Origin of the sequence: Kitasatospora sp. MAP5-34, from assembly GCF_029894335.1 — a bacterium.
Taxonomy (GTDB): domain Bacteria; phylum Actinomycetota; class Actinomycetes; order Streptomycetales; family Streptomycetaceae; genus Kitasatospora.
The window spans coordinates 53,249-110,919 of record NZ_JARXZC010000021.1 but is presented as its reverse complement, the minus strand read 5'-3'; the positions used below and the strand labels follow the sequence as shown (position 1 = coordinate 110,919).

Sequence of the window (57,671 nt, the reverse complement as noted above, 5' to 3'; positions counted from 1 at the left end):
AAGGGCGCCAGCGCCCTGGGCGGCTGGCCGCCGCCCGGCGAGTTCGGCGGGGTCGGCTGGTTCTCCGTGCTGCTCGTCCTGGGTATCGGCGTCGCGCTGGCACTCGGCCTGCACCGGTCACCCGTCATCGTCGCGGCCGCCTGCTTCTTCAGCGCCTGGGTGATCCGCTTCTGGATCTCCTCCAACCTGGAGCGGGACCAGGCCGTCCAGCTCTACGTCCGGACCTTCCACCAGATCCTCTACTGCGGACTGGTACTGCTCGGCTGGAGCGTGGTGCTGGTCGGCCGTTGGGCGCACCGCAGGCTCCAGGCCCTGCCGGAGATCACCGGCCTGCCGACCTCCGCGGCCAGCCGGGCCAGGCTCCCCGCCATCGGTGTCCTCACGGCCGGACTGCTGTTCGGCGGCATGGCCGCGTCCGCGACCGCCGACTCCTACATGCCGGAGGACCCCCAGTACGGCTGGCAGAGCGGCCAGGCGTGGGTCGCCCAGCAGATCCGCAAGCCGGACGGCCACTGCCCCAAGTACGCCAACCACGGCCAGTGCAGCGAACCGCGCCAGTACGCCACCCACGTCCCCGCGACCTCGCCCGACAGCGGCACCCTGGGGACCTGCGAGTACCCGTGGAAGAAGAACTGACGGCACGTCCGACACGCTGGGGTCAGCGCGCTGTTCCAGTTCCAGACACTGCTGATCAGGCCGTGGAAGGTCCTCCGCCGTCCGTGGCCGTCTTTTCACCCGCCGCCGAGACCTGCGCCGCCGCCGGACGGCGGAACAGCCAAGCCAGCCGGGGTTCCACCAACGGCCGAAGCAACCGGGCTTTGCAGGGGAAGCGGCCGGACATACGCGTGGACACCTGCTCGGACGTCAGTTCGGCGGAGATAACCGCCTGCCCGAGAACTTTGTGACCATGTACGACAGGGCCAATAACGAGGTCATGAGTGATGTGGAGGACGAGATCGCCGGTATCGTGCGAGGCGGGCCAGGGCAACCTGGGCAAACGGTGGAGTACTCTGTCACGCCAAACTATGATGATGAGCTCTCGGAGATCCCGTCTTCGATATCAATTTCAGCGCGAGGCGATGGTGGGTACAGCCTCGATGCCATTATCCCCAACGTCCCATGACGGATTCACTCGAGTCACTGAGTGCCCTGCTAGCGCTATGCCCACCCTCCCCGGAGGGTCGGGCGGGTGGGCAGCTGACGCAGGTCGAGGGAGAGCTAGGCAGGCGACTCCCGGATGACTACCACAGGCTCATGGAAGCCTATGGTCCTGGATGTTTCGATGAGTTCCTGTGGCTCTACGGAAGCTTTCCCGAGAACAAGAACCTGGACGTCTGGCACCGGAGCCAGAAGGTGCGAAGGGTTTTCCTGCGGTCGGCCAGCGTCAACTTGAACCTAGCCCTTGAGGGACTGGGGGCCGGTCGGCAGGATATTATTTCTTGGGGTGGGACCGATAATGGCGACATGTGCATGTGGGTGGCGGTGGGCCCTCCGGATCAGTGGCCCATTCTTGTCGTCGACGTGCGAGAGGACGTCTATCTCAGGTTTGATGGAAGCGTCACTGAATTCCTTCTCGCTTTCTTGCGGAAGGACATGGTGAGCGATATCTTTCCCGACGACTTCCCGAGCGACGACCCGGGGTTCTCCCAGAACCCCTACCGTGGCACTTAGTGGGTGACGTGTTGAATTGCGAGAGGCCCCGCCGGAATTGTTTCCGGCGGGGCCTCTTGATCGTTTGACGTCACCAGTTGACGTCAACTGGCGTGGACCAAGATCCCACTTGCGGGCGGATCGTCGTCATCGCTGCGGTCTGCAGGCTCGCTCGCGGGGGTGTGGAGTGTGTGGCCGAGGAGGTCTATGGCGTCGCGTTGGGGGCGGAGTCGGGCGTGGGTGTAGACGCTGACGCCGATATGGGCGTGGCCGAGGAGTTCCTTGATGACGACAAGTTCGACGCTCTGCTCCAGGAGAAGCGTTGCGGTCGAGTGCCGGAGGTCGTGGAATCGGATCTGGCGGAGTCCCGCTCGGCAAATGAGCGCAACCGAAGATGCCCCAGCTGACGAGCACTGAGCTCAGCCGTGGTGGCACCGCGACAGACCTCTGGGACTTGCCGACACGACGAGGGCGAGGGAAACAGTGATGGGCACCACCTCCCGCAGCCAACGCCTCGGGTGCATTCGACGTTCCCGGACGACCCAACCTCGCCATATGCCGCCTTCTCCGGCCGAACAGTACGAGGCCTGAGGGCCGGGACTCCTGCCTACGCGCCGAAGGCGTACCCGCGCCACGGCCGCCAGACCTGGTCCGGGCCGAAGCGGGAGAGGCAGAAGCCCGGGACGGGGAAGGCGGCGTGGAAGCTGCGGGCCTGCTCGTGGGCCTGGTCGAGGGTGTCCTCGGCGAGGCCGTGGGCGACCGTCACGTGCGGGTGGTACGGGAAGGCCAGCTCGCGGGCGAGTGGGCCGGAGCGGATGGCGGCTTCCAGTGCGCGGCACTCCTGCGCGCCCTCCTCCACCCGGACGAAGACCACCGGGGAGACCGGCCGGAAGGTGCCGCTGCCCTGCAGCAGCATTCGGAAGGTCCGGTGCTCGGCTGCCACAGCCGTCAGGTGGGTCTCGATCCGGGGCAGCAGACCGGCCGCGATCTCGGTGGGCGGCAGTAGCGTCACGTGGGTGGGTATCGAGCGGGCGAGCGGGTCGCCGTGGCCGGCCCGGGCGTCCTGGATGGCCGTGCCGAACGGTTCCGGGACGGATATGGACACGCCGATGGTGACGGCCTCGGGGAGGTCGCCACCATCGGGGGACACGGTCAGCGGCATCAGCGCTTCGGCGCCAGGAAGCCGATGCGGTCGTAGACGGTCGCCAGCGTCTCGGAGGCGACCTCGCGGGCCTTCTCCGCGCCGAGGCCGAGCACCCGGTCGAGTTCCGCCGGGTCGTCCAGGTAGGACTTGGTCCGCTCCTGGAAGGGCGTGACCCACTCGGCGAAGAGCTCGGCCAGCTCGGTCTTGAGAGCGCCGTACATCTTGCCCTCGAAGTGTGCGACCAGCTGCTCGATCGACTGCCCGCTGAGCGCGGAGTGGATGCGCAGCAGGTTGGAGACGCCGGCCTTGTTCTCCTCGTCGTAGGAGACCACCGTGTCGGTGTCGGTCACGGCGCTCTTGAACTTCTTGGCGCTGACCTTGGGCTCGTCCAGCAGGCTGACCAGGCCCTTGGGCGAAGAGGCCGACTTGCTCATCTTCGACGTCGGGTCCTGGAGGTCGAAGATCTTGGCCGTCTCCTTGAGGATGTACGGCTTCGGCACGGTGAAGGTGGGGGCGTAGCGGGTGTTGAAGCGCTCGGCGAGGTCGCGGGTGAGCTCGACGTGCTGGCGCTGGTCCTCGCCGACCGGGACGGCGTCCGCCTGGTAGAGCAGGATGTCGGCGATCTGCAGGATCGGGTAGGTGAAGAGGCCGACCGAGGTGCGGTCGCTGCCCTGCTTGCTGGACTTGTCCTTGAACTGCGTCATCCGGGCGGCCTCGCCGAAGCCGGTCATGCAGTTCATCACCCAGCCGAGCTGGGCGTGCTCGGGCACGTGCGACTGGACGAAGAGCGTGCAGCGCTCCGGGTCCAGGCCGGCGCCGAGCAGCTGGGCCACCGAGATCCGGGTGTTCTCCCGCAGGGTCGCCGGATCCTGCTCCACGGTGATCGCGTGCAGGTCGACCACCATGTAGAAGGCGTCGTTCTGCTCCTGGAGGTCCACCCACTGGCGCACCGCGCCGAGGTAGTTGCCCAGATGGAACGAGCCCGAGGTGGGCTGGATACCCGAGAGCACCCGGGGACGGTCCTTTGCCGGACCAGTGACCGCTGCGTTGACCATGGGCGCCATTGTTCCAGCTTCCCCGACCGCTCAGGAAACGACTTCGCCAGGAGGATCGTCCAGTGTGACGGCACTCACCCTGATGCGTTCGATCCGGCGGCCGTCCAACAGGGCGACGGTCAGCAGCACCCCGTCCTCGGTGGCGACCTGGTCACCGGCCTCCGGCAGCCGTCCGAGCGCGCTCACCACGTACCCGGCGACGGTCTCGTACGGGCCCTCGGGCAGGGTGACGCCGGTCTCCTCGGTGAAGTCGGAGAGGTTGAGCAGCCCGTCGATCTCCATCCCGCCACCGGCCAGCCGGCGGGTGGCGGTGGTGTCCTGGGCGTCGTACTCGTCCCGGATCTCGCCGATCACCTCCTCGACCAGGTCCTCCAGCGTGACGATGCCCGCCGTGCCGCCGTACTCGTCCACGATCATCGCCAGGTGGTGGCCCTCGCGGCGCATCTCGCCCATCGCCTCCAACACCCGCTTGGTGGACGGCAGCAGCTTGACCGGCCGGGCGATGTCCCGGACCCGGACGGCCTGTTCGCCGCGTGAGCCGTACAGGTCGCGGACGTGCACGAAGCCGACCACGGCGTCGTACGAGCCCTCGACCACCGGGTAGCGGGAGTGCGGGGAGGTGCTGGTCTCCTCGCGGACGGCGGTGAGCGGCTGGTCGGCGTCCAGGAAGGTGACCTCGGTACGCGGCACCATCACCTCGCGCAGCTGGCGCTCACCGGCCGCGAAGACGTCGGCGATCAGGGCGCGTTCGTCGCTGCTCAACTCGGTGTTGGTGGCGACCAGACCGCGCAGCTCCTCCGAACTCATCGTCCCCCGGCCCGCCTTGGGGTCGCCGCCGAACAACCGGACCATCAGGTTGGTCGAGTGCCCGAGCAGCCAGATCACCGGGCGCAGCACCACCGACATCACGTCGACCACGGGCGCGGCGAGCACCGCGATGGAGTCGGCGCGCTGGAGGCCGATCCGCTTGGGCGTCAGCTCGCCGAGGACCAGCGAGACGTAGCTGATGACGAGGGTGAGCCCGACCAGCGCGACGGCGTCCGCGACACCGGAGGAGAGCCCGGCCCGGACGAAGACCGGCGAGAGTTTGCCCGCGAGGGTGTCCGCGCCGAAGGCGGCGGAGAGGAAGCCCATACAGGTGACGCCGACCTGGACGGCCGCCAGGAAGCGGTTCGGGTCGGCGGCGAGATGGGCGGCCCGCGACGCGCCCCTGGTGCCCCTGGCCTCCAGCGCGCGGATCTGTCCCTCCCGCAGCGAGATCAGCGAGATCTCGGCGATGTTGAAGAGTCCGCCCAGCAGGATGAAGACGAGGACCAGCGCGGCGTCCCGGAGGGTTTCGTTCACGGTGGGTCAGTGTACGGCGGCGGCCAGGAGCCCCTCTGCCGGTGAACCAACAGGGGCGCGGGGAACTGCGCGAAATCGGAAGGCAACAACCTGCACTCTTCCGCCTCGCCCAGTCCCCCGCGCCCCCGGGTCAGCAGGCTCAGATCAGGCCGAGCTCGGCCACCGCGTCGCGCTCCTCGACCAGCTCGGCGACCGAGGCGTCGATCCGGGCGCGGGAGAAGTCGGAGATCTCCAGGCCCTGGACGATCTCGAACTTGCCGTCCTTGGTGGTGACCGGGAAGGACGAGATGATGCCGGCCGGGACGCCGTAGGAGCCGTCGGAGACGATGCCCATGGAGGTCCAGTCACCCTCGGCGGTGCCGTTGACCCAGGTGTGGACGTGGTCGATGGCGGCGTTGGCGGCCGAGGCGGCGGAGGAGGCGCCACGGGCCTCGATGATGGCCGCGCCGCGCTTGGCGACGGTCGGGATGAAGTCCTTCTCCAGCCAGGTCTGGTCGGCGATCAGCTCGGCGGCGTTCTTGCCGGCGACCTCGGCGTGGAAGATGTCCGGGTACTGGGTGGCCGAGTGGTTGCCCCAGATCGTCAGCTTCTTGATGTCGTTGACGGTGACGCCGGTCTTCTTGGCCAGCTGCGCGATGGCGCGGTTGTGGTCCAGGCGGGTCATCGCGGTGAAGCGGTCGGCCGGGACGTCGGGGGCGTTGCGCTGGGCGATCAGGGCGTTGGTGTTCGCCGGGTTGCCGACCACCAGGACCTTGATGTCGTCGGCCGCGTTGTCGTTGATGGCCTTGCCCTGCGGGCCGAAGATGCCACCGTTGGCCTGCAGCAGGTCGCCGCGCTCCATGCCCGCGGTACGCGGACGGGCGCCGACCAGCAGCGCGACGTTGGCACCGTTGAAGGCGGCGTCGCGGTCGTCGGTGATGGTGATGTCGCGCAGCAGCGGGAAGGCGCAGTCGTCGAGCTCCATCGCGGTGCCCTCGGCGGCCTTGAGGCCCTGCGGGATCTCCAGCAGACGGAGGTTCACCGGGACGTCCGCACCGAGCAGGTGGCCCGAGGCGATGCGGAAGAGCAGCGCGTAGCCGATCTGGCCGGCCGCGCCGGTGACGGTGACGTTGACGGGGGTGCGAGTCATTTTTGTCTACTCCAGCGATCGCCAGGTGCCACGCTCCAGGCACGCTCGACGAGCCGGAGCCGAGGACGGTCTCTCGACGTCGAGAGACCCGGCTCAGGCTATCGCAAGCCGGGCGTCCGCACTGCCCCGGGACATGGCTGGTATGTCACAACGATGCCCTGTCCACAGACTGTGGACAGGGCACTCGCCGTTTGCGGGCCGGGCGGGTCGAGCTGATCGGTCGGTCCAAGTGTCGGCTCAGTGGTGCCGGCTCAGTGGTGCTGGCCGCCCACGAGCTGCCCGATGTTGTCCAGTAGCGACAGCTGGAGCCACGGATCGGGCTGCGCCACCAGCGTGAGCAGCACGATGGAGCCGCCCAGGACGGCCAGCACGCTGACGTCCGTGAAGCGGCTGCGCACCGCGAGCAGGCCGACCTCCGGCAGGACCAGCCGCAGGACGGCGCCGAGCAGCGGCGCGGCGCCGACGGTCAGCAGGCCGGTCTTGAAGTCGCCGAACCAGGTGATGGCGAGTCCGATCCCCGCCACCGCCAGGACCAGCGTTATCGGCCACTGCCGGACCGGCAGGGCGTGGCTCCGGCCCAACGCCGCCGCCGAACCCTCCGGCGGCAGCGTGCCCGTGGTGCTGACCGGCCGGCGGCGCGACCGGGTCATGCGTACTGCTGCCATCGGGGCTACTGGGCGGCGCGGCGCTCGGCCGCCTCGACGATGTTGTTGAGCAGCATCGCGCGGGTCATCGGGCCGACCCCGCCGGGGTTCGGCGAGATCCACGCGGCGACCTCGGCGACGCCTGGGTCGACGTCCCCGACGATCTTGCCCTCGCCGTCCCGGCTGACGCCGACGTCCAGCACGGCCGCGCCGGGCTTGACGTCCTCCGGCTTGACCAGGTGGCCGACGCCTGCGGCGGCCACGATGATGTCGGCCCGCCGCAGGTGCGCGGAGAGGTCACGGGTGCCGGTGTGGCAGAGCGTGACGGTGGCGTTCTCGGACCGGCGGGTGAGCAGCAGGCCGATCGAGCGGCCGACGGTGACGCCACGGCCGACCACGACCACGTCGGCGCCGTCGATCTTGACGTCGTGCCGGCGGAGCAGCTCGATGATGCCGTACGGGGTGCAGGGCAGCGGGCCCTGGATGCCGAGCGCCAGGCGGCCGAGCGAGGTGGGGTGCAGGCCGTCGGCGTCCTTGTCCGGGTCCATCAGCTCCAGGACGGGGTTGGCGTCCAGGCCCTTGGGCAGCGGCAGCTGGACGATGTAGCCGGTGCAGGTCGGGTCGGCGTTGAGCTCGCGGACGACGTCCTCCACCTCCTGCTGGGTCGCGGTGGCGGGCAGCTCGCGCTGGATGGAGGCGATGCCGACCTCGGCGCAGTCCTTGTGCTTGCCGTTGACGTACCAACGGCTGCCCGGGTCGTCGCCGACCAGAACGGTGCCGAGACCGGGGACGATGCCCCGCTCCTTGAGGGCCGCCACGCGGACGGCGAGTTCGGATTTGATCGCGGCCGCAGTGGCCTTGCCATCGAGAATCTGGGCAGTCATGGGCCCATTCTCCTGGATCGGGCGTCGTGCCCGTGTCAGAGGCGGCCCCGGGTTGCGGTTGCGCCACAGTTGCGGCTGCCGCTGCGCCGCAACTGGACACGGCCGGGCGGTCCGGATGACGATATGCCGAGCGTAATCGCCGCCGCTCGGCCCCCGATGACAGGCTGTCGGGCCCGGCGCGGGGGTAAACACGGGGGAAGACAGTGAGCAATCCGTACCAGACACAGCCGCCTGATCCGTACGGCGGCGGCATGGCTGTACCGCACCAGCAGGCCCCGCAGCAGCCGTACCCTCCGCAGCCCGGCCAGGGTTACGGCTACGGCCACCCACAGCAACCGCATCCCGCGCCGCCGAACTCGTACGCGACCGCCTCGGTGGTGCTCGGCTTCCTCGCCGTCCTGTTCTCCTGCGTCTACGGCGGCTTCCTCGGCCTGATCGGCCTGGGCGTCGGCATCGCCGGACTGAACCGCTCGGCGGCCACCGGCGTCGGCCGGAACGCGTCGATCGGCGGGGTCGCGCTCAACACCCTGGCCCTGCTGATCACGATCGCCATGGTCGTCCTCCTCGCCACGGTGTCGAAGTAGCCATGGGTACCGACACGATGAACGTTCTGACGTCCCGTTGGCGCCGCTCGGCGGACACCACCCAGGGCGCGGTCCTGCGGGTGTTCGCGCGGGTGGGCGCGAGCGTGCTGGCCGCCGTCGCGGTGGCCCGGCTGCACGACGCGCACGACCCAGGGGCGCTCTGCATGCTGCGGCGGTTCACCGGCATCCCGTGCCCGGCCTGCGGCTGCACCACGATCTTCATCGAGGCGGGCCACGGGCACTTCGGGGCCGCCCTGGCGGCGAACCCGGTGGCGGTGGTGGCCGGCCTCGGTCTGCTGCTCGCCCCGCTCGGGCCCGGGCGGTGGTGGTGGGAGCTGCCGACCGTCCGCCGGAACACCGTACTCGGGGTCGTGTTAACGCTCTCGTGGGCCTGGCAGTTGCACCGATACGGCTTCCTGCCCTTCTGAGCAGCGCACCCCACCGTTCGAGAACCGGCGCCCCACCGTCGGTCCGGTCCGCTAGTCTCCCACCCGGTCGGCACGCTCAACTGCCCGTCCGCCCCAGGATTTTCCTGTATCCGTCCCGTACTGTCCCATCCTGCCCGGAGGCACCGATGAGCTACCCGCCCGACCCGAACAACCCCTACGGCCAGCAGCCGCCCCAGCAGCCGCAGCAGCCCGGCTACGGCTACCCGCAGCAGACCCCGCCGCCCGCCCCGGGCTACGGCTACCCGCAGCAGCCCCCGGTCGGCTACGGCGCCCCGCAGGGCGGCGGCTACGGCGCCCCGCCGCAGCCCGGCCCGTACGGCAACGCCGCGCAGGTCCAGCAGTTCTACGCCGGCTGGGGTTCGCGCGTCGCCGCCTTCCTCATCGACGGTCTGATCGTCGGTGTGCCGGTCAGCATCCTGTACGGCATCGCTCTCGGCATCGGTGGCAGCACGCCCACCTGTGTGACCGACCCGAACACCTTCCAGAGCACCTGCACCGGCGGTGGCATATCCGGCGCCGGCCTGGCCGTCATGGGCGTCGCCTGGCTGCTCGGCCTCATCGGCGGCCTCTTCCTGCTCTACCAGGAGGGCACCACCGGGCAGACCCCCGGCAAGAAGCTGGTCAACATCCGCGTGCTGCGGGAGTCCGACGGCCAGCCGCTCGGCTTCGGCATGGCGTTCGTGCGCCGGCTCTGCCACATCCTGGACGAGTTCGTCTGCTGCCTCGGCTTCCTGTGGCCGCTCTGGGACGCCAAGAAGCAGACCTTCGCGGACAAGATCGTCAGCTCCGTGGTCGTCAAGTCCCAGTGATCTGACCGGCCGTGACGCCGAGGGCCCGCACGCCGTCCTTCCGGACGGGGTGCGGGCCCTCGGTGCTACCAGGCCCGCTACCGGATCAGTGGAAGAAGTGCCGCGTCCCGGTGAAGTACATCGTCACCCCGGCCTTGGCAGCAGCCGCGATCACCTCTTCGTCGCGGATCGAACCGCCGGGCTGGACCACGGCCTTGACGCCGCCGTCGAGCAGGATCTGCAGACCGTCCGCGAACGGGAAGAACGCGTCGGACGCCGCGTACGAGCCCTGGGCCCGCTCGCCGGCCCGCTCGACCGCGAGCTTCGCCGAGTCGACCCGGTTCACCTGGCCCATGCCGACGCCGACCGAGGCACCGCCCTTGGCCAGCAGGATCGCGTTCGACTTGACGGCCCGGCAGGCCCGCCAGGCGAAGGCCAGCTCGGCCAGCTCGGCGTCCGACAGGACGTCACCGGTGGCCAGCGTCCAGGTCCCCGGGTCGTCGCCCTCGGCGTGGATCCGGTCCGTCTCCTGCAGCAGCACACCGCCGGAGACCGGGCGGGCCTCCCGGCGGTTGCACGGGGCGTCGGGGGCGCGCAGCACCCGGAGGTTCTTCTTCCGGGCCAGCACCTCGACGGCGCCGTCCTCGTACGCCGGGGCGACGACGACCTCGGTGAAGATCGGGGCGATCTGCTCGGCCAGCGCGACGGTGACCGGGCGGTTGACCGCGATCACGCCGCCGTAGGCGGAGAGCGGGTCGCAGGCGTGCGCCTTGGCGTGCGCCTCCACGACGTCCGCGCCGGTGGCGATGCCGCACGGGTTGGCGTGCTTGATGATCGCGACGGCCGGCTCGGCGTGGTCGTAGGCGGCGCGGCGGGCGGCGTCGGTGTCGACGTAGTTGTTGTACGACATCTCCTTGCCGTGCAGCTGCTCGGCGCCCGCGAGGCCGCCGCTGCCGTCGGAGTAGAGTGCCGCGCTCTGGTGCGGGTTCTCGCCGTAGCGGAGCACGTTCTGCCGCTCGTACGTGGCGCCGATGAAGGCCGGGAAGGCCTCCTCGGTCTCGGTGTAGCCCGAGGCCTCGAACCAGGACGCCACGGCGACGTCGTACGCGGCGGTGTGCGCGAAGGCGGCACCGGCCAGGCGCTTACGGGTCAGCAGGTCGAAGCCGCCCTCCTTGACCGCGTCCAGCACGTCCGCGTAGCGGGCCGGGTCGACCACGACGGCGACCGAGGGGTGGTTCTTGGCGGCGGCGCGGACCATCGACGGGCCGCCGATGTCGATCTGCTCGACGCACTCGTCCGGCGTGGCGCCGGAGGCGACGGTGGCCTTGAACGGGTAGAGGTTCACCACGACCAGGTCGAAGGGCTCGATGCCCAGCTCGGCCAGCTGCGCGCGGTGCGACTCGAGGCGCAGGTCGGCGAGGACACCGGCGTGCACGCGGGGGTGCAGCGTCTTCACGCGCCCGTCCAGGCACTCCGGGAAGCCGGTGAGCTCGGAGACCTCGGTCACCGGGACGCCGGCGGCGGCGATCCGGCCGGCCGTGGAGCCGGTCGAGACCAGCTCGACCCCGGCGGCGTGCAGGCCCTGGGCCAGCTCCTCCAGGCCGGTCTTGTCGTACACGCTGACCAGCGCGCGGCGGATCGGGCGGATGTCCTCGGAGACGGGGGGCGTGGTGCTGGCGGCGGCGCTCATGCCGGGATCCGTACCTTTCGGTCTTCAATTCGGTGGCCTTCGCGGGCCAGCCGGCCCACGACGTCGACGAGCAACTGGCGCTCGACTGTCTTGATGCGCTCGTGCAGCGCGTCGCCGCCATCGGCGTGGTCGGCGTCGGTGACCTCGACGACGCCCTGCGCGATGATCGGCCCGGTGTCCACTCCGGCGTCGACCAGGTGGACGGTGCAGCCGGTGACCTTCACCCCGTACGCGAGCGCGTCGGTGACACCGTGCGCGCCGGGGAAGGCGGGCAGCAGGGCGGGGTGGGTGTTGACGATCCGGCCGGCGAAGGCGGCGATGAACTCGGGGCCGAGGATCTTCATGAAACCGGCGGTGACCACCAGGTCGGGTTCGTACCCCTGGACCGCCCCGGTGAGCGCGCGGTCCCAGTCGGCGCGGTCGGGGAAGTCCTTCACCCGGTGGACGAAGCTCGGCAGGCCCGCCCGCTCGGCCCGCTCCAGACCGGCGATACCGTCCCGGTCGGCGCCGACGGCGACGATCACGGCACCGTAGGCGGGGTCGGCGGTGGCGTCGATCAGGGCCTGCAGGTTGGTGCCGGAGCCGGAGACCAGGACCATGAGTCTGGCCGGGCCTGGCGTACGGGGCGGAAAGGCTTGGGCGGGGGCGGCTGCCACTGCTCGGATTCTCCGTATGTTGTTTGCGCGCCCGCTGGTACGTCCACCGTCGGTGGGGCCACTACGGGGCGGCGGCAGGTCTGGCGGGTGGGACACGCAGGGGCTTGCGCTGCGCTGCGGGCCCCTGGAACCGTGATGAGCTGCTGACCATGACCACGATAACGGCTGGTCGGAGACGTCCCGTACCCGTCTTGGGGCGCTACGCGCGTAGTTGAGATACGGATCTCCCCGGCCCCCGAAAGCAGGGGCCCGCCCCCGGACGGGCAGGGCGGCGCGGAGCCCGGACGGACCTGCGGGATCATTGACCCGCGGGACGCCGGAGGGCGGGCCCCGGCGAGGCGGCGCGAGCCGTACCGATCCGCGACCGACCCGCGTCGACAGAGCGACAGAGAAGGAACGGCAGACCGATGAGCAGCGGCGACAACACCGGTGAGCGCAACCCCTTCGCGCCGCCGCCTGCGGATGCCCCCGACCAGCCCTGGCAGCCGCGCCTCCCGCAGCAACCCCCGGCCGACGGCCCCGCCGACGACGAGCGCCCCCAGGTGCCGCCGCCCTGGAGCCCCGGCCACCAGGGCGGCGGCTGGTCCGGCCCGCAACAGCCCGCCCCGCAGCCCAAGTTCGACCCGAACGACCCCGTCCAGCGCCGCGCCCGGTATGCCCTGAGCGCGGGCATGGCCGGCCTGTTCTGCGTGGTCACCGGCATCCCGTACGTCGCGCTGCTGCTCGGCGCGCTCGCCCTGTACTGGGGCGTCAGTGCCCTGCGGGCACCCCGTACGACGGAGGACGGCGCCACGCCCGCGCCGAACGTCCGCCCGCAGACCCCGGCCGCCATCGGCGGGCTGGTCACCGGCGCCGTGGCGGTCTTCTTCGTACTGGGCTTCCTCGGGATGAACGCCTACTACGGCGACTACGTGAGCTGCGTGAACGACGCCCCCACGGCGGAGGCCCAGCAGGGCTGCAGCCACCTCGGCCCGAAGTTCCTGGTCGACCTGTACAGCAGCGCGGGGCAGTAGCCGATCGGGCTAGGTCCGGCCACGCCACCACGCGAGTGGCGACGGCAGGTCGGCGGCCCAGGTCAGCAGGCGGTGGAGTGCCACCCGGGCACCGGCCGTGCGGCGGACGGCCCGGGTGGTGAGCCGGCTCCACCAGGACGGGGCGCCGGCCCGGGCGAGCCACCACCGGACCAGGGTCGCTCCCGGTACGGTCACCGCAGCCAGCCAGGCGGCCACGGCGAGTCCCGCCTGCCAGGGCACCGGCCCGAGTCCGGACATCCGGCCGGCGGCCAGCGCGCCGCCGGCCAGCCAGGCGCAGAGCGCGGCTCCCGCGCCCGCCAGCAGCGCGGCCCCGAGCGCGGCGAACACGGTGGCCGCCGGGTGCCAGGGCGGGCCGCTCCGCTCGCCACGCCCGCCCGCCGCCCGGCCGAGCAGGACGGCGGGCACCAGGCCCGCCAGCAGCGGCAGCCCGCAGGCCGCCAGCTGCCAGCCGGGCCCGCCGGGCCCGGGCAGCAGCGCGAACAGCGGGAAGTCCGGCAGCGCGCCGAGCCGCACCCCGCCCGGTGCCACCACCGTGCCCGTGCCCACCTCGAAGCCCGTACCGAGCGCGTACGCCGCCGCCCAGAGCACCGCGTTGGGCAGCAGCAGCGAGCAGGCGAGCAGCAGCCCGGCGAAGCCCGCCACCCCGCCGCCCAAGCCCTGGACGGACCGCCCGGCCGCCCCCGCGCCCACCAGCACGGCGACCGTCAGCAGCAGCCCACCCGCCGCCACCAGGCCCGCCGCGCCCGCACCGGCGGCCCGCCGGACCACCCGGCCGCCGTCCACCGGCCGGGCCCACCCCGGCACCCGCCCGACCCACCCCGGCAGCGGCGGGCTCCACGCTCCGGCCACCGACCGGAAGCCCGCGCCGAGCGCAGCCGCCACCAGCCCGGCCACCGCCAGCAGGTCGAGCACCGGCCGGGCCCGCAGCACTCCGTCGGCGCCGCAGTCGGCGACGGCCAGCGCCACGACGGCCAGATAGCCGGCGCCCACGCTCAGCGCGGCGCGCCAGGTGGTGCGGTCACGCTGTCCGAGGCGGGCGCCGGTACGGAACAGCAGGGCTGCGGTGAACGCCATCGGCAGCAGCGGGGTCACCGTCACCGGGGCGGCCGACTCCCCCCGGACGAGCGGCCCGCCGTGCCCGAGCAGCCAGAGCGCGCAGGCGAGGCGTCCGGCCCCGGCGGCCGTGTCGTCGGCGTACGGGGTGAGCACCCAGAGCCCGAGCACCGGCACGGCGATCAGCGCGAGGGTGAGCAGCGCCGCCCGGACACCGGTCAGCACATCGGCGAGAACCGAACGAGCACCCAGCTCGCCCGGCAGGCCCAGAGTCGGACGGCCCATCAGCTGCGTCATGGGCCTCATGCTCCCAAGATCACCCGTTGTGCCCCGTGAAGAGGCGAATTTCCGCCGTGTCCCGGATTATTCGTTTATGTGCCTACTGCTGTCCCACTACAGCGAACGGGTGACCTGGTGACCACACCCACAACGGCGCCCACCCATCCACAGTCCGCCTGTTCGCAACCGTCGGACGCGCGCCTCGCCGACCGTCGACTGCGCGGGCTTCTCCGGCTGCTGACACCCCGTGAGGCCCAGCTGCTGACCCGCCTCGCGGCGGGCGAGTCCATCGACACGACCGCCCGGGCCCTCGGCCTCACCCCCGGGACGGCCCGCGCCCAGCTGCACCGGGCGATGCGGAAACTCGGCGTACGGACCCGCGCGGACGCCGTCGCGGTCTCGGGCCTGCTCAGCCCGGCTCCCCCGGCTCCGCCTGCGCTGGTACGCGCAGACGTGTTCGGCGAGCTGTGCTCCACCGCGTACACCCGTCTCGTGCAGCAGACCTTCCTGCTCACCGCCCGCCGCCGGCGGGCCGTGCACTGCGTGCGCCGTGCGCTCGCCGCCGCCTCGCGACGCCGGCGCGAGGTGTCCGCGCTGGCCGACCCGGAGGCGTGGGTCCGGGCGTACGCCTTCGAGGCGGCCCTGTCGCCGTGGCGCCGGGGCGGCCCCCGGCGGGCCCACCTGCTGCGGCTGCCGCGCCGTCGGATCAGGGTCCGTCCGGTGACGGAGCCCGACCACGGCGGGCTGACCCGCCGCGACCGGGCGCTGCTCAGGGCGCTCCGGCGGCTGCCCCGACCGCAGCGGCGGGCGCTGGTGCTGCACGACGCGCTCGGCCTGCCGGCCGCCGAGGTGGCGGTGGAGGTGGAGTCGGGTACGGCGGCGGCCGAGGGCCGGGTACGGGCGGCCCGGGCGGCACTGGCCCGTTCGGTACCGGACCTGGTGGGCCCCGACCCGCAGGCGCCCGGCTTCGGCGCCCGGCTCAGCGAGCTGCTGCACCGGGCGGCGGTACGCGGCTGCCCGGCGCCCCGGCGGCCCGTACCGGTCCTGCTCCGGGTCACCGGACGGCTGCGCGCCGGGCTGGTCACCGGCGCGGCCGGGCTGCTGACGTTGGCGACGGGCGCGGCCATCGTCGGCACGCTGGCGGGCAACGGCCCGGCGGACTACTTCCACCCCGCACCCGCCCTGCCACCGCTCTGCTCCACGGCCACCACCGGCAGCGCGGGCCCGGCTGCGCCGGGGGGCTTGCCGGGGGTGCGGAGCGCCTGGTGCCACCCGTAAGCCTGGACGGGGGCGCGGGGAGCTGAGCAGAGTCGGAAGAGTGCAGACCGTCGCCTTCCGGTTTCGCGCACGCAGTTGATCAAGCGAGGGCCCGCGCCCCTGTTGTGGCTGAGCGAGTACCTGCGGGAACGCGGCAGCGCCACCTCCCCGGAGGGAAGTGGCGCTGCTGACCGGCTGAGGAGCTACAAGGCTTAGAGGGCCTCGAAGAGCACGCGGGCCAGGCGGGCGGTCTCGGACGGCGTCTTGCCGACCTTGACACCGGCGGCCTCGAGGGCCTCCTTCTTCGCCTGCGCGGTGCCCGAGGAGCCGGAGACGATGGCGCCGGCGTGGCCCATGGTCTTGCCCTCGGGGGCGGTGAAGCCCGCGACGTAGCCGACGACCGGCTTGGTGACGTGCTCGGCGATGTAGGCCGCCGCACGCTCCTCGGCGTCGCCGCCGATCTCGCCGATCATGACGATGATCTTGGTCTCCGGGTCCGCCTCGAACGCCGCGAGGGCGTCGATGTGCGTGGTGCCGATGACCGGGTCGCCGCCGATGCCCACGGCCGAGGAGAAGCCGAGGTCACGCAGCTCGTACATGAGCTGGTAGGTCAGGGTGCCGGACTTGGACACCAGACCGATCGGGCCCGTGGTGGTGATGTCCGCCGGGATGATGCCCGCGTTGGACTGTCCGGGGGAGATCAGGCCGGGGCAGTTCGGGCCGATGATCCGGGTCTTGCTGCCCTTGGAACCGGCGTACGCCCAGAAGGCGGCCGAGTCGTGGACCGGGACACCCTCGGTGATGACGACCGCGAGGCCGATCTCCGCGTCGATCGCCTCGACGACGGCGTCCTTGGTGAACTTCGGCGGCACGAAGATGACGGTGACATCGGCACCGGTCTCCTTCATGGCCTCGGCGACGGAGCCGAAGACGGCGACGTCGGTGCCGTCGACGTCAACCGTGGTGCCGGCCTTGCGCGGGTTCACGCCGCCGACGATCTGGGTGCCCGAGGCGAGCATCCGGCGGGTGTGCTTCATACCCTCGGAGCCGGTCATGCCCTGGACGATGACCTTGCTGTCCTTGGTAAGGAAGATAGCCATGGTTTAGTCCCTTCCTTACTTGGCGTTGGCCAGCTCGGCGGCGCGCTCAGCGGCGCCGTCCATGGTGTCCACCTGCTCGACGAGCGGGTGGTTGGCGTCGGTCAGGATCTTGCGACCCAGCTCGGCGTTGTTGCCGTCGAGGCGGACGACGAGGGGCTTGGTGACGGCCTCGCCCTTCTCCTCGAGCAGCGCGAGCGCCTGCACGATGCCGTTGGCGACCGCGTCACAAGCGGTGATGCCACCGAAGACGTTGACGAAGACCGACTTGACGTCGGGGTCGCCCAGAATGATCTCCAGGCCGTTCGCCATCACCTCGGCGGACGCGCCGCCGCCGATGTCGAGGAAGTTGGCGGGCTTCACGTTGCCGTGCGCCTCACCGGCGTACGCGACCACGTCGAGGGTGCTCATGACGAGACCCGCGCCGTTGCCGATGATGCCGACCTCACCGTCGAGCTTGACGTAGTTCAGGCCCTTGGCCTTCGCCGCCGCCTCGAGGGGGTTGGCCGCGGCCTTGTCCTCGAGCTCCTCGTGGTGGGGCTGACGGAACTCGGCGTTCTCGTCCAGCGAGACCTTGCCGTCGAGCGCGATGATCTTGCCGTCGCCGGACTTGATCAGCGGGTTGACCTCGACGAGGAGCGCGTCCTCGGCGATGAAGACCTTCCACAGCTTCTGCAGAACGTCGGCCACCTGGTCGGCGATCTCGGCCGGGAACTTCGCGGCCGCGACGATCTCGGCGGCCTTCTCCGGGGTGCAGCCCTCGTTGGCGTCGACCGGGATCTTGGCGAGCGCGTCGGGGTTCTCCTCGGCGACGACCTCGATCTCCACGCCGCCCTCGACGCTGGCCATCGCCAGGAAGGTGCGGTTGGTGCGGTCCAGCAGGAACGAGACGTAGTACTCGTCCTTGATGTCCGCGGTCTGGGCCAGCATCACCTTGTGAACGGTGTGGCCCTTGATGTCCATACCGAGGATCGCCTCGGCCTTGGCGACAGCGTCGGCCGGGTCGGCGGCGAGCTTGACGCCACCGGCCTTGCCTCGGCCACCGACCTTCACCTGAGCCTTGACGACGGCGCGTCCGCCGAAGCGCTCGGCGATGGCGCGAGCGGCTTCAGGGGTTTCGATGACATCGCCGTCAAGCACGGGCACGCCGTGCTTGGCGAAGAGGTCCCTCGCCTGGTACTCGAACAGGTCCACGTGTGTTCGTCCTTGTTCGTGGTCGCGGATTGTGTCTCTACGAGCGTGCCACGGCAGGATCTTCGCTGCGGGTCGTCGAGGCGGTGCAGGTACGCAGAGTTTGTAGCCTTGCGGCCCACACAGCCACGGGCGCACACGTCAATCAACACGCGCGTCACGTCCGTCTGGCAGGTTATCCCCGCCCGGCGGGACTGTTTCGCCCGGAGCCCGGTCCGCTTTGGTGAGAACCGTCACAACGGGCGCGGCCGAGCGTGTCGCACGCCCTGTGCATTCGCACGGACGGGTGAAGCACTCAGGCACCCGATCAGCCAGAGACAGGGGCGCGGGGCACTGCGCGAGGCGGTAGGTGCAGCGCCGTCACTTCCGATTTCGCGCAGTTCCTCGCGCCCCTGTCTCTGGCTAGCCGATTGCGTCAGGTACCGGGAGAGGACGCTTCTCGATCGCGGCGGCCATGATGTCCGGGAAGGCGTCCGGGGTACAGGCGAAGGCGGGCGCGCCGAGCGCGGCCAGCGCCGCCGCGTGGGCGTGGTCGTAGGCCGGGGCGCCCTCGTCGGAGAGCGCGAGCAGGGCGATGAACTGCACACCCGCCGCCTTCATCGCCGCCACCCGTTTGAGCATCTCGTCGCGGATGCCGCCCTCGTAGAGGTCGCTGATCAGCACCACGACGGTCTCGGCCGGCCGGGTGATCTTCGACTGGCAGTAGGCGAGCGCCCGGTTGATGTCCGTACCGCCGCCGAGCTGGGTGGCGAACAGGACGTCAACCGGGTCGGTCAGCTGCTCGGTGAGGTCGACCACGGAGGTGTCGAAGACCACCAGCCGGGTGTCCAGCGCCTTCATCGAGGCGAGTACCGCGCCGAACACCGCCGAATGGACGACGGAGGGCGCCATCGAGCCGGACTGGTCGATGCAGAGGATGACGTCCTTCTTCACCGCGTTCTGGGCCCGGGCGTAGCCGATCAGGCGTTCGGGGACGACCGTACCCTGCCCGTCCGGCCCGGCCTCGGGCAGGTAGTTCTTCAGGTTGGCCCGGATGGTGCGGTCCCAGTCGATGTCGCGGTGGCGCGGCCGGTCGACCCTGGCGCTGCGGTCGAGCGCGCCGCCAATGGTGGCCCGGGTGCGGTCGGCGAGGCGGCGCTCCAGCTCGGCGACCACCTTGCCGACCACCGCGCGGGCCGTCTCGCGGGTGGTCTCGGGCAGCGCGTGCTTGAGCGAGAGCAGCGTGCCGACCAGGTGCACGTCCGCCTCGACGGCCTCCAGCATCTCGGGTTCGAGCAGCAGCCGGTCCAGCCCGAGGCGGGAGATGGCGTCCTGCTGCATCAGCCGGACCACGGAGGTCGGGAAGTACTCCCGGATGTCGCCGAGCCAGCGGGCCACCTGCGGCGCCGAGCCGCCCAGACCGGCGCTGCGCGGGCCTCCGGCCCGGCCCGTCTCGCCAGCGCCCCGGTAGAGGGCGGCGAGGGCGCCGTCCATCGCGGCGTCGCGGCCGGTGAGCCCGCACCCGGTGCCGTCCACCTCGCCGCCGAGCACGAGCCGCCAGCGGCGCAGCCGGTCGGTCTCCAACTGAGGGGTGGTCACGAGGCGCTCCTTCGGTCGGGCTGACGGTGGATTCGGGCGGACCCGGCTGCCGGGAGGCCGAGCAGCAGCGTGAGGGTCGGCAGGACGGCGTCTGCCCGTACCTGGTCGAGCGCGGTGGCCGGCGCCGTGGGTACGGCGGCCGCCCCGAGCGGACCGGCGGCGACGCGCTCGCCGACCGTGCGCCGGACGCCCGCCTCCAGGCCGGAGAACGTCCGCCGCAGCAGCGGCAGTACGTCGGTGAACACCTCCCCCGGCACGCCGGTGAGCCACTCGTCCAGCAGGCCGAGCAGGCGGGGGTCGTGCAGCAGCAGGGCGCCGCCACCGGCCAGGAAGCCCTCCACCCAGCCCGCCGCGTCCGCCGGGGCGCTGGCCATCGAGAGGACCAGGCCCAGCCGGCGGCCCGCCTCCTCGGAGTCGAGGCGCCCGTCGTCCAGCAGCAGGCGGACGGCCCGGCCGCGCAGCAGGCCGGGGACACCGGTGGCCGGACCGGCCGAGGGCTCGCGCCGGGCGAGCGACTGCAGCGTCGCCGCCCAGCGGTCGGCCAGCGGGTCCGCGGCCTCCGTGCCCTGCTCCGACGGCGTGCCCTGTTCCAACAGGGTGATCGCAGCGTGCACGCCGTCCACGTGCGCCCGCATCGCGGTGGCACCGTCGGCGTCCAGCCCGGTGCAGGCGGGTGGCAGCCCGACGCAGATCCGCTCGGCCAGCCCGCGCGCCACGCCGTCCAGCGCGGAGCCGTCGGTGCCGCGTACGTCGCCGTAGCGCAGTGCCCGGACCAGGGCCGGGAGCGCGCGGGCCAGCTGGGCGACGTCGGTGTCCAGGGCCGCGCGGTCGGCCAGCACCCGCATCACGGGCGGCAGGGCGGCGGGCAGCCCGGCGAGCAGGCAGCGCTCGGCGAGGCCGGTGAGTTCGGACAGCTCGCGGGTGGCGAGGGCCGTCTCGACGGCCTTGCCGGTGGCCGCGTCCTCGACCGTGCTGCCCCACTGGGCGGCCTCGACGATCCGGACGGCGAACTCCGGGTCCCAGCGCAGGCGCCAGCTCTCCCGGAACGTACCGGTGGAGTTGACGGCGGACCGGCTCGGCGTGCCCCACGCGATGCCGAGCAGCCGGAGGCGGTGCAGCAGGAGGGAGCGGGAGGTGTCCAGCTCCTTGCGGAGGTCGAGAGCGAGCTCGCGCTCGGCTGCCTCCGGCTTGAGGCGCAGGCTGCGCTGGAGCCGGACGATATCGCGTTGCAACGGCACGGCCGGGGCCGACTCGGGGACCTCGCCGAGGGCGTCGCCGACCACCAGCCGGTCGTGCACGAGGGCGAGTGCGACGTCGGAGCCGTCGCACATCACGGACCGGACGGCGTCCAGCGTCTCCGTCAGCCCGGCGAGCGGGCGCCCGCGCATGACGCCGAGCGTGCGGGCCAGCCGGACGGCCTCGATGACGTGCGCGGACGAGACCGGGTGGTCCTCGGCACGGAGCAGCGCGGCGGCCTTCGTCAGCCAGCGGGCCAGCGGCTCGTCGTCGGTGCTGGTGAACAGGTGGTGGTACCAGCCGGGCGAGTCGATGCCGGCGCCGTAGCCGGTGTGCTGGGAGAGCCTGCGGTGCGTCCACGGCACCCAGGTGATCTCCGTCCGCACCTTCTTGGGCAGCTCCGCCAGCAGCGCCCGGTCGTGCGCGACCGTCGGCATGCTCGCCAACGCCGGGACGTGCCAGGCGCCGCAGACCACGGCGATCCGCGCGTGCCCGGCCCGGCGGGCGGCCCGGACCTGCTGGCGCATGTACGCCTCGCGCAGTTCGTCCCGGCGGTTGTTGCCGTCCAGTTCGCGCAGTGCCGTCATCGCCTCGGCGACGGCCGCGAACGGCGCGAGGGCGTCGGCGCCGGCTTCGGTGTCAGGGGTGCGGTGCTCGACCACGTCCTCCCACCAGCGTTCGGCGTCGTCGTGCCCGGCCGCCTCGGCGAGCGCGCCGATCGGGTCCTTCGGAGCCCCGCTGTCAGGCTCCTGGACGGCCACCAGGGACTGGGACGCGGGCAGGTCGATGAAGCGGACGGGGAGTTCGCGCTCGACCGCGTACCGGATCGCCACCCACTCCGGCGAGAAGGCGGCGAACGGCCAGAACGCGGCCTTCGCCGGGTCGTCCACGACGTGGGCGAGCAGGGCGACGGGCGGCGCCATGTCCTTCTCCCCGGCCAGTGCGACGATCCCGTCGGCCTCCGGCGGGCCCTCGATCAGCACCACGTCCGGCTGGAGCTGCGCCAGCGCGGCGCCCACCGCACGGGCCGAACCGGGCCCGTGGTGCCGGACGCCCAGCAGGGTCACCTCTGCGCCCATGGCAACTCTCCCTTCTCAACTATGCCTGTCTCAGCGGGAGTTCTCGCGGGCGGCGCGGTAGAAGTCCTTCCAACCGTCCCGCTCGCGGAGCACCCCCTCGACGTACTCGCGCCAGACCAGCTGGTCGGCGACCGGGTCACGGAGGACGGCCCCGGCGATGCCGGTGGTGACGTCCCCCGCGCGCAGCACGCCGTCGCCGAAGTGGGTGGCCAGCGCGAGGCCGTTGGTGACCACGGAGATGGCCTCGGCGGTCGACAGCGTCCCGCTGGGGGTCTTGACCTTCGTCCGGCCGTCCGTGGTGATGCCGTCGCGCAGCTCACGGAAGACCGTGACGACGCGGCGGATCTCCTCGGCGCCGCCCGGGAGTTCGGGCAGGTCGAGGGAGCGGCCGAGTTGGTTGACCCGGCGGGTGACGATGTCGACCTCGTCGTCCAGCGAGCCCGGCAGCGGCAGCACGACAGTGTTGAAGCGTCGGCGCAGCGCACTGGAGAGCTCGTTGACGCCCCGGTCGCGGTCGTTGGCGGTGGCTATCAGGTTGAAGCCGCGCACGGCCTGGGTCTCGTCGCCGAGTTCGGGGATCGGCAGGGTCTTCTCGGAGAGGATGGTGATCAGGCCGTCCTGGACGTCGGCCGGGATGCGGGTCAGCTCCTCGACCCGGGCGATCTTGCCGTCGGCCATCGCCCGCATCACCGGCGAGGGCACCAGCGCGTCCCGGCTCGGGCCGTGGGCGAGCAGCTGGGCGTAGTTCCACCCGTACCGGACGGCCTCCTCCGGCGTGCCGGCGGTGCCCTGGACGAGCAGCGTGGAGTCGCCGCTGATCGCGGCCGCGAGGTGCTCGGACACCCAGGTCTTCGCGGTGCCGGGCACGCCGAGCAGCAGCAGCGCGCGGTCGGTGGCCAGCGTGGTGACGGCGACCTCGACGATCCGGCGCGGGCCGATGTACTTGGGCGTGATCACCGTCCCGTCGGGCAGCTCGCCGCCCAGCAGGTACGTCGCCACGGCCCACGGCGAGAGCAGCCAGCGCTCGGGGCGCGGCCGGTCGTCCTGAGCCGCGAGGGCGGCCAGCTCGGCGGCGAAGGCGTCCTCGGCGTGCTCGCGGAGAACCTCACGCGGAGCTTCGCTCGCAAGTTCACTCGTAAGGGTGGTCATCGGGGGCTCCTTCGGGTCGGCCACCGGGCACAGCTGTCGCAGGGCCACAGGCGGTTGAGGGGGCGTGGGAGCGTCGGCGCAGACGTCGTACCAGCGGAAACAGGCCCGTTCCCGGCCTGCTCGAACAACCATGCCGCACCCCACTGACAATCCGGTCGCCCTGGATGACCACTCGTCAGCAACCACAACAGGGGCACGGGGAACTGCGCGAAATCGGTAGGCAACGACCTGCGCCCTACCGCCTTCGTACAGTGCCTCGCGCCCCTGTCGTACAACTGGCTCACCTGTCAGTGCCCGCGCCTAGCGTCGTCGGCATGGAGGAACGCTGGAGCACCGAACACGTCCTGTCCCTCGCGCCCGACCAGGCGTCGGCCAAGGCGGCGGGCAAGCTGTCCGCGCCCGCACCCTGGTCCGGTACGGGCTGCGGGCAGGGCGCGCTGTGGGGGCTGTGCAAGGGCAGCGGGAGCACCCCGTACCGGACGGTCGTCGAGCTGGCGACACCTGCGTACAAGTGCAGCTGCCCCAGCCGGAAGTTCCCGTGCAAGCACGCGCTGGGCCTGCTCCTGCTGTGGAGCGGCGGCCCGGAGGCGGTGGCCGACGGCGCCGAGCCGCCCGGGTGGGCCGCCGACTGGCTGAAGGGCCGCCGGCAGAGCGAGGGGCGCCGGACGGCGAAGGCCGAGGGGGTCACCGCCGACCCGGCCGCAGCGAAGCGCCGGGCGGAGCGACGGTCCGCCAGGGTCGCGGCGGGAGCGCTGGAGCTGCGGCTCCGGCTCGCCGACCGGGTACGGCACGGCCTGGCCGACCAGGCGTCCGTGGCCGGCGGCTGGGACGAGGTCGCGGCCCGGATGGTCGACGCCCAGGCACCCGGGCTCGCCGCACGCGTAAGGGAGTTGGACACCATGCCGCAGGACGATCAGCTCACCGAGTACGCCCTGCTGCACCTGCTGGCCGGCGCGTACGGCCGGATCGGCGAGCTGCCCGAGCCGCTCGCGGCGACGGTCCGGGCCAGGGTCGGCTTCACCACCGAGACCGCCGAGCTGCTGGCCGGTCCGACGGTACGGGACCGCTGGCTGGTGCTGGGCAGCCGTACCGTCGCGCCCGATGGCGCCGACGGCGGGCTGACGACCCGTCGAATCTGGCTGCGCGGCGCCAAGACCGGCCGCCCGGCGCTGCTGCTCGCCTTCGGCCGTCCCGGGCAGGCGCCGGACCTGGCGCTGCCCACCGGCCGCCTGCTGGAGGCCGAGCTGGCCTTCCATCCGGGCGCCCGCCCGCTCCGCGCCGTCCTCGGCACCCGGTACGGCGCGCCGGAGCCGGGCGCCGGGGAGGCTCCCGCCGGGCTCACCCCCGAGGAGGCGGTCGCCGGGTACGGCGCGGCGCTCGCGGACGACCCCTGGCTGGAGTCCTGGCCGACGGTGCTGACCGGGGTGGTACCCGTCCTCGGGCCGGACGGCTGGCGGCTGACGGACGGCCGGCACAGTCTCCCCGTCCGGCGCGGCAGCGTCCCCGAGGCCGCCCTGTGGCGGCTCGCCGCCGTCTCGGCGGGCCACCCGGTGACGCTCTTCGGCGAGTACGGGCACGCGGGCTTCGCCCCTGTCACCGCCTGGAGCCCGGACGGCCGCCCGACGGGGGTGGCGCAGTGAACCGCACCGCGGTGACCCCCACCACTGACGAAGGAGCCGAGCAGTGAGCACACCGTCCGCGCCGACCACCGACACCTGGGAGGAGCTGCGGACCACCGCCCTGCTCGGCACCGACCGGCGGCCGCTGCCGCCCCCCGGCGGCACACCGGCGCTGGTCGCCAGCGCCGGGGCTGTCGACCGCACCGACCCGGCGACCGCCCTGCTGGAGCTGGCCGCGCTGGAGACCGTCCGGCGCCGGGCCGGGGCGCCGGCCGCCGAGGCGGTCGAGATCCCCGCGCCCGCCGGGCCTGACGACCGGCCCGAGCTGCCGGAGGCAGCCGCCCGGCGGCTCACCGCCCTGGTCGGCGGGCGCGGCGGCGCCGGGGCGGCGGCTAACCTCGGCGAGTTGCTCCCGCAGTGGCTCGCCACCGCCCGGCTGCGCGGCTACCGGCTGCCCGCCGACCTCGTCCCGCCGCTGCTGGACGCCGCCCGCGCCCGCAGCGAGCTGCGCGGCGACGTGGTGTCGCTGGCCGGCCCGCTGGGTCACTGGCTGGCGGCGCGGAACCCGGACTGGCGCTTCGTCAGCCGTACGGTGGCACAGACGGCCACCCCTGAACCGACCGACCGGCTCTGGCACGAGGGCCTGTTCGCCGAGCGGGTCACCCATCTCACCCGGCTCCGCCGAGCCGACCCGGCCGCCGCGCTCGAGCTGCTGCGCTCCACCTGGGCGGCGGAGCGCGCCGAGGACAGGCTGCTCTTCCTGGACAGCCTGCAGGACGGCCTCTCCCCCGTCGACGAACCGTTCCTGGAGGCGGCGCTCACCGACCGCAGCAAGAACGTCCGGGCCACGGCCGCCGAGCTGCTCTCCACCCTCCCGGAGTCGGCCCTCGCCACCCGGATGGCGGAGCGCGCCCGCGCCGCCGTACGCCTCGACAGCGGCCGGCTGATCGTCAGCCCGCCCACCGGGTGCGACACGGCGATGCAGCGCGACGGCATACCCCCCAAGTCGCCGACCGGCCGGGGCGAACGGGCCTGGTGGTTCGGCGAGATCATCGCCGCCGCACCCCTGGGCCTCTGGACGGCCGACACCGGGCTCACGCCGGAACAGCTGCTGCTGCTCCCGGTCCGCGACGACGAGCCCGCCGGTTCGAACGAGGAGGCGAACGGCGGGGCGGGCTGGGGCGACGACCTGCGCGAGGGCTGGGCCCGGGCCGCCGTCCGGCAGAACGACGTCGGCTGGGCCCGCGCACTGCTCGGCCCGGCCCCCCGCCCCGGCCGACCGGACCGCACGGCGGGCGCACCCGCCAAGCTGCTCTCCGTCCTGCCCCCGGCCGAGCGGGCGGCCTGGACGGCGTCCTACATCGAGGTGCACGGGCTCGGCGAGGCCTTCCAGTCACTCGGCGCCTGCGCCACCCCGTGGACCCCGCCACTGAGTACGGCGGTGGTGGCCGCACTGGACCGGGCCGCCCGGTCCGGCGCGTACCCGTGGAGCCACAGCGGCGTGCTCGGCATGACAGAACGAGCCCTGGCCCCCGACACAGCCCCGGCCGTGGAGGCACTGGCGGCCGGGTCCACGCCGGACAGCGCCTGGGCGGAGACCTTCACCCGGCTCGCGGGGACGCTCCGCTTCCGGGCGGCGATGCTCACTGAGCTCAGCTGAGCAGTCTCCAGGCACGCGGGGACTGAGCGAAGCGGGAAGTGCGGCGCCGTCGCTTCCGGTTTCGCGCAGTTCCCCGCGCCCCTGTCTGTGGCTGAGCCGCTGCCTAGCTTGCGGGCCGCAGGTTGGCCTCGACCCAGGCGATCACGTCGCGGGTCGGCGTGCCCGGGGTGAAGATGTCCGCGACGCCGAGCCGCTTCAGCTCGACGATGTCCTCGTCCGGGATGATGCCGCCGCAGAAGACCTTGATGTCCGCCGCGTCGCGCTCCTTGAGCAGCTCGATCACTCGGGCGCAGAGGGTCATGTGGGCGCCGGAGAGGACGGAGAGGCCGATGCCGTCCGCGTCCTCCTGGATGGCGGTGTCGACGATCTGCTCCGGCGTCTGGTGCAGGCCGGTGTAGATGACCTCCATACCGGCATCGCGCAGCGCTCGCGCGATCACCTTGGCGCCACGGTCATGACCGTCCAGCCCCGGCTTGGCGACCACCACACGGATCGGGCCTGACACACCCATCACTGCCTCCTGGACCACGTTGTCCACCACACCGGCCGACCTGGTCGACCCACGCGTAGTTAACCACCGATAACCAACCTGAGGGGAGGTTAGCGCCACCACGGCCGGTTGGCCGTTCCACCGGTGAAGAGGAGGGGAAAATCACAGCGCCACGCCGGCCCGCGGTTCGAGGCCAGCGTCCGGGCGGTCCAGCAGGGGCGGCTGCCGCACCGCCCGTGTGACTTTCGGGTGAGATGCCTGCTTTGTCCGTGGTGAGGCGGAAGCACTACAGTCTCGGCTGGTTTCTCCCTTCCGAGAAGGCGGCCGTCTTGACGACCAAGCCCACGCCCGCACCCACCCCCAGGTCCCGGCGTCGTGACCAGAACCGGGTGGCTCTCCGTTCGGCCGTGCTGACGGTCGCGCTACCCTCGGTGGCCACTCTCGGCGTGTTCGCGGCCGCGGCCATGGCGGGCACCCACCCGGCGGCTCCGACGGGCGCCACGTCCCCGGCGTCCCCCGCCGAATCACCGGGCCCCGACGAAGTCGCCGACCGTGCGGCCCGTGACCAGCTCCGACCCGACCTGGTACCGAGCCCGCAGAGCGAGACGCCGACCGACCCCCAGACCGCCCCGAAACCACCGGAACCCGTACGCCCCGCGCTCGTACTCCCCGTCGACCTGCACGGCCTGAGCGCCACCTACGGCGAGGTCGGCAACCGCTGGCGGGCCCGGCACACCGGCATCGACTTCCCCGTCCCCATGGGCACACCGGTGCACGCCGTCACCGACGGCACCGTCAGCGTGCGGTGGAACTCCGCGTACGGCTGGATGGCCGCCGTCACCTCGGCCGCCGTCACCTCGGCCGACGGCACCAAGACCTGGTACTGCCACCTGGGTTCGTACCGCGTGCGCAAAGGGCAGGTGCACGCCGGGGACGTCATCGCGTACTCCGGGAGCAGCGGCAACAGCACCGGCCCACACCTGCACTTCGAGGTCCACCCCGGCGGAGCGGGCCCGGTCGACCCGCTCCCCTGGCTCATCGCGCGCGGGTTGGACCCGCGCTGACGACAAGTCAGCCATCCGTCAGAGCTTCTCCACCGGCGCGTACCTGAGCAGCAGCTGCTTGGCGCCCGTCGCCCCGAAGTCGACCTTGGCCTGCGCCTTGTCGCCGACGCCCGAGACCGCCACCACCGTGCCGAGCCCGAAGCTGTCGTGGTTCACCCGGTCGCCGACCGCCAGCGAGACCACCTCGCGCTCGGTGACCTTCCGCGCCGACTTGCCCCAGCCGGACTTCGGCGAGGCGGACATCCGGGAGGAGCCGTACGAGTCCGACGAACCGCCGGACAGCGGGCTGCGCGAGGGCGGCGCCACAGCCGCGCCCGTCCGCTTCCAGTTGACCAGCGTCTCCGGGATCTCCTCCAGGAACCGCGAGGCCGGGTTGTACGAGGGCTGGCCCCAGGCACTGCGCAGCACCGAACGCGTCAGGTAGAGCCGCTGGCGGGCGCGGGTGAGGCCGACGTACGCGAGGCGGCGCTCCTCCTCCAACTCCTTGACCTGGTTGAGCGCGCGCATGTGCGGGAAGATCCCGTCCTCCATGCCGGTCAGGAAGACCACCGGGAACTCGAGGCCCTTGGCGGTGTGCAGGGTCATCATCGTGATGACGCCCGAGCCGTCCTCGTCATCAGGGATCTGATCGGAGTCGGCGACCAGCGCGACCCGCTCCAGGAAGTCCGCCAGCGAGCCGATCGGCGGGGTGCCCTCGCCGTCGCCGTCCGGACGCTCGCCCGGGTCCTTCTCGTACTCGAGGGCGACGGCCGCGAGTTCCTGGAGGTTCTCCACCCGGGTCTCGTCCTGCGGGTCGGTGGAGGCCTGGAGTTCGGCCAAGTAGCCCGTCTCCTCCAGTACGGCCTCCAGCACGGCGGCCGGGCCCGCGCCGGACTCGACGATCTGCCGCAGTCCGGCCATCATCTCGTTGAACTTGCGCACCGCGTTGGCCGAGCGCGCGGCCATCCCGTACGCCTCGTCCACCCGCCGGAGCGCCTGCGCGAAGCTGATCCGCTCGCGCGCGGAGAGCGCGTCGATCATCGCCTCCGCGCGGTCGCCGATGCCGCGCTTGGGCACGTTGAGGATCCGGCGCAGCGGCACGGTGTCCTCGGGGTTGGAGAGCACCCGCAGGTACGCGAGCACGTCGCGGACCTCCTTGCGCTCGTAGAAGCGCACCCCGCCGACCACCTTGTAGGGCAGGCCGACGCGGATGAACACCTCCTCGAAGACGCGGGACTGCGCGTTGGTCCGGTAGAAGATCGCCACGTCGCCCGGGCGGGCGTGGCCCGCGTCCGTCAGGCGGTCGATCTCGTCGGCGATGAACTGGGCCTCGCCGTGCTCGTCGTCCGCGACGTAGCCGACGACCTTCTCGCCGTCCTCGCCGGCCGTCCAGAGCTTCTTCTCCCGGCGGCCGGCGTTCCGCTCGATGACCGCGTTGGCGGCGCTCAGGATGGTCTGGGTGGAGCGGTAGTTCTGCTCCAGCAGGATGGTGGTCGCGTTCGGGTAGTCCTCCTCGAACTGGAGGATGTTGCGGATCGTCGCGCCCCGGAAGGCGTAGATCGACTGGTCCGCGTCACCGACCACGCACAGCTCGGCGGGCGGCACCTCGGCCAGCTGCGCGGCCGCGAGGTTGACGAAGTCGCCGTCCACGGTGCGCTTCAGCGAGGTCGACGTGCCTCCGCTGAGCTCGCGGACCAGCATGTACTGCGCGTGGTTGGTGTCCTGGTACTCGTCCACCAGGATGTGCCGGAAGCGGCGGCGGTAGTACTCCGCGACGGCCGGGAAGGCCTGCAGCAGGTTGACCGTCGTCATGATGATGTCGTCGAAGTCCAGCGCGTTGGCCTCGCGCAGGCGGCGCTGGTAGAGGAAGTACGCCTCGGCGAGCTTCTTCTCCATCGGGTTGGCCGCCTGGTCGGCGTACGTCTCCTCGTCGATCAGCTCGTTCTTCAGGTTGCTGATCTTCGCGGTGAAGGACTTCGGCGGGAACTGCTTCGGGTCCAGGTCGAGATCCCGGCAGACCAGGGCCATCAGCCGCTGCGAATCCGCCGAGTCGTAGATCGAGAAGCTGGACGTGAAGCCGAGGACCTTGCTCTCCCGGCGCAGGATCCGCACGCAGGCACTGTGGAAGGTGGACACCCACATCGCCCGGGCGCGCGGCCCGACCAGGCTCTCGACGCGCTCGCGCATCTCGCCGGCGGCCTTGTTGGTGAAGGTGATCGCCAGGATCTCGCCCGGCTGCACGTGCCGCGCGCCCAGCAGGTAGGCGATCCGGTGCGTCAGCACCCGGGTCTTGCCCGAACCCGCGCCGGCCACGATCAGCAGCGGCGAACCGGCGTGCACGACTGCCTCGCGCTGCGGGTCGTTCATCCCCTCCAGCAGCTGCACCGGGTCGATCACCGTACGGGCGGCGCCGTTGCGGTGCCAGGCGTCCCGCTCGGTGGCGGCGGCGTAGTCGGTCTGGAACAGATCCTCCGGCACCGCCTCCTCGTAGTGGGCCTCCTCGTACGGGGGCTCCTCGTACAGCGGGGGCTCGTCGTCTGCGGGCGGCTGCTGCTTCGACCCGGCCGAGGGGAGCTCGAAGCCGGGGAGCGGAAGGTCGTCAAAGAGGCTAGTCATGGCCCTTCGAGTCTATGGCCCGCCGCTGACAACCCGGCCTGCCCGCCCATTCGGTCACAGCTGCCCCATCAGGGCCCCGAAACGTTCGCCGACTGCCACCGGAACGGACACTTCCAGCTCTCACGGCGCGTCCGGGTAGACGAACGCGACGTACCCCCCGTACATCGCCGAGCACAGCACGGCCGTGGCCAGGATCAGCACCAGCGAGGCCCGGCTGCGCACTCGGGAGAGCCCGGTCGCGACCGGGAGCAGCAGGCCGAAGGCCGGGATCAGGAAGCGGGCCCGGGAGTCGAAGTAGGCGGCGTCGCCGAGGGCCAGGGTGAGCGTCGCCGCGCTGTGCAGCAGCAGTACCGGCGGCTGGCGTTGGATCAGTGAGATGGCGAGCAGCAGCACTCCCGCCACCAGGACCACCGCGACGGCGACGTCGGCGAGGTAGACGGTGTCGGGGCGGGCCACCAGGTCCCGGAGCGAGTAGAAGGTCTTCCGGCCGAAGTCGAACTCGGACTGCCAGGCCGCCTGGACCCGGAAGTAGCCGTCCAGGCGGCCCTTCTGGAGGCCCACCCACCCCACGAAGCCGACGAACCCGAGCGGCGCCAGCAGCATCCCGGCGACCGCCCGCCGGCCGCCCCGGTGGCACAGCAACTCCCAGAGCGCGGCGCCCGAGACCGCCACCGCGACCGCGAGGCCGGTCGGCCGGCTCAGCCCGGCCAGCAGGGCGAGCAGCCCGGCCAGGACCCAGCTCCGCCGGATCGCCGCGTAGACCGCCCAGGCCGTGAAGGCGGTGAACAGCAGCTCGGAGTAGGCCGCGCTCTCCACCACCGCGTAGGGCGTGACGCCCCACAGAATCGCCGTGACCACTCCCACCCGGCGCCCGTACAGCCGGTCCGCGACGGCGAAGACGCCCCAGGCCGCCGCCAGCGACGCCGCCCAGGCGACGGTCAGCGCCGCGTAGTTCACGCCCAGCGGGAGCAGCCAGTGCACCGACCGGATCAGCATGGGGTAGGCCGGGAAGAACGCGTACACCTCGTAAGGCCCGTGCGGTCCGGGCACCGGCGGCGAGCCGGCGTACCCGTGCACGGCGATCTCCTGGTACCAGTACGCGTCCCACATGCTGCTCAGCCGGTACAGCGCCGAGACGCCCCGGTGCGCCCCCCAGGCGACCAGCACCAGCACCCCGACCGCGCGGGCCGCGACGTACCCGAGGAGGGCGGGTGCGGCGGCGCGCAGCGGGGAGAGCAACGGGGAGCGCCACGGGCGGGGTGCCGCCCGGTACTCCGGTTCCAGGACGGTCAGGGCTCTGGGCACGGGAACATCACACCCCGTCGGCGGCCCGAGGGCAAACAGGTGTCAACCGGAGCTGACGACCGCCCACGTCAGTGGCGCCGTTCCAGCAACGAGACGGTGAGCCCGCGTACGTGCTTGACCTCGGTCGGCGTGTAGGCCGCCTGGAGGGCGGCGACCTGGGCCTTCGGCAGGTTCGCGTACGGGTCGTCGGACTGCCCCATGGTGACCACCCAGATCCGGGAGGTGTCGCCGAGGCAGGTGGCCGGGTCCGGGCACGGCGCGGTGTAGAGGTCGTTCCGCTGCAGCGCGGTCCGGGCGGTGAACACGTCCTTGAGCTGGTCGCCGCGCGGCAGGTAGTACTCGGTCTCGTAGTCGAGCATCATCCAGGCCCAGTCGCCACGGGCCGGGACGAAGCCGTCGCCGGGGCGGTACTCCTTGGCGATGATCCGGGCGGCGGCATGGCCGTCGGTCACCTCGTGCGAGGTGACGATCCGCAGCTTCTGCTGGTCGGGGATGCCGAGCAGGGCCACCACCACCAGCCCGGCCGCCGTCAGCGCGCGGGGCCGCAGCGAGCTCAGGCCGGCGCCCGCCAGGATGGCCCAGGCCGGCACGGTGTAGAGCTGGTACCGCTCGAAGAAGTACGCCGTCTGCCCCTGGGACACCAACCAGGTGACCAGGATAGGCAGCGCCGCGAGCACACCGACCTCGAAGGCCGGCCGCCGACCGCGCGTCCACCCGGCGGGGATCGCGGCCAATGCCAGGAAGCAGCCGCTGACCAGCGCGGAGCCGAACAGCCCGTGCCAGTAGTCGACGAACGTGGCCAGGGTCGGCGTGTGCAGCCAGGAGATCTGGCGGCCGACCTGCTTCTGTCCCAGCAGCACCAGCGGCAGCACCGGCAGCATGGCCACCAGCACCGCCGCCGGGAAGCCCAGCAGCAGCCACCGGTCGCGGCCGCGCCACCAGCGCATCAGCACGATCACGGCGTGGCCGCAGAGGAAGACCAGCGAGACCATGTGGAACAGCCCGGCCAGCGCCACGCACGCCGCGTACGGCAGCCAGCGGAGCACGCTCGGCCGCTCCAGCGCGCGCAGCAGCAGCCAGGTCGCCGCCGCCACCGTGAGCAGCACGAAGGCGTAGGAGCGGGCCTCCTGCGCGTACCGCGAGATGGACGGGACGACGGCGAACAGCAGCCCGGAGACCACTGCGGTACGGACCCCGAAGAGCTTCCGGGCGGCCAGCGCGACGAACACCGCCGCGCCGGCCATGGCCAGCGCGGAGGGCAGCCGCAGCACGGTCGGGGTGTCCCCGAAGGCGCTGATCCAGAAGTGCATCAGCAGGTAGTACGCGCCGGAGACCGCGTCGACGTTCTTCAGCATGTCGAGCAGCTGCCCGGTGCTCCGGGTGGCCGCGCTCCACGTCGCCAGCTCGTCCCGCCACAGCTCCGGTTGCCAGCTGACGTGCACACCGAGGTACAGGGTCAGCAGGGCGGGCCAGAGCCAGAACGTACGTTCGAACAGAGCCTTGGCCCTGTCGCCCGGCCGGTTGTCAGTCCCCGGCCCGGCGGTCGCCGGGCCGGGCTGCTGTATCTCGGCGGTGGAGGTCGCGGTCATGAAAGGTCTCTCTGATCGCCGTCGCGGAGGGTTCACATGGTCAGGGCTGTGCTGCGCCCTCGGCTCAGCGGTTGCGGCCCGGCCCGGCCTTGCCGTCCGGACGGAGACCGTCCAGGCGGACCTGGGCGAACGCGGCGTCCATCTTCCGCTTCATCAGCGGGGCGAGCGGGCGCTCCACCAGGCGGTGCACCAGCCAGGCGGCGAACAGCATGACCACGGTGACCACGGCCAGCGTCGGGTACGGCGCGAGGTGGTGAGCGCGGAGCCGGGTGATCAGCTGCCAGCCGATCTCCTGGTGCAGGAGGTAGAGCGGGTAGGTCAGCGCGCCGGCCACCGTCAGCCACTTCCAGCGCATCCAGTTGAACGCGCCGAGCGCGGCGGCCGTGACCACCACGAAGGCACCGGTGGTGAAGCCCTCGGTGATCCACCACGAAAGGTGGTGGTGGGTGCCGTACTCGTAGCCGCCGATGACGCCGCGGATCTGGTCCTGCGCGATCAGCCAGCAGAAGCCCAGCATGCCCCAGAGCATCAGGTTCTGGCCGAAGCGGTACATCAGGTAGATCGTGATGCCGCCGATGAAGTACCAGGCGTACGTGGGCTGGACGATCGCGGTGAGCAGCGGCATGTTGGCCTGCATCGCGAGCAGCGACACGAAGGCCCAGATGCCGCAGAAGGCCAGCACCCGGCGGTAGGTCAGACCGATCGCGACCATGAAGCCGAACAGCACGTAGAAGCGGAGCTCGGACCAGAGAGTCCAGTACACCGGGTCGAGGTTGTCCACGCCGAGCGGCGCGTTCGCCATGCTCAGGTTGGAGAGGATCCGCGACGGGTCGGGCCGGTGGGTGTTGTCGCCCCAGATGGTCGGGACGATCAGCAGGGTGACGGCGGTGATCAGCACGCAGACCCAGTACGCCGGGAAGAGCCGCACCACGCGGGAGGTGACGAAATCACCGAGCGAGCGGCCCCAGCAGGACATGCAGATGACGAAACCGCTGATGAGGAAGAACAGCTCGACGCCGGTCCAGCTGTAGGCGCCGATCAGGTGCCCGAGCGGCATCAACTTGCTGGGCAGGCCGTGCCAGACGGCCGGGAAGCGCTCGACGCCCAGCCAGTGCCAGGCGACGACCCCCATCGCGGCTATCAGGCGCAGACCGTCGAGCACATAGAGGCGCGGGCGCTTCACGGCGACGGGCTTGGCGGATTCGTCTCCGCTCGCGCGCACCGGCTCGCGGCCGGTGGCCTCGAGCGCTTCCGACGCGGTCGTTATGGATGACATCGCTGACTCTCAGATCCGGGAGCGGAGGCCGCCCCCCGCGCGGAACAACCGCGAGCGACGCCCCGGTGGGACTGGGCAACCCTACCGAGCATTAGAGAGGATTATGAATCCGGTGGCCAAGTCGTTAGCCACCGCCCCCTCCGGCCCGCCTCCGTCGCAGCTCAGCGCGGTGGGGTGACTCCCACCACAGCGGGAGCCGCCCCCTCGCAGCAGGCGCCGACCGGCCGCGGCTACCGCGTCCGGTCGGCGCCTCAGGTACTACGAAACCGCTCAGACCAGGCGGCGGGCCGTGGCCCAGCGGGTCAGTTCGTGACGGTTGCTCAGCTGGAGCTTGCGCAGCACGGCCGAGACGTGGCTCTCCACCGTCTTGACCGAGATGAAGAGCTGCTTGGCGATCTCCTTGTACGCGTACCCGCGCGCGATCAGCCGCAGCACCTCGCGCTCGCGCTGGGTGAGGCGGTCGAGGTCCTCGTCCACCGGCGGGGTGTCGGTCGCGGCGAAGGCGTCCAGCACGAAGCCGGCCAGGCGCGGCGAGAAGACCGCGTCGCCGTCGGAGATCCGGAAGATCGCGTTGACCAGGTCGGCGCCGGTGATGGTCTTGGTGACGTAGCCGCGCGCGCCGCCCCGGATCACGCCGATGACGTCCTCGGCGGCGTCCGAGACCGAGAGCGCGAGGAACCGCACCCCGGCCGGGTCGGACATCAGCGGGGCGGAGCGCCGCAGCACCTCGACCCCGCCGCCGCCCGGCAGATGGACGTCGAGCAGCACCACGTCGGGCCGGGTCGCGGCGACCACCTGGACGGCCGACTCGACGTCGTCCGCCTCGCCCACCACGTCGATGCCGGTGACCTCGGTCCGCCCGATCTCGGCCCGGACGCCGGTGCGGAACATCCGGTGGTCGTCGACCAGCACCACCCGCGCCACCCGTTCGGGTCCCGCCGTCGGCTCAGTGGGTTCAGTCATCTGCTCTCTCCATCTCCAGCTCGACCTCGGTCCCGCCGTCCGGCGCGGGCCGCACCCGTGCGGTGCCGCCGTTGCGCTTCATCCGGCCGATGATCGACTCCCGTACGCCCATCCGGTCCTCGGGCACCGTGTCGGGGTCGAAACCGGGGCCGTGGTCGCGGACGAACACGGACACCGTCCGCCCCTCGACCTCTGCGTACACCTGGACCGGTCCCCCGCCACCGTACTTGGCCGCGTTGACCATCGCCTCCCTCGCGGCCTGCATCTGCGCCGAAATCCGGTCGTCCATCGGGCAGTCGCCGACGCAGACCAGCTCGACCGGCACCCCGTGCAGGTCCTCCACCTCGGCGACGACGGACCGGATCCGTTCGGCCAGGGTGTCCGGCGCCGCCTCGGCGGCCGCCTCCGGGCGGTACAGCCAGAGCCGCAACTCCCGCTCCTGGGCCCGCGCGAGGCGCAGCACCTCCTTGGAGTCGTCGGCGTTGCGCTGGATCAGCGTCAGGGTGTGCAGCACCGAGTCGTGCACGTGCGCGGCGATCTCGGCGCGCTCCTGGGCCCGGATCCGGGCCGTCCGCTCGGCGCCGAGGTCCTGCCACATCCGCAGCGCGTACGGGCCGACCAGCACGAGCACCCCGGCGAGCACCGCGAACGCCGCCTCCACCACGGACGCCCAGGTCGAGTTCGTGCCCTGCAGAGCCAGGAAGCCGACGATGCCGGCCACCACCAGCAGGACGCCCGCGCCGACCCTGGTGTACGCGCTGCGCCGCTTGGCCGCCTCCTCCAGGCCGAACCAGCGCTGCCAGCGCGAGTCGTCGGCCTGCCGCCAGACCAGCGCCACCCCGACGCCGACGGTCAGCAACGGCCAGACGTACGGCTTGGCGGTCTGGATGTGCAGCACGTTGAGCAGCGCCATGATGCCGACCACCAGCGCCAGCAGCGCCGCGAGTTGGCCGAGCCCACCGCGCACCGACCCCGGCGGCGCGGCGGCTGCGCCCTCCGCCACCGGCTCCGGCTCACCGGTCGGCTCGCCGTGGAAGGCCCTCTGGAGCAGCTCGCGCAGGCGGCCGAACCCGCGACGCTCCCCCTTGCGCAGTTCCCCGAAACCGGCGCTTCCGGCGGCGCTCGCCGGCACGAACGCGCCGTTGACGTACGCCCACTGTGCCCCGCCACCGGCGGCGGGCTCGCCGATGCCGATCGGCACCACGAACCAGAACGCCGCGTACAGCAGCCCGCCTATCCCCTGCGCGAAGAACAGCAGGACGAACGCCGCCCGGACCCAGGTGACGGGCAGCCCGAGGTGGACCGCGAGCCCGTGCGCGACGCCGCCCAACATCCGTCCGTGCGGGCTCCGGTAGAGCCTGCGGTAGGGCGGACGACCCGCGCCGGGCGCGGACACGTCGGCGCCCGGCGCGGGTTGGGCGTCAGGGGCGAGGGGCTTGGGTTCGGTACCGGGTGCTGCCACGCCACCGATGGTCACACGTACGCGGGCCCGGGCGCATCAGGGTCGGCCCCCCAACTGCCTCTCAGGGACAGATCAGGGTCCGTCCCGGGCTCCGGACGGTTGGGTGGAGCCCTGCCGACCAGCAGGATAGGAGTCATGACGGACGACCACGGCCCAGCGGCCCACCAGACGGGCTCACCGACCGACGCCCCGACCGACGCCGCCGCCGACGCCACTGCCGGCACCACGGCCGACGCTCCCGAGGCTGCGGATGCCCCCGAGGCCCAGCAGCGACCACCGCTCACCCGCAGTGAACAGCACCGCGTGGTGGCCGGCGTGTGCGGCGGGCTGGGACGGCACCTGGACATCGACCCGGTGGTCTTCCGCGTGGTCACGGTCGTGCTCTGCCTCTCCGGCGGGCTCGGCCTCTTCCTCTACGGGCTCGGCTGGCTGATCGTCCCGAAGGAGCCGGTCGACGGGCGCCCCGGGCGGACCGAGCTGCAGCGGGTGCTGACCGGCCGGGTGGACGGGCAGTCGATCGGCGCGGTGCTGATGACGGTGATCGGCACGGCGGTGTTCTTCTCCTCGATGGACGACGGTGGACAGATCTTCCCGCTGCTGCTGCTCGGCGGCCTGGTCTTCCTCGCCGTCCGGTACGACCCCGAGCGCCGTGGCCGGGCGGGCGGCTTCGGCCGCCGGCCGAACCCCGGCGGGCCGTACGACCGGCTCGGCACCGGGAGCCCGGCCGGGCACACCGACCGACCGGCCTGGCAGGAGCAGCTCAGCCAGGACTTCCGGACGGAGTGGCAGGGGCGCAAGACCGACCTGCAGGAACACCTGCAGGTCCGCTTCGGCAAGCCGTCCGACCGGCCCGCCGACACCCCGCCCCCCGGGCCGTCCGGCTACCTCTGGGACCCACGGCACCCGGAGCGCAACCCGTACGGCGGCGGTCAGACCCCCTGGTGGCAGCGGACCGACCTCCCCGAGGGCGACCCGCTGCGCAAGCCCGGCCCGGCGACCCGCGGCACCGCGCCACCGGCACAGCCGCCGCAGCCGCCCCGGCGGCACCGCTCGTACCTCGGTCTGCTCGGTCTGCTGCTCTCGATCGGCACCGGGGCCCTGGTCTGGTGGGTGAGCCGGTCGCACGGCCACGATGCCCGGGTCTCCACGGTGCTGGCGGCCTCGCTGCTGGCGCTGGCCGTGCCGCTGCTGGTGGGTGCGAAGTTCGGGCGGGCACGCAAGCTGGCCGTACCGGCCCTGCTGCTGACCATCGCGTTGGCCGGGTCGGCCGATACGAACACCACCGTGCGGTCCGTCTCCGGCGACCGGTCCTGGGCGCCGGCCACGGCGGGCGAGCTGCGGCCCGACTACCAGCTCGGGGCGGGCGACATCCGGCTCGACCTGAGCCGGCTCGACCCGGCGGGGGCCACCCTCACGTCGGTCGTGAGGCTGGGCTTCGGCGATGTGAAGCTGACCGTCCCGGCGAACGTGGACGTACACCTGAGGGCGCACAACGGGATCGGCGACATCCAGCTGCCGGACGGGGAGTCCGTGTCCGGGGTGAACCACCACCCGGTCTACGAGCTGCACCCGTCCAACGGTCGAGCCGCCCACGGCACCCTCGACCTGACCGTGAACATCGGCATCGGCGACATCCAGGTGGTACAGGCCTCATGAGGAAACACCCGCTCGACCTCTTCTCACTGATCGCGGGCGGACTCTTCGCCACGATCGCGGTCCTCTACCTGGTCGCCGCGCTGAACGACCAGTCGGTGAACGGACGGATCGTCATCCCCGTGACGCTCATCGTGCTCGGCACCGCCGGGCTGGCCGGAGCGGTGGCGGCGATGTCCCGGCGGGGGCGCGGCGGGCCGCCGCACTCGCCGTCCGACTAGGTGCAGGGGCTTACTCGATGCGGAGGGCTGCGGGTCGTTGCCTTCCGAGTTAGCGCACGCGTTTCAGCAAGCAGAGCCCCGCGCCCCTGGGGTGACCACTCCTGGTCAGGTCTGGACGGGCCCGAGGTCCAGGCGGTCGCCGTTCTTGGTGACGGTGTACTTGGGCAGCGGCTTGGTGGCCGGGCCGTTGACCACCGCGCCGGTCGCCGCGTCGAAGCGGGAGCCGTGGCAGGGGCAGACCAGTTGGCCGTTTCTGGGCGCGTCGACGGCGCAGCCGGAGTGGGTGCAGACCGAGGAGAGGCCGCAGTACTGGCCCGCCTTGGGCTGCACGATGTAGACGGTGTCCCCGGTGGCCGGGTCCTTGACCTGCGCCGATCCGCCGACGGCGACGGCCGAGGCCGTGACCGAGGCCGAGGCGGTGACCGAGGCGGTGGCACCGGCTGAAGGGGCCGGCGGGCCGGCTGCGGCAGTGGCCTTCCCAGGCCGCCCGAAGGTCGCCGTCAGCGACCCGGCCAGCAGCCCGCCCCCGCCGAGCGCGACGGCCGCGATGCCGCCGTCCAGGACGGACCGCCGCCGGACGCCCTCCTCCGGCAGCCCGCGCTCACGGTCCCGCCCGGCCCGGCGGGCCAGGTAGCCGTCGACGGAGAGGTAGGGCGTCCCGGCCAGCACCAGCGGGGTCCAGGCCAGCAGGAAAGCGAGGTCGTTGCCGAGGTAGTACGGCGATACGTTCCAGCTGACGGTCAGCCAGAGGCTGAGGCTGATCAGCGCGCCACCGGTCGCGGCGAGCCGTCCCCAGAGCCCGAACAGCGTGCCGAGCCCGACCGCCAGCTCGCCGAAGGCGATCAGCAGGGCGAAGAAGGTGGGCGAGTGCAGAGCCGGGCCGAGTGCCCAGCCGACCGGGCTGTGCGGCCTGACCACCTGGGTCTGCGCGAGGAAGGAGGCCCGGTCCCCGGCGTCGGCCAGGTAGTGCGAGTCGGCGAGTTTGTCGAAGGCCGCGTAGGCGAAGGTCACCCCGAGGAAGAGCCGCAGCGGCAGGAGGGCGAACCGTGCGGCCGTCTCCCGCCACTTGGCCGCCAAACCCGCCACGCCCGCCTGCTCCTGCCCGTCCTGCCCCGCCGCCATGCCGTTCCCTTCGCTCACGGCCCGTCAGCCCCTGACAGGTCCGGTCCGATTCTGCCCGTTCCGCGCCGATTTCGGCGGTACGGGCACCCGGCAGACAGCCGCGCCGCCGCTCCCTTCAGTACGGGAGCGGCGGCGCGGCTGTTCAACGCTTCGGGGGGCCAACCTCCGGAGAGGTTAGACCGACCGGTCTTATTCCCACTCGATGGTGCCCGGCGGCTTGCTGGTGCAGTCGAGCACCACGCGGTTCACGTCGGGGACCTCGTTGGTGATACGGGTCGAGATCTTCGCCAGCACCTCGTACGGCAGGCGCGACCAGTCGGCCGTCATGGCGTCCTCGGAGGAGACCGGACGGAGCACGATCGGGTGGCCGTAGGTGCGGCCGTCGCCCTGGACGCCGACGCTGCGGACGTCCGCGAGCAGCACGACCGGGCACTGCCAGATCTCCCGGTCGAGACCGGCGAGGGTCAGCTCCTCGCGGGCGATGGCATCGGCGTCGCGGAGCAGGTCGAGCCGCTCCTTGGTGACCTCGCCGACGATCCGGATACCGAGGCCCGGGCCGGGGAACGGCTGGCGCTGGACGATCTCCTCCGGCAGGCCGAGCTCCTGGCCGACCATCCGGACCTCGTCCTTGAAGAGCTTGCGCAGCGGCTCGATGAGCTTGAACTGCAGGTCCTCGGGGAGGCCGCCCACGTTGTGGTGGGACTTGATGTTCGCGGTGCCGGTGCCGCCACCGGACTCCACCACGTCCGGGTACAGGGTGCCCTGGACCAGGAACTCGACGGACTCGCCGTGCTCGCCGGCCTCGGCCACGATCTCGGCCTGGGCCTGCTCGAAGACCCGGATGAACTCGCGCCCGATGATCTTGCGCTTCTCCTCGGGGTCGGAGACCCCGGCCAGCGCGGTCAGGAAGCGCTCCTGGGCGTCGACGACCTTCAGCTGGATGCCGGTGGCCGCGACGAAGTCCTTCTCGACCTGCTCGGTCTCGCCCTTGCGCATCAGACCGTGGTCGACGTACACGCAGGTCAGCTGCGAGCCGATGGCCTTCTGCACCAGCGCGGCCGCGACGGCCGAGTCCACGCCTCCGGAGAGGCCGCAGATGGCGCGCTTGTCGCCGACCTGCTCCTTGATCAGCGCGACCTGCTCGTCGACCACGTTGACGGTCGTCCAGGTCGGGGCGAGCCCGGCACCCCGGTAGAGGAAGTGCTCCAGGATCTGCTGGCCGTGCGTGGAGTGCAGGACCTCGGGGTGGTACTGGACGCCGTACAGCTTGGCCGCGTCGTTCTCGAACGCGGCGACCGGCACGACGTCGGTGGAGCCGGTGACGGTGAAGCCCTCGGGCGCGGCCGAGCAGGCGTCGCCGTGCGACATCCACACCGACTGCTCGGCCGGCGTGCCCTCGAACAGGGTCGAGCCGGTCTTGCTGACGTGCAGCGCGGTGCGGCCGTACTCACGGGCGCCGTCGTTGTCGACGGTCCCGCCGAGGGTGATCGCCATCAGCTGGAAGCCGTAGCACATGCCGAAGACGGGGACACCGGCCTCGAAGATCGCGCGGTCGAGGCGCGGCGCACCCTCCTCGTAGACCGAGGACGGGCCACCGGAGAGGATGATCGCCTTCGGGTTCTTGGCGAGCATTTCGGCAACCGGCATGGAGCTCGGCACGATCTCGCTGTAGACCCGCGCCTCACGCACCCGACGGGCGATGAGCTGGGCGTACTGGGCACCGAAGTCGACCACCAGGACGGTGTCGAGCTCGGGTGCGGACTGGTCGGGGGTAGCAGAGGACACGGACGGCCTTCCGGCAGCGGTGTGGGGGTGTCATCACCGATTCTACCGGGCCGCTTGACGGGTCCCGGTTCACCCACTCATTCCGGGGCCGCCACCCCGTGACCGGAGCGGGTGGCGGATCGTTGTTCCCGGCGGCCGTACGACCGCGTCGCACCCCCCAGGTGCGGGGCCCCGTCGGACGGGCAACGAACCACGCGTGGATCTCCCCAGTCCACTCGCGCGCGTGGCGCTGCCGCCGCCGGCTCCGGCCGGTTGCGGCCCGCCGTGGGACCGTGCGCGGGTGCTGTGGCCGGTTAGCAGGGGACAGCGACCCCGGCCGCGACCGAACTGGACGGGAGGTGCGGCGGTCGGCTCCGGGGACGCCCGGTGCGGCCCGCCGCACCGACCGCCGCCGTCGGCCGGGCTACTACGGAGCGTAGTGGTCGGCGGCTGTTGCGGCGGGCAGGATACGGCACCGTGCCCGGGCGGAAATTGGACTGTGCCGAACTGCGTCGAATCGGTTGCACAGCAAGGGTTCCGTCCCCCACGATGCTGACTGTGGGGGTTGTTGGAACCCCCGCCGAGGCGCCCGATCGAGCCGACGGTGACAACGGTTATCACCTCACGCTGCGTGAAGGTCGGCCCGCACCGCGCGCCACCCACCGGCCCACCCCCTGCCGGACGTGAGGCACGACCCCGAAGCCATCCGACAAGACGGCGCTCATCCCCCGGCGCCGTCGCCACCAGCACCGGCGCAGCCCTGACGCCGAGTGCTGAGCGACAAAGGGCCCCGTTCCCCCGCGGGGCCCTTTGCCCTGTCCGGGGCCCGGTCGGTCTGGGTGACTACCGCTTCGGCACGGTCGGGACCGGGAGCAGCAGCAGTTCGCCGAAGGCCCCGGCCGGGACGGCGGGCCTGGTCGGGGCGACGGCCGGCACCGGCCGGTACGGCGCGTCCTGGGCGGGCCGGGGGTCGGTCTCGCCGTTGTTCGGCCACATCGACATGGCGCGTTCGGCCTGCGCGGTGATGGTGAGGGAGGGGTTGACCCCGAGGTTGGCGGAGATGGTGGAGCCGTCCACCACGCTGATCCCCGGGTAGCCGTACAGCCGCTGGTACGGGTCGACGACGCCGGTCTCGGGGCTGTCGGCGATCGGGCAGCCGCCGATGAAGTGGGCGGTCATCGGGATGTCGAAGATCTCGCCGACCGTGCTGCCCGCGAAGCCGTTGATCTCCGCCGCGAGGGCGTTGGCGCCGTGCTCGGCGGCCGGGATCCAGGTCGGGTTCGGCGCGCCGTGGCCCTGACGGGAGGTCAGCTTGCCCTTCCCCGGGCCGGACTTCTTCAGCGAGACGGTGATCGAGTTGTCCAGGGACTGCATCACCAGGCCGATGATGGTCTTCTCCGACCAGCGGTGCCGGTTCATCGACTGCGCGAAGACCACCGGATGCCGGGCGGCCGTCACGGCGTACCGCAGCCAGCGCGGGCCGCTGCCCGCGCCGGGAACCTGCTGGACGCTCAGGAAGCCCATCGCGTTGGAGCCCTTGCCGTAACGGACGGGCTCGATGTGGGTGTTGCCGTCCGGGTGGATCGAGGACGTGATCGCGACGCCCTTGGTGAAGTCGACCTTCTCGCCGTACCGCCGGTCCGTGGTCGAAGCACCCACCAGCGCCTCGGAGTTGGTCCGGGTCAGCTCGCCGAGCCTGGGCGAGATCGCGGGCAGGTGGCCGCCGTCGCGCATCTTGTGCAGCAGGGTCTGGGTCCCGTACGTCCCGGCCGCGACCACCACCCGGGCGGCGGTGATCGTCCGGGCGCCGGCCTTCGCCGGGTCGTTGGAACGGGAGTTGGTGTGCCGCACGTCCACCGCGAAGCCTTCGGTGAGCGGCCGGATCCGGGCCACCGTGGTCAACGGGTGGATCTCGGCGCCGTTCCGCTCGGCCAGGTAGAGGTAGTTCTCGGTCAGGGTGTTCTTCGCGCCGTGCCGGCAGCCCGTCATGCACTCGCCGCACTCGATGCAGGCCCGGCGGCGCGGCCCGGCCCCGCCGAAGTACGGGTCGTCCACCTCCTCGCCCGGCGCGGCCTTCGCCGCGCCGTCCGAGTCCTTGCCGTCACCGAAGAAGACGCCGACCGGCGCGAGGTGGAAGGTGTCCTCCACGCCCATCCGCTTGGCGGCCGCCTTGAGGTGGACGTCCGACGGGGTCATGGTCGGGTTGGTCCGCACGCCGAGCATCCGCTGCGCCTGGTCGTAGAACGGGCCGAGCTCCTGCTCCCAGTCGGTGATGTGCTGCCACTGGCGGTCCTCGAAGAACGCCTTCGGCGGTACGTACAGGGTGTTGGCGTAGTTGAGCGAGCCGCCGCCGACCCCCGCGCCGCCGAGCACCAGGACGTTGGCCAGCAGGTGGATCCGCTGGATGCCGTACAGGCCGAGCGCGGGGGCCCAGACGTAGTTCCTGGTGTCCCAGGAGGTCTTCGGCAGCTCGTCGGGCGTGAACCGGCGCCCGGCCTCCAGGACGGCGACCCGGTACCCCTTCTCGGTCAGCCGCAGCGCGGAGACCGAACCGCCGAAACCCGACCCGACCACGACCACGTCGTAGTCGAATCCACCCTTGCTCGCCATACGACTGCTCCTTCAGGTCGGGTTCCGCCGGGGCCGAGCGGCTGCCTACTCGAACCGCGGTGCTGCTTGAACCGCAGCGCTACTTGAACCGCAGCGCCTTCAGAGCCTTCAGTCCGGTGGTGAAGAGCGCCGCGAACTTCTCGTCGTCCAGGCCCATCGAGGGGCCTATCGGCAGCAGCCGCTGGGTGGAGACGGTCTGCCCCTCGGTGAAGCGCAGGATGCCCTCGGAGCCGTGCCGACGGCCCAGGCCGGAGTCGCCCATGCCGCCCATCGGCGCCGCGATCGAGCCGTACGCCGCCCCGTACGCCTCGTTCACGTTGACCGTGCCGGTGCGCAGCCGGGCCGCGATGGCGCGGCCACGGCGGTGGTCCGTCGTCCAGACGCTGGAGTTCAGGCCGTACGAGGTGGAGTTGGCGGCGGCGACGGCCTCGTCCTCGGTGTCGAAGCGGTACACCGAGACGACCGGTCCGAAGGTCTCCTGCCCGCAGATCTCCATCTCGGGGGTGACGCCGTCCAGGATGGTGGGCTCGAAGAACAGCGGCCCGAGCTCCGGGCGGGCCTGGCCGCCCGCGAGCACCTTGGCGCCCGCCTTGACGGCCTCCTCGACGTGCCGGGTGACGGTCTCCAGCTGCTGGGCGGAGACCAGCGAGCCCATGTCGCCCCCGTACGCCAGGCCGCCGCCGAGCCGCAGGGCACTGGTCCGCGCGGTGAACCGGGCGAGGAACTCGTCGGCGACCGAGCGGTGCACGTAGAGCCGCTCGATCGAGATGCAGAGCTGCCCGGCGGAGGAGAAGCAGGCGCGGACAGCGCCCTCGGCGGCCTTGTCGAGGTCGGCGTCGGCGAGTACCAGCATGGGGTTCTTGCCGCCGAGCTCCAGCGAGGCGCCGACCAGCCGGCCGGCCGCCTGCTGGGCGACCTGGCGGCCGGTGCGGGTGGAGCCGGTGAACGAGACGTAGTCGGCGTGTTCGACCACGGCCGGGCCGATCACCGGGCCGTCGCCGATCACGATCTGCCAGAGGTCGGCGGGCAGCCCGGCCTCGATCAGCAGCTCACGGGCCCAGAGGGCGGTCAGCGCGGTCTGGGTGTCGGGCTTGTTGACGACGGCGTTGCCGGCGGCGAAGGCGGGCAGCGCGTCGCTGATGGAGAGTTCCAGCGGGTAGTTCCACGGCGAGATCAGCCCGACCACGCCCTTGGGACGCCGGGACTCGACCGTATGGGTGAGCACCGGCAGCGCGCCGCCCCGACGGCGGTCGCGCAGGTACGAGGGCGCCCTGCGCCCGTAGTGCCGGGCGCCCAGCGTGGCCGCCATGATCTCTTCGAAGGCGTGCAGGCGGGTCTTGCCGGTCTCGGCCTGGATCAGGTCGAGCACCTCGTCCTGCCGCTTGAGCAGCAGGTCGTGGAAGCGCAGCAGGACGGCCGCGCGGCGGCCGACGGGCAGTGCCGCCCAACTCCGCTGCGCCCGGCGGGCCAGCTCGTACGCCTTCTCGACGTCGGCCGGGGTGGAGCGCGGCAGACTCGCGAGCCGGTCGCCGGTGAGCGGCGCGGTGGTGTGCACCCAGTCGGGCTCGCCGGTCGCGGTGACGCCCTTGGCGAGCCGGGCGACCAGCGCCGCCGGGACAGCCGAGGCGACCGTGCGCGCGCCGCCCGGGGCGGCCGGGTTGCGTCGGGACGTCTGTCGATCTGCCGTGATGTCCGTCATGAGGCGCAGCCTAGGCGCTTCGGGGCGACTTTGGTACCCGCCGGTAACAGGAAACTATCTGTGGCAGACGTTTATTGATCACTCTTGGCAGAAGCGCCCATAGGGTCGGTCGGCGGGTCGGCAGGCGGGCCAGCCGGCAGGGTCGGTCAGCGGGTCGGAGCGAAGCCGTTCAGCACCGAGGTGAACAGCCGCGCCCCGTTGATCGAGTCCGTCTCCGGACCGGACTCGTAGAGGTTGTAGGAGGTGCCGCTGTCGTCCCGGAACTCCGCCTCCCGGATGTGCCGGTGCAATCCGTCGGCCACCACCGTGTAGGTGAACTCCCAGATCGCGCCCTCGTAGCCCCTGATCTTGACGTCGGTCAGGGCGACCCGGCGGAAGTCCTTGGTGTTCAAGGCATGGCTGACGGTCTGCTCCAGGCCGAGCAGATGATCGTGCGGGGACTGCGACGCGCCGACCTGCATGGAGAACTGCAGGAAGTGCAGCTTCTTGTCCGGGCTGTAGTAGATCTGGTTCTTCTCATCGGTCGTCCGGACCCAGGGCGCGCCGGTGCTCGGTATCGGGAACCGGAACCCGGCCGGGTCGTCGACCCACTGGTAGCCGTCGGGCGCCGGGCCGGACGCGGGGAGGTCAGGGCGCGCCGTACCGGTCGCCGAGCTCGGCGGAGGCGAGGTCGGGGTCCGGCCGTCGGACTTCTCCTTGAGCAGGTACGCCGCACCGCCGGCCACGATCATGGCCGCCAGCCCGGCCGCCAGCGCGATCCGCCAGATCCGCCGGCCCTTCCGCCTCCCCGCCGCCATCGCGGCCGGAGCGGGGGTGGCGGCGGCTGAACCCGGAGCGGCCACGCCCCCCACCGTGGTCGCCTCCGCCGCCGGGGGCGCCAACGGCTCCGCCCGGTCCACCACCGGGACGGCCTGGGTGGGGACCTTCTGCAGCAGCTTCGGCAGTGGCTTGATGTCGAGCGTGTGACCCGCCGTCACCTCGGACAGCATCTGCAACGCCTCGTCCGCCGTCGGCCGGTCGGCCGGGTCCTTGGCCATCAGCGCCGCCAGCACCGGACCGAGCGCTCCGGCCCGGCGCGGCTCGGGCAGCGGGTCACCGACCACTGCGGCCAGCGTGGTGAGCGGCGTGGTGCGACGGAAGGGGGACTCCCCTTCGACGGCCGCGTACAGGGTCGCGCCGAGACCCCAGAGGTCCGAGGCCGGACCGGGCCGCTGGCCCTGGGCCCGCTCGGGCGCCAGGTAGTCGGGCGAGCCCACCAGGTCGCCGGGGCGGGTCAGTTCGACGGAACCCTCGAGGGCCGCGATGCCGAAGTCCAGCAGCACCACCCTGCCGGTACCGCGCTCCAGCAGGACGTTGGCGGGCTTGACGTCCCGGTGCAGCACCCCGAGCTGGTGCCCCCGGTGCAGGGCGGCGAGCACCTGCATTCCGACCTCGGCGGCCTCACGGGGTGCCAGGGTGCCGTCCTGGCTGATCACATCGGCCAGCGAGCGGCCGTCGATCAGCTCCATCACGATCCACGGCCGGCCGTCCTGCTCCAGCACGTCGTGGATGGTGATCACGCCGGGGTGCTTGATCCGCGCGGCGGCGCGCGCCTCGCGCACCATCCGGGACTGGAGTATCTGCTGGTCCTCGTCGTCGAGGTGCCCGACCGTCAGCTCCTTGACCGCGACCTCGCGGTCGAGCATCTCGTCCTGCGCCCGCCAGACCGTGCCCATCCCGCCACGGCCGAGCCGCTCCCCCAGGGCGTACCGCCCGGCCAGCGTCCGCTGTGCACCTCTCGGCTGCGCCGACTGATCCTGTACGCCCATGGCGACCGTTCCCCCTCATCAGCCCACCGTCACCCTGACGGGGGGTTTCCGGTGCACCGCTGACTCACCGATAGGACAACTTCAATGCACAGATTAGGCGCCCCGACGCGGCGTCGGAATCGCGACCCGTCCAGGTAACCGCCCTGTGACCTTGGACCACACACTCCAGGGCCCACTACGCCGGAGCCCGGGCCCCGACCGCTCAGCCCGCGAGGGCCACCACGGCGGCCAGTGCCGCCAGCATCGCCAGCAGCACCCCGCCCACCAGCAGCGGGCCGAGCAGCGCCGGCGACACCCGCGGACGCGTTCCGGCGTGCCGCCCGTGCGCCACCTCCCGGCCCGCCCGCCGCCGGAGCACCAGCCGGCCGCGCGGGCGGACGACGGGCAGCACCTCGGGCTCGCGCGGTGCCGCCCCGGACAGTTCCGGCCCGTACGGCTCCGGGGAGGAGGCGAGCAGTTCCGTCAGCCAGCGCCGGACCGCTGCCGCCGTCGGGCGGGCGGCCGGATCGGGCCGGAGCAGCCGCTCGACCAGCGGCCGCAGCGGGCCACACCCGTCGGCCGGTTCGGCGGCGCCGTCCCGGACGGCCGAGAGCAGCGTCGGGAGGTCGTCCTCCGGGTAGGGGGCGCGACCGGTGAGCAGCCGGTGCAGCAGTACGCCGAGCGCCCAGCAGTCCGCCTGCGGGCCCGGGTCGGGCGCCCAGCGCTCGGCCCGGGCGCCCAGCAGTACGGCGCGCGCCTCGTACACCCGGCGCGGGACCGGGCCGCCGAGCTCCGCACAGAGCGTCTCCTCCGCCGCGCCGAGGAGCAGGCCGCCGAGCATGGTCGCACCGTCCTCGCAGACCAGGACGGTGTCCAACGAGATGTTCCCGTGCGCCAGGCCCAGCGCGTGCAGGGCCCGCAGCGCGCCCGCGAGGTCCGCCGCGATCTCCGCCGCCCGGTACGGCGGGACGGGCCCCGCCCCGGCCAGCTCCGCCAGCGGCACGCCCACCGGGTACTCCTCCGCGACCCAGAGCAGCTCCTCGTCGGCGAAGACCTCGATCCCCTGCAACAGCCTCGGGTGCGACGGCGTCTCCCGCGTCCGGGCCGCCACCCGGGCCGCCACCCGACCGCCGTACTCGGGGTCGGGGCCCTCGAGCGGCTGATCCGCCAGAAGCTGACCGGCCAGTAGCTGACCTGCCGACAGCTGATCAGCCAGCAACAGCTCCGGCAGCTCCAGCGCGTGCAGCAGCACGGACTCACCGGAGCGGAGGTCCTGCGCGGGTACGGCGCTCCCCACCGGCTCGCCCGTCACCCGGTACCGTCCGGCCACCACCTGCCCCAGGCCCGCTGCTCGCATGAGCCATCCTTACGAAAATATGTTGGGCCTTCCGTCCGGCCAGCGTACGTCGCTCACTGCGAAACCCGGCCGCTCACGGCTGGTGCTCAGGGCGCGGGTTGGAACGAGTCGAACGCGACCTTCCGGGCGTCGACGCTCGCCGGGGCGTTCCACTGGGAGTCCGGGGTGGTCCAGTAGATCGCGTAGCCGTACTTGCCGGTGACGAAACCACGGTTGAGCGAGTGCAGGGTGGTGCTGCTGCCGAAGGTCCACTCCCAGTCGGCGGCGTTGGTCCACGTCCGGTAGGTGATGGCGGCGAGGTTGATCTGGTGGTAGTTGCTGAAGTTGTTGCCGCTCGCCTCGTCCTGCCAGTCCTTGAGCGCGCTCGGGTCCGGGTGGCCGGTCCACTCGACGACCAGCTTGCTGCCGTTGCCGCTGAAGGTCCGCCGGTTGTCGCCGACCTCGGGCGCGCCGAGCCAGTCGGGCAGGTTGATCGAGAAGCCGCTGTCGTCGCGGTACGCGTGGTAGCCGGCCGGTACGGCGGCGGAGCCGGCGCCGGGGCTGCCGCTCGGGCTCGGGCTGGTGTCGGCACTCGGGCTGCTGCTCGGACTACTGCTCGGACTGGTCGTGGGGCTCTCCGACGGCTTCGCCGACGGCGAGGGCGACGAGGACGCAGCGGCCGAACCGGCGGCGGGCGTCCCGTGGGCCGCCGGTGCGATCACCGCCGGGGTCTTCGCGGCGGCCGATCCACCGGTCCCGTCCCGCAGCAGGACCACCGCCAGCGCTATCAGCAGCAGGGCGACTATCAGCGCGACCCCGGCGATCACCTTCGGGCGCCGGTTCGGCGCGCCGGGCGCGGCGGTCGGAGCCGGAGCCGAGACCGGCGCGGGCACGGGCACGGGCACGGGCGCCGGTACCGCCACCGGGACGGCGGCGGGCTCGGCCGACCGGCTCCCCACCCGTACCGTCCCCAGCAGCCCGCCGACCCCGCGCCTGGCCTTGTCGCCGGCCTTGTCCTTCGGCTTGTCGCCGACCTTGCTGTCCTTGCTGTCCTTGCTGTCCTTCTCGGTCTTGCCGAGCGACGGCGCAGCGGCCGTCGCAGCCGCCTTGCGCTCCCGTGCGGCGGGCGGCGCCGGCACCTTCAGCTGGGTGGTGGCCTCGGCCTTGGCGATCTCGTCCGCGACGATCCGCTTGAGCATCGACCGCGTGGTGGAGGCGTCCAGCCGATGTGCCGGGTCCTTCTCCAGCAGCCCTTCGATGACCGGCCGCAGCGGACCGGCGTTCATGGGCGTGGCGAGGTCCTCGGTCATCACGGCCGTGAGCGTGGCGAGCGCCGAGCCCCGGTCGTACGGGGGCTTGCCCTCGACCATCGCGTACAGCGTCCCGCCGAGCGACCACATGTCGGCGGGCGGCCCCGGCTTCTGACCGCGCGCCCGCTCCGGCGAGATGTAGGACGGCGCGCCGACCAGCATGCCGGTGGAGGTGACGGAGGTGTCCCCCTCGACGCTGGCGATGCCGAAGTCGGTGAGCACCACCCGGCCGTCCTCGCCGATCAGTACGTTCGACGGCTTGACGTCACGGTGCAGGATGCCGTGGCTGTGGGCCGCGCCGAGCACGCCGAGCAGTTCGAGCGCGATCTCGGCGGCCCGGGACGGCGTGACCGGCCCGTCCTCCTTGATGACCTCCGCCAGCGAGCGGGACTCGACCAGCTCCATCACGATCCACGGCCGGTCGTCCTCCTCGACCACGTCGAAGACGGTGACGGCGGCGGTGTGCCGGATCCGGGCGGTCGCCTTGGCCTCGCGCAGCGTCCGGACGATCAGACGGTGCTTCTCGTCCTCGTCCACGCCGCCGTGCATCCGGAGTTCCTTGACCGCGACGATCCGGCCGAGCATCTCGTCCTCGGCCCGCCACACCGTGCCCATTCCGCCCTGGCCCAGCACTCCGACCAACCGGTAGCGACCGGCCAGGAGGCGGCCGGTGGAACCTTGCGCCTGGGTCATTGGTGCATTCCCCCATGTGCTGGCGATCTGTGCTGCTGGCGATCGAGGTGACGGCGCGTCGGCGGAGACCCGCAGCTGCAGAGGCCCGCGAACAGACCGTGGGGCTGCGCCGGGCGGCGGGCTCCGTACGCCAAGCCTCCATCATCCCCTGTCCGGCGGGTCCCCGACCACCCACCCCGGGGTTCACGGCCCGGTTCCGGCCGGTCGCACGGCACTCCGTACCCGATCGGTGGCCGGAAAACGCCCCTGACGCACCGAAACCCCCGCCGATCGGCGGGGGTTTCGGTGCGTCAGACTGCCGGATCGTCAGCCGTGCCGGAGGCCCGGGTTGACGGTCACCTCGACACGCTGGAACTCCTTGAGCTCCGAGTAGCCGGTGGTCGCCATCGCCCGGCGCAGCGCGCCGAACAGGTTCATCGTGCCGTCGGGGGTGTGCGACGGACCGGTGAGGATCTCCTGGGTGGTGCCGACGGTGCCGAGGTCGACGCGCTTTCCGCGCGGCAGCTCCTCGTGCACGGCCTCCATGCCCCAGTGGAAGCCCTTGCCCGGGGCATCGGTGGCCCGGGCAAGCGCGGCACCGATCATCACGGCGTCCGCACCGCAGGCCACGGCCTTGGCGAGGTCGCCGCTGTAGCCGACACCGCCGTCCGCGATCACGTGCACGTACCGGCCGCCGGACTCGTCCATGTAGTCACGGCGGGCGGCCGCCACGTCGGCGACGGCGGTGGCCATCGGGACCTGGATGCCCAGCACGTTACGGGTGGTGTGCGCGGCACCGCCGCCGAAGCCGACCAGCACACCGGCCGCGCCGGTCCGCATCAGGTGCAGCGCGGCGGTGTAGGTGGCGCAGCCGCCGACGATCACCGGGACGTCGAGCTCGTAGATGAACTGCTTGAGGTTGAGCGGCTCGAACGCGCCCGACACGTGCTCGGCGGAGACCGTGGTGCCACGGATCACGAAGACGTCGACGCCCGCGTCCACGACCGCCTTGGAGAACTCGGCGGTGCGCTGCGGCGAGAGCGCGGCGGCGGTGACGACGCCCGACTCCCGGACCTCCTTGATCCGCTTGCCGATCAGGTCGGCCTGGATCGGGGCGGCGTAGATCTCCTGGAGGCGGCGGGTCGCGGAGGCCGCGTCCTTGATCGTGGCGATCTCGTCGAGCAGCGGCTGCGGGTCCTCGTACCGGGTCCAGAGACCTTCGAGGTTCAGCACCCCGAGGCCGCCGAGCTGACCGATGGCGATGGCCTGCGCGGGCGAGACCACGCTGTCCATCGGAGCTGCCAGGAACGGCAGCTCGAAGCGGTAGGCGTCGATCTGCCAGGCGATCGAGACCTCCTTCGGGTCCCGCGTACGACGGCTGGGGACGACGGCGATGTCGTCGAATGCGTACGCCCGTCGGCCGCGCTTGCCTCGCCCGATCTCGATCTCAGTCACTTCGAGCCCTTCTGCTGCCTCAATGCCTGTGCCGACCGGGTCACCCCGGCCGCCCCCAGTATCCCGCACGGGAACACCGCAATGCGGCAGGCGTCCACCCGACAGCATCGGGCCGGCAAAAACAGGGGCGTGGGGAACTGCGCGAGACGGAAGGCCACAACCCGCAGCCTCCGACTCCGCTCAGTTCCCCACGCCCCGCGAGGGATGCCTCAGCGACTGGTGTAGTTCGGCGCCTCGACGGTCATCTGGATGTCGTGCGGGTGGCTCTCCTTGAGGCCCGCCGAGGTGATCCGGACGAACCGGCCCTTGCTCTCCATCTCGGCGACGGTCGCCGCGCCCACGTAGCCCATGGTCTGCCGCAGCCCGCCGACCAGCTGGTGCAGCACGGCCGACAGCGGACCCCGGTACGGGACCTGGCCCTCGATGCCCTCGGGCACGAGCTTGTCGTCCGAGGAGACCTCGGCCTGGAAGTAACGGTCCTTCGAGTAGGACCGGCCCTGGCCGCGCGACTGCATCGCGCCCAGCGAGCCCATGCCCCGGTACGACTTGAACTGCTTGCCGTTGATGAACATCAGCTCACCCGGCGACTCCTCGCAGCCGGCCAGCAGGCTGCCCAGCATCACGGTGTCGGCACCGGCGGCGAGCGCCTTGCCGATGTCGCCGGAGTACTGCAGGCCACCGTCGCCGATCACCGGCACGCCGGCGGCCTGGCAGGCCACGGCCGCCTCGTAGATCGCGGTGACCTGCGGGACGCCGATGCCGGCGACCACGCGGGTGGTGCAGATGGAGCCGGGGCCGACGCCGACCTTGACACCGTCCACGCCCGAGTCGATCAGCGCCTGCGCGCCGTCACGGGTGGCGACGTTGCCGCCGATGACGTCAACGTCCACGGCCGCCTTGATCTTGGCGATCCAGGCCAGCGCATTGCTGCTGTGGCCGTGCGAGGTGTCCACGACCAGGAAGTCCACGCCCGCGCCGACCAGGGCCTGGGCCCGGTCGAACGCCTCGGCGCTGGCGCCCACGGCCGCGCCGACCAGCAGCCGGCCCTCGGCGTCCTTGGCGGCCAGCGGGTACTTCTCGGCCTTGACGAAGTCCTTGACGGTGATCAGGCCCTTGAGGCGGCCCTCGTCGTCGACCAGCGGCAGCTTCTCGATCTTGTGGCGGCGGAGCAGCCCGATCGCGTCCTCGCCGGAGATGCCGACCTTGCCGGTGATCAGCGGCATCGGCGTCATGATCTCGCGGACCTTGCGGTTGCGGTCCGACTCGAAGGCCATGTCGCGGTTGGTGACGATACCGAGCAGCTTGCCGTTCTCGTCCGCGATCGGCACGCCACTGATCCGGAACTTGGCACAGAGCGCGTCCGCGTCGCCGAGCGTGGTCTCCGGGCCGACCGTGATCGGGTCGGTGACCATGCCGGACTCGGAGCGCTTCACCAGGTCGACCTGGTTGACCTGGTCCTCGATGGAGAGGTTGCGGTGCAGCACGCCGACGCCGCCCTGACGGGCCATCGCGATCGCCATCCGCGACTCGGTGACCTTGTCCATCGCCGCCGACAGCAGTGGGATGTTCACCCGAACGTTGCGGGAGACCCGCGAAGAGGTGTCGACCTGGTTCGGCAGCACCTCGGAGGCCCCGGGCAGCAGCAGGACGTCGTCGTACGTGAGTCCGAGCATCGCGAACTTCTCGGGTACGCCTGCGGCGTTGTAAGACATTAGGGGGACCTTCCGTGGCGTGGCCGAATCGATTGATCGCGCCCTGCTGAGGGTGGGGACGCGTTTGGTCGCTCAGTTGGGGCGGACGGTCGGCCGCGGTACAGCCTCCGTCGCACCCGCGCGCACCGGCAAACAGGCTCAGGCCGCCAAGACACCCGGGGGCATTTGGAGGAACCTCCAGGGGAATCCCTCGCGCGCCCGCGAAACTTTGGCGACCTGACCAGGCGCCGATACCCCATCGTACTGGCACCGGGAATGTAAGCCCGCGCTCCCTTGACAACAGTGTGACGAGCGAGACTCTTCCGCAGCCGTCAGGAAGATTCCCCGGCCAGCGCCCGCAGCCGGCTCAGCGCCCGGTGCTGGGCGACCCGGACGGCGCCGGGGGACATCCCGAGCACCTCGCCGGTCTCCTCGGCGGAGAGCCCGGCGGCCACCCGGAGCAGCACCAGCTCACGCTGACGGGCGGGCAGGTTGGAGAGCAGCTCCTTCGCCCAGGCCGTCTCGCTGCTGAGCAGCGCACGCTCCTCCGGGCCGAGCGCCTCGTCCGGCAGCTCGGGCATGTCGTCGGACGGGACCACCGAGGAGCCCGGTCCGCGCATCGCGGCCCGTTGCAGGTCGGCGATCTTGTGCGCGGCGATGCCGTAGACGAACGCCTCGAACGGACGCCCCTCGTCCTTGTAGCGCGGCAGCGCGCAGAGCACCGCCACGCAGACCTCCTGCGCGACGTCGTCCACATGGTGCCGCGCGTTACCGGGCAGCCGGACGAGCCGGCCCCGGCAGTACCGCAGGGCGAGCGGATGGACGTACGCGAGCAGCGCGTCGATGGCGGGGTTCTCACCGCGTACGGCCGCCGCGACCAACTCGCCCATCAGGGGCGACCCGCCGGTGCCGAGCACCGGGCGGCGGGACGTACCGGCCGGATCGGCGCTCTCCGGGTACGACGAGTCAGCGGCCTGACCCTTCGGAACGACCTCGTCGCTCTCTACCTCGTCGTCGCGCATCGGTCCATGGTGCCTGGTCGGCCCGGAAAACGCGGCACCGCGTCCGGAGTTGTGCACAGGAACGTTATGAGTGGCCCCGGTCTGCACCGCGCCACCCCCTGCCCCGTCACTCTTCGAGCCAACTGCGGTCACGCTCGTCACGCTCGTCTCCGCAGTGCCTGTCCGCTGGTCCCCGAGGTGCTCCACAACTCCATGGTGCAGCCTCGGGACCGTAACGTCATACGTCTGAGCGAGTGGAACAGCCGGACGGCTGCCCGTCAGCGGACCAGACCCCAGCGGAAGCCGAGGGCCACCGCGTGTGCGCGGTCCGACGCGCCGAGCTTCTTGAACAACCGCCGGGCGTGCGTCTTGACGGTGTCCTCGGAGAGGAACAGCTCGCGGCCGATCTCCGCGTTGCTCCGCCCGTGGCTCATGCCCTCGAGCACCTGGATCTCACGGGCCGTCAGGGTCGGCGCCGCGCCCATGTCGGGGCTGCGGAGCCGGCGCGGCGCGAGCCGCCACGTCGGATCGGCGAGCGCCTGGGTGACGGTGGCCCGCAGTTCGGCGCGCGAGGCGTCCTTGTGCAGGTAGCCCCGGGCGCCGGCGGCGACCGCGAGCGCGACACCGTCGAGGTCCTCGGCGACGGTGAGCATGATGATGCGCGCGCCCGGGTCGGCCGAGAGCAGCCGCCGCACGGTCTCCACCCCGCCGAGGCCGGGCATCCGGACATCCATCAGAACGAGATCGGAGCGGTCGGCCACCCAGCGGCGGAGGACCTCCTCACCGTTCGTCGCTGTGGTCACCCGGTCGACACCGGGCACCGTCGCCACCGCGCGGCGAAGCGCCTCCCGGGCGAGTGGGGAATCGTCGCAGACGAGTACGGATGTCATGACCGTCCTCCGCAGCTGATCCGCGTCACGTTGAGCCTCCTGGCTGGTACGAATCTCTCCGACACGGCCGATTGACGACGGACTTCGGACGGATCGCCGGTCTCCCCGCGATCGTTCCGACGCCCAGCGCCCGCAAACCGCCTCCGCACATCCAACGACCGTCACTCGAATGAGTTACGGCTTTCAGAGCCATCTCCACCACTGTACGTGGCCGACCCGTTACCGATCAGCCGCATCGCGGTGCATATGCCGCACTTTTGTGCCAGTCGCGCGCGGCCCGCGCACCCCGAGCGCATCTTCGGGGGCGTCCGCGCCCCCGGAGCCACCCGATTGCCACGTCGGCACCTGCCAAACGTCATGCCCTCTTTGTCCGGTTTTATAGCTTCTGGACGGTCATTGACTGTTGTGTAACTCTGTGGGTGACTTGTCCCAGTAGTTGCCGTAAGTCATATTTCCAGGTGTTCATACCGACCCGTCCCGGCCTCACCGAACCCGAGTCCGCGCCCGGTCCCTGAAGGGAATGAGCCATGGCAGATTTCTCCCGCCTCCCCGGCCCCAACGCAGACCTCTGGGACTGGCAGCTCTCCGCCGCCTGCCGCGGCGTCGACAGTTCGCTCTTCTTCCACCCGGAGGGCGAACGCGGAGCGGCGCGCAGCTCGCGCGAGGCAAGTGCCAAGGAGGTCTGCATGCGGTGCCCGGTGCGCACCGAGTGCGCGGCCCACGCGCTGGCGGTCCGCGAGCCGTACGGCGTCTGGGGCGGCCTGACCGAGGACGAGCGCGAAGAGCTGATGGGCCGGTCGCGCAACCGGTTGGTCGAGGTGCCCATCGCCCTGCCGACGACCATCCGACGCTGACGGTCCGACCCGCCTCCGGCGTCTCGTGGGGAAACGTTTCTCCATGAGAGGCGCAGATGGGCAAGAGGCGCAGCTGGGCAGCGGCGGTAACCCCGCGCCCCTGCTGTGGTGGCCCGGTGCGACAGCTACCTCGCGGCGGCCACGCCCGACAGCTGGTCCAGCATCAGGGCGACGGCCGGCACCTCGGCCAGGTCGGGCAGCGTGAGCGCGACGACCTGCCGGACGGCCGGGCCGCCCGAGGCGGCGCGTACCGGCACGGCGGCCACACCCGACCGGCGTACGGCGGCCAGGGCCAGCCCCGGCAGCACCGCCACCCCGAGCCCGGCCGCGACCAGGCCCACCACGGCGGGGTAGTCGTCGGTGGCGAAGTCGATCCGGGGTGCGAAGCCAGCCGCCCCGCAGAGTTCCACCAGATGGCCCCGGCACTGCGGGCAGCCGGCGATCCACTGCTCGTCCGAGAGTTCGGCGAGATCGACCGGGCTGCTGTCGTCCCGCCCGGCCAGCGGGTGCCCGGCCGGGAGCAGGCCCACCAGCGGATCGTCCAGCAGCGGCCGGACCACCAGGTCGGACCAGTCGTTGGCGGCCAGCGACGCGGCCGCCTCCAGGGTCGCCT

General features: G+C 72.1%; 46 protein-coding genes and 1 pseudogene (2 of these 47 running past the window's edge). 13 read left to right on the top strand and 34 right to left on the bottom strand.

The window, feature by feature from the left end; all coding sequences use genetic code 11:
• Both P3T29_RS18875 and P3T29_RS18870 read left to right on the top strand, forming a co-directional pair.
• A protein-coding gene (locus P3T29_RS18875; RefSeq protein WP_280717670.1) for a hypothetical protein crosses the window boundary here: on the top strand, positions 1-636 show its final stretch. It extends 1,044 nt beyond the left edge of the window; 636 of the gene's 1,680 nt are visible here — the last part of the coding sequence; its start codon lies off the left edge, out of view; the stop codon is at positions 634-636.
• A gap of 618 nt (positions 637-1,254) precedes the next feature.
• Positions 1,255-1,671 carry a hypothetical protein gene (locus P3T29_RS18870; protein WP_280717669.1) on the top strand — a complete coding sequence of 139 codons (417 nt, stop codon included), beginning with the start codon at positions 1,255-1,257 and terminating at the stop codon, positions 1,669-1,671.
• An 83-nt stretch (positions 1,672-1,754) separates the two neighbouring features.
• Here P3T29_RS18870 and P3T29_RS18865 read toward each other — a convergent pair.
• The 7 genes and pseudogenes from P3T29_RS18865 to P3T29_RS18835 all read right to left on the bottom strand — a co-directional run.
• Positions 1,755-2,033 (bottom strand): annotated as a pseudogene (locus tag P3T29_RS18865) (tyrosine-type recombinase/integrase); the annotation flags it as partial.
• Between the two features lie 224 nt (positions 2,034-2,257).
• Positions 2,258-2,812 (bottom strand): 2'-5' RNA ligase family protein, encoded by a 555-nt coding sequence (locus P3T29_RS18860; protein ID WP_280717668.1) that lies wholly within the window; start codon positions 2,810-2,812, stop codon positions 2,258-2,260.
• Positions 2,812-3,849, bottom strand: coding sequence for a tryptophan--tRNA ligase (trpS, locus tag P3T29_RS18855; RefSeq protein WP_280717667.1), 1,038 nt, complete (start codon positions 3,847-3,849; stop codon positions 2,812-2,814). The genes P3T29_RS18860 and trpS overlap by 1 nt, the downstream gene beginning before the upstream one ends.
• 30 nt (positions 3,850-3,879) lie before the next feature.
• Positions 3,880-5,193 (bottom strand): hemolysin family protein, encoded by a 1,314-nt coding sequence (locus tag P3T29_RS18850; protein WP_280717666.1) that lies wholly within the window; start codon positions 5,191-5,193, stop codon positions 3,880-3,882.
• 139 nt (positions 5,194-5,332) lie between these two features.
• Entirely contained in the window at positions 5,333-6,322 is a 990-nt protein-coding gene (locus P3T29_RS18845; RefSeq protein ID WP_280717665.1) for a malate dehydrogenase, read from the bottom strand.
• A 251-nt stretch (positions 6,323-6,573) separates the two neighbouring features.
• The gene (locus P3T29_RS18840; RefSeq protein ID WP_280717664.1) at positions 6,574-6,987 is read right to left on the bottom strand and encodes a DUF3017 domain-containing protein; all 414 of its coding nucleotides are present in this window, start codon (positions 6,985-6,987) and stop codon (positions 6,574-6,576) included.
• Positions 6,988-6,992: 5 nt separating this feature from the next.
• A complete protein-coding gene (locus P3T29_RS18835; RefSeq protein ID WP_280717663.1) occupies positions 6,993-7,850 on the bottom strand; it encodes a bifunctional methylenetetrahydrofolate dehydrogenase/methenyltetrahydrofolate cyclohydrolase in 858 nt (285 codons plus the stop codon).
• A gap of 251 nt (positions 7,851-8,101) precedes the next feature.
• Here P3T29_RS18835 and P3T29_RS18830 point away from each other — a divergent pair, with 251 nt between their 5' ends.
• The 3 genes from P3T29_RS18830 to P3T29_RS18820 all read left to right on the top strand — a co-directional run bounded on the left by P3T29_RS18830 (position 8,102) and on the right by P3T29_RS18820 (position 9,692).
• A complete protein-coding gene (locus P3T29_RS18830; RefSeq protein ID WP_280717662.1) occupies positions 8,102-8,434 on the top strand; it encodes a hypothetical protein in 333 nt (110 codons plus the stop codon).
• A 2-nt stretch (positions 8,435-8,436) separates the two neighbouring features.
• The gene (locus P3T29_RS18825) at positions 8,437-8,862 is read left to right on the top strand and encodes a DUF2752 domain-containing protein (protein WP_280717661.1); all 426 of its coding nucleotides are present in this window, start codon (positions 8,437-8,439) and stop codon (positions 8,860-8,862) included.
• 146 nt (positions 8,863-9,008) lie between these two features.
• On the top strand, positions 9,009-9,692 hold the full coding sequence (locus P3T29_RS18820; protein WP_280717660.1) for an RDD family protein: 684 nt from the start codon (positions 9,009-9,011) through the stop codon (positions 9,690-9,692).
• A gap of 85 nt (positions 9,693-9,777) precedes the next feature.
• Here P3T29_RS18820 and purH read toward each other — a convergent pair whose 3' ends face one another.
• Together purH and purN are read right to left on the bottom strand one after the other, a co-directional pair.
• Positions 9,778-11,361 carry a bifunctional phosphoribosylaminoimidazolecarboxamide formyltransferase/IMP cyclohydrolase gene (purH, locus tag P3T29_RS18815; protein ID WP_280717659.1) on the bottom strand — a complete coding sequence of 528 codons (1,584 nt, stop codon included), beginning with the start codon at positions 11,359-11,361 and terminating at the stop codon, positions 9,778-9,780.
• Complete coding sequence (gene purN, locus P3T29_RS18810) at positions 11,358-11,960, bottom strand: phosphoribosylglycinamide formyltransferase (RefSeq protein ID WP_280717685.1); 603 nt, start codon at positions 11,958-11,960, stop codon at positions 11,358-11,360. The genes purH and purN overlap by 4 nt, the downstream gene beginning before the upstream one ends.
• Before the next feature lie 464 nt (positions 11,961-12,424).
• On the opposite strand from purN, the gene P3T29_RS18805 reads away from it, so the two are divergent.
• Positions 12,425-13,030, top strand: a complete 606-nt coding sequence (locus P3T29_RS18805) for a hypothetical protein (protein ID WP_280717658.1) — start codon at positions 12,425-12,427, stop codon at positions 13,028-13,030.
• 9 nt (positions 13,031-13,039) lie between these two features.
• On the opposite strand, the gene P3T29_RS18800 is transcribed toward P3T29_RS18805, so the two are convergent.
• A complete protein-coding gene (locus P3T29_RS18800; protein ID WP_280717657.1) occupies positions 13,040-14,401 on the bottom strand; it encodes a DUF6350 family protein in 1,362 nt (453 codons plus the stop codon).
• Positions 14,402-14,518: 117 nt separating this feature from the next.
• Between P3T29_RS18800 and P3T29_RS18795 the strand changes: the two genes are divergently transcribed.
• The gene (locus tag P3T29_RS18795) at positions 14,519-15,661 is read left to right on the top strand and encodes a helix-turn-helix transcriptional regulator (protein WP_280717656.1); all 1,143 of its coding nucleotides are present in this window, start codon (positions 14,519-14,521) and stop codon (positions 15,659-15,661) included.
• A gap of 191 nt (positions 15,662-15,852) precedes the next feature.
• On the opposite strand, the gene sucD is transcribed toward P3T29_RS18795, so the two are convergent.
• The 5 genes from sucD to P3T29_RS18770 all read right to left on the bottom strand — a co-directional run bounded on the left by sucD (position 15,853) and on the right by P3T29_RS18770 (position 22,970).
• Positions 15,853-16,740: a succinate--CoA ligase subunit alpha gene (gene sucD, locus P3T29_RS18790; protein WP_280717655.1), complete on the bottom strand. Its 888-nt coding sequence runs from the start codon at positions 16,738-16,740 to the stop codon at positions 15,853-15,855.
• Between the two features lie 15 nt (positions 16,741-16,755).
• Positions 16,756-17,931 (bottom strand): ADP-forming succinate--CoA ligase subunit beta, encoded by a 1,176-nt coding sequence (gene sucC / locus P3T29_RS18785; RefSeq protein ID WP_280717654.1) that lies wholly within the window; start codon positions 17,929-17,931, stop codon positions 16,756-16,758.
• Positions 17,932-18,330: 399 nt separating this feature from the next.
• Positions 18,331-19,506, bottom strand: a complete 1,176-nt coding sequence (locus P3T29_RS18780) for a VWA domain-containing protein (RefSeq protein ID WP_280717653.1) — start codon at positions 19,504-19,506, stop codon at positions 18,331-18,333.
• Positions 19,503-21,821 carry a DUF5682 family protein gene (locus P3T29_RS18775; protein ID WP_280717652.1) on the bottom strand — a complete coding sequence of 773 codons (2,319 nt, stop codon included), beginning with the start codon at positions 21,819-21,821 and terminating at the stop codon, positions 19,503-19,505. The genes P3T29_RS18780 and P3T29_RS18775 overlap by 4 nt, the downstream gene beginning before the upstream one ends.
• Positions 21,822-21,851: 30 nt before the next feature.
• Entirely contained in the window at positions 21,852-22,970 is a 1,119-nt protein-coding gene (locus P3T29_RS18770) for an AAA family ATPase (protein WP_280717651.1), read from the bottom strand.
• A gap of 314 nt (positions 22,971-23,284) precedes the next feature.
• On the opposite strand from P3T29_RS18770, the gene P3T29_RS18765 reads away from it, so the two are divergent.
• A complete protein-coding gene (locus P3T29_RS18765) occupies positions 23,285-24,610 on the top strand; it encodes an SWIM zinc finger family protein (protein WP_280717650.1) in 1,326 nt (441 codons plus the stop codon).
• Between the two features lie 43 nt (positions 24,611-24,653).
• Complete coding sequence (locus P3T29_RS18760; RefSeq protein ID WP_280717649.1) at positions 24,654-26,249, top strand: DUF5691 domain-containing protein; 1,596 nt, start codon at positions 24,654-24,656, stop codon at positions 26,247-26,249.
• A gap of 103 nt (positions 26,250-26,352) precedes the next feature.
• Here the strand turns inward: P3T29_RS18760 and P3T29_RS18755 are convergent, their stop codons facing one another.
• Positions 26,353-26,760: a cobalamin B12-binding domain-containing protein gene (locus P3T29_RS18755; protein WP_280717648.1), complete on the bottom strand. Its 408-nt coding sequence runs from the start codon at positions 26,758-26,760 to the stop codon at positions 26,353-26,355.
• Positions 26,761-27,068: 308 nt separating this feature from the next.
• Here P3T29_RS18755 and P3T29_RS18750 point away from each other — a divergent pair, with 308 nt between their 5' ends.
• The gene (locus P3T29_RS18750; protein ID WP_280717647.1) at positions 27,069-27,803 is read left to right on the top strand and encodes a M23 family metallopeptidase; all 735 of its coding nucleotides are present in this window, start codon (positions 27,069-27,071) and stop codon (positions 27,801-27,803) included.
• A gap of 18 nt (positions 27,804-27,821) precedes the next feature.
• Here the strand turns inward: P3T29_RS18750 and pcrA are convergent, their stop codons facing one another.
• The 6 genes from pcrA to P3T29_RS18720 form a co-directional block, all read right to left on the bottom strand.
• Positions 27,822-30,398, bottom strand: coding sequence for a DNA helicase PcrA (pcrA, locus tag P3T29_RS18745; protein ID WP_280717646.1), 2,577 nt, complete (start codon positions 30,396-30,398; stop codon positions 27,822-27,824).
• A gap of 120 nt (positions 30,399-30,518) precedes the next feature.
• Positions 30,519-31,703, bottom strand: coding sequence for a hypothetical protein (locus tag P3T29_RS18740; protein ID WP_280717645.1), 1,185 nt, complete (start codon positions 31,701-31,703; stop codon positions 30,519-30,521).
• A 68-nt stretch (positions 31,704-31,771) separates the two neighbouring features.
• Positions 31,772-33,292 (bottom strand): glycosyltransferase family 39 protein, encoded by a 1,521-nt coding sequence (locus P3T29_RS18735; protein WP_280717644.1) that lies wholly within the window; start codon positions 33,290-33,292, stop codon positions 31,772-31,774.
• A gap of 64 nt (positions 33,293-33,356) precedes the next feature.
• A complete protein-coding gene (locus P3T29_RS18730; RefSeq protein ID WP_280717643.1) occupies positions 33,357-34,568 on the bottom strand; it encodes an acyltransferase in 1,212 nt (403 codons plus the stop codon).
• A gap of 270 nt (positions 34,569-34,838) precedes the next feature.
• Complete coding sequence (locus tag P3T29_RS18725) at positions 34,839-35,531, bottom strand: response regulator transcription factor (protein ID WP_280717642.1); 693 nt, start codon at positions 35,529-35,531, stop codon at positions 34,839-34,841.
• On the bottom strand, positions 35,524-36,927 hold the full coding sequence (locus P3T29_RS18720; RefSeq protein ID WP_280717684.1) for an ATP-binding protein: 1,404 nt from the start codon (positions 36,925-36,927) through the stop codon (positions 35,524-35,526). Before P3T29_RS18720 ends, P3T29_RS18725 begins: the two co-directional genes overlap by 8 nt.
• Before the next feature lie 201 nt (positions 36,928-37,128).
• Between P3T29_RS18720 and P3T29_RS18715 the strand changes: the two genes are divergently transcribed.
• Entirely contained in the window at positions 37,129-38,649 is a 1,521-nt protein-coding gene (locus tag P3T29_RS18715) for a PspC domain-containing protein (RefSeq protein WP_280717641.1), read from the top strand.
• Complete coding sequence (locus P3T29_RS18710) at positions 38,646-38,867, top strand: hypothetical protein (protein ID WP_280717640.1); 222 nt, start codon at positions 38,646-38,648, stop codon at positions 38,865-38,867. The genes P3T29_RS18715 and P3T29_RS18710 overlap by 4 nt, the downstream gene beginning before the upstream one ends.
• Before the next feature lie 105 nt (positions 38,868-38,972).
• Here the strand turns inward: P3T29_RS18710 and P3T29_RS32705 are convergent, their stop codons facing one another.
• From P3T29_RS32705 to P3T29_RS18650, 11 genes are all read right to left on the bottom strand, one after another.
• On the bottom strand, positions 38,973-40,007 hold the full coding sequence (locus P3T29_RS32705; RefSeq protein WP_348532839.1) for a Rieske 2Fe-2S domain-containing protein: 1,035 nt from the start codon (positions 40,005-40,007) through the stop codon (positions 38,973-38,975).
• Between the two features lie 171 nt (positions 40,008-40,178).
• Complete coding sequence (gene guaA, locus P3T29_RS18695; RefSeq protein WP_280717639.1) at positions 40,179-41,774, bottom strand: glutamine-hydrolyzing GMP synthase; 1,596 nt, start codon at positions 41,772-41,774, stop codon at positions 40,179-40,181.
• Between the two features lie 822 nt (positions 41,775-42,596).
• Positions 42,597-44,363 carry a GMC family oxidoreductase gene (locus P3T29_RS18690; protein ID WP_280717637.1) on the bottom strand — a complete coding sequence of 589 codons (1,767 nt, stop codon included), beginning with the start codon at positions 44,361-44,363 and terminating at the stop codon, positions 42,597-42,599.
• Between the two features lie 79 nt (positions 44,364-44,442).
• Positions 44,443-46,062 carry a succinic semialdehyde dehydrogenase gene (locus P3T29_RS18685; RefSeq protein WP_280717636.1) on the bottom strand — a complete coding sequence of 540 codons (1,620 nt, stop codon included), beginning with the start codon at positions 46,060-46,062 and terminating at the stop codon, positions 44,443-44,445.
• A 146-nt stretch (positions 46,063-46,208) separates the two neighbouring features.
• Entirely contained in the window at positions 46,209-47,870 is a 1,662-nt protein-coding gene (locus tag P3T29_RS18680; RefSeq protein ID WP_280717635.1) for a serine/threonine-protein kinase, read from the bottom strand.
• A 202-nt stretch (positions 47,871-48,072) separates the two neighbouring features.
• Positions 48,073-49,206 carry a hypothetical protein gene (locus P3T29_RS18675; RefSeq protein WP_280717634.1) on the bottom strand — a complete coding sequence of 378 codons (1,134 nt, stop codon included), beginning with the start codon at positions 49,204-49,206 and terminating at the stop codon, positions 48,073-48,075.
• A gap of 86 nt (positions 49,207-49,292) precedes the next feature.
• A complete protein-coding gene (locus P3T29_RS18670) occupies positions 49,293-51,188 on the bottom strand; it encodes a serine/threonine-protein kinase (RefSeq protein ID WP_280717633.1) in 1,896 nt (631 codons plus the stop codon).
• Between the two features lie 306 nt (positions 51,189-51,494).
• Entirely contained in the window at positions 51,495-52,622 is a 1,128-nt protein-coding gene (locus tag P3T29_RS18665; protein WP_280717632.1) for a GuaB3 family IMP dehydrogenase-related protein, read from the bottom strand.
• 209 nt (positions 52,623-52,831) lie between these two features.
• Complete coding sequence (gene guaB, locus P3T29_RS18660) at positions 52,832-54,334, bottom strand: IMP dehydrogenase (protein WP_280717631.1); 1,503 nt, start codon at positions 54,332-54,334, stop codon at positions 52,832-52,834.
• Between the two features lie 311 nt (positions 54,335-54,645).
• On the bottom strand, positions 54,646-55,203 hold the full coding sequence (gene shbA / locus P3T29_RS18655) for an RNA polymerase sigma factor ShbA (protein WP_280717682.1): 558 nt from the start codon (positions 55,201-55,203) through the stop codon (positions 54,646-54,648).
• 389 nt (positions 55,204-55,592) lie between these two features.
• Positions 55,593-56,204, bottom strand: coding sequence for a response regulator transcription factor (locus tag P3T29_RS18650; protein ID WP_014136228.1), 612 nt, complete (start codon positions 56,202-56,204; stop codon positions 55,593-55,595).
• A 527-nt stretch (positions 56,205-56,731) separates the two neighbouring features.
• Between P3T29_RS18650 and P3T29_RS18645 the strand changes: the two genes are divergently transcribed.
• The gene (locus tag P3T29_RS18645) at positions 56,732-57,058 is read left to right on the top strand and encodes a WhiB family transcriptional regulator (protein WP_280717630.1); all 327 of its coding nucleotides are present in this window, start codon (positions 56,732-56,734) and stop codon (positions 57,056-57,058) included.
• Between the two features lie 125 nt (positions 57,059-57,183).
• On the opposite strand, the gene P3T29_RS18640 is transcribed toward P3T29_RS18645, so the two are convergent.
• On the bottom strand, positions 57,184-57,671 hold the 3' portion of the coding sequence (locus tag P3T29_RS18640; RefSeq protein WP_280717629.1) for a LysR family transcriptional regulator. It continues 523 nt past the right edge of the window; 488 of the gene's 1,011 nt are visible here — the last part of the coding sequence; its start codon lies off the right edge, out of view; the stop codon is at positions 57,184-57,186.

Excerpts from the sequence above, each read along its gene's own strand:
- P3T29_RS18765 (WP_280717650.1), top strand. The coding sequence starts at position 23,285 with ATGGAGGAACGCTGGAGCACCGAACACGTCCTGTCCCTCGCGCCCGAC.
- shbA (WP_280717682.1), bottom strand. The coding sequence starts at position 55,203 with ATGGGCGAGTTGGTCGCGGCGGCCGTACGCGGTGAGAACCCCGCCATC.
- P3T29_RS18735 (WP_280717644.1), bottom strand. The coding sequence starts at position 33,292 with ATGACCGCGACCTCCACCGCCGAGATACAGCAGCCCGGCCCGGCGACC.
- purN (WP_280717685.1), bottom strand. The coding sequence starts at position 11,960 with ATGGTCCTGGTCTCCGGCTCCGGCACCAACCTGCAGGCCCTGATCGAC.
- P3T29_RS18675 (WP_280717634.1), bottom strand. The coding sequence starts at position 49,206 with ATGCGAGCAGCGGGCCTGGGGCAGGTGGTGGCCGGACGGTACCGGGTG.
- guaB (WP_280717631.1), bottom strand. The coding sequence starts at position 54,334 with ATGTCTTACAACGCCGCAGGCGTACCCGAGAAGTTCGCGATGCTCGGA.
- sucD (WP_280717655.1), bottom strand. The coding sequence starts at position 16,740 with ATGGCTATCTTCCTTACCAAGGACAGCAAGGTCATCGTCCAGGGCATG.
- P3T29_RS18710 (WP_280717640.1), top strand. The coding sequence starts at position 38,646 with ATGAGGAAACACCCGCTCGACCTCTTCTCACTGATCGCGGGCGGACTC.
- trpS (WP_280717667.1), bottom strand. The coding sequence starts at position 3,849 with ATGGTCAACGCAGCGGTCACTGGTCCGGCAAAGGACCGTCCCCGGGTG.
- pcrA (WP_280717646.1), bottom strand. The coding sequence starts at position 30,398 with ATGACTAGCCTCTTTGACGACCTTCCGCTCCCCGGCTTCGAGCTCCCC.
- P3T29_RS18670 (WP_280717633.1), bottom strand. The coding sequence starts at position 51,188 with ATGACCCAGGCGCAAGGTTCCACCGGCCGCCTCCTGGCCGGTCGCTAC.
- P3T29_RS18650 (WP_014136228.1), bottom strand. The coding sequence starts at position 56,204 with ATGACATCCGTACTCGTCTGCGACGATTCCCCACTCGCCCGGGAGGCG.
- P3T29_RS18840 (WP_280717664.1), bottom strand. The coding sequence starts at position 6,987 with ATGGCAGCAGTACGCATGACCCGGTCGCGCCGCCGGCCGGTCAGCACC.
- P3T29_RS18805 (WP_280717658.1), top strand. The coding sequence starts at position 12,425 with ATGAGCAGCGGCGACAACACCGGTGAGCGCAACCCCTTCGCGCCGCCG.
- P3T29_RS18775 (WP_280717652.1), bottom strand. The coding sequence starts at position 21,821 with ATGGGCGCAGAGGTGACCCTGCTGGGCGTCCGGCACCACGGGCCCGGT.
- P3T29_RS18730 (WP_280717643.1), bottom strand. The coding sequence starts at position 34,568 with ATGTCATCCATAACGACCGCGTCGGAAGCGCTCGAGGCCACCGGCCGC.
- P3T29_RS18690 (WP_280717637.1), bottom strand. The coding sequence starts at position 44,363 with ATGGCGAGCAAGGGTGGATTCGACTACGACGTGGTCGTGGTCGGGTCG.
- P3T29_RS18755 (WP_280717648.1), bottom strand. The coding sequence starts at position 26,760 with ATGGGTGTGTCAGGCCCGATCCGTGTGGTGGTCGCCAAGCCGGGGCTG.
- P3T29_RS18715 (WP_280717641.1), top strand. The coding sequence starts at position 37,129 with ATGACGGACGACCACGGCCCAGCGGCCCACCAGACGGGCTCACCGACC.
- P3T29_RS18800 (WP_280717657.1), bottom strand. The coding sequence starts at position 14,401 with ATGACGCAGCTGATGGGCCGTCCGACTCTGGGCCTGCCGGGCGAGCTG.
- P3T29_RS18845 (WP_280717665.1), bottom strand. The coding sequence starts at position 6,322 with ATGACTCGCACCCCCGTCAACGTCACCGTCACCGGCGCGGCCGGCCAG.
- P3T29_RS18870 (WP_280717669.1), top strand. The coding sequence starts at position 1,255 with ATGGAAGCCTATGGTCCTGGATGTTTCGATGAGTTCCTGTGGCTCTAC.
- P3T29_RS18645 (WP_280717630.1), top strand. The coding sequence starts at position 56,732 with ATGGCAGATTTCTCCCGCCTCCCCGGCCCCAACGCAGACCTCTGGGAC.
- purH (WP_280717659.1), bottom strand. The coding sequence starts at position 11,361 with ATGAGCGCCGCCGCCAGCACCACGCCCCCCGTCTCCGAGGACATCCGC.
- P3T29_RS18825 (WP_280717661.1), top strand. The coding sequence starts at position 8,437 with ATGGGTACCGACACGATGAACGTTCTGACGTCCCGTTGGCGCCGCTCG.
- P3T29_RS18835 (WP_280717663.1), bottom strand. The coding sequence starts at position 7,850 with ATGACTGCCCAGATTCTCGATGGCAAGGCCACTGCGGCCGCGATCAAA.
- P3T29_RS18685 (WP_280717636.1), bottom strand. The coding sequence starts at position 46,062 with ATGACGGACATCACGGCAGATCGACAGACGTCCCGACGCAACCCGGCC.
- P3T29_RS18680 (WP_280717635.1), bottom strand. The coding sequence starts at position 47,870 with ATGGGCGTACAGGATCAGTCGGCGCAGCCGAGAGGTGCACAGCGGACG.
- P3T29_RS18820 (WP_280717660.1), top strand. The coding sequence starts at position 9,009 with ATGAGCTACCCGCCCGACCCGAACAACCCCTACGGCCAGCAGCCGCCC.
- P3T29_RS18770 (WP_280717651.1), bottom strand. The coding sequence starts at position 22,970 with ATGACCACCCTTACGAGTGAACTTGCGAGCGAAGCTCCGCGTGAGGTT.
- P3T29_RS18725 (WP_280717642.1), bottom strand. The coding sequence starts at position 35,531 with ATGACTGAACCCACTGAGCCGACGGCGGGACCCGAACGGGTGGCGCGG.
- P3T29_RS18860 (WP_280717668.1), bottom strand. The coding sequence starts at position 2,812 with ATGCCGCTGACCGTGTCCCCCGATGGTGGCGACCTCCCCGAGGCCGTC.
- P3T29_RS18830 (WP_280717662.1), top strand. The coding sequence starts at position 8,102 with ATGGCTGTACCGCACCAGCAGGCCCCGCAGCAGCCGTACCCTCCGCAG.